A 57,671-nucleotide genomic window follows, 5' to 3' on the forward strand; every position below is an offset into this window, starting at 1 on the left:
GATCCGGTCGATCGTCGCGCCGCCGCTCTCCGAGACGCAGAACACGCCGCGCCCGCCGCCGCGCGCGACGACCTCGCCCACGCGGATGTTGGTGGCGTACGAACTGCCGATGCGGCCGTTGCGGTTGGCCATGCGGAAGGCCGCGTACCCGGTGCCGGTGCCCGCGTTCTCCGCGTCGACCCTGGAGACGGTGGCGTTGACGGTCTGGTTCAGCAGCAGGCCGGACTCGCCGACGTCGCGCGCGGTCACCGTGCCGACGGTCAGGCCGTCGACTCCGTAGGTCTCCACGGCGTGGCTGGAGGCGCCGGAGACGTAGACGTTGTCGATGCGCACATTGCGGGTCCACTGGCTGGTGTCGCCGCGGTTGTCGACGCGGACGCCCAGGCCGCGCGTCAGGCGCATGTCGATCTGGCCCAGGACCACGTTCTGCACGTTGCGCAGGAAGACGCCGTACAGCGGGGCGCCGGTGACGTTGAGGTGCTGCACCTCGATGTCACGGGTGCCGCGGGAGTAGACCGGGGCCTGGTCGCCGGTGCCGCTGCCGGTCACGTTGATGGTGCCGCAGACGTCGAGGACCGTGTAGCTCGGCAGGGAGATGCGGGAGCCGGCGGAGATCGAGCCCGAGCCGCGGACGACGACCCGTTCCTTGCTGGTGCGTCCGGAGGACAGGCTGCTGATCGCCGCCTGGACCGCCGCGCGCATGTCCGTGCCGGTGTAGACCGTGCCGCTGCCGCGCCGGGCGGTCCAGGTGCTGCCGTTGAGGACGGCCTCGGCCTGGTAGGAGCCGTCACCGCACGCGGCGGCGCGGGCGGGGGCCGGGGCGGCGGTGGTCGTGGGGGAGGTCGCGGCGGTGGCCGGGGCCGTCAGGGTGCCGACGGTGGTGAGGAGTGCGGTGGCGCCGGCTGCTGCGAGAAGTGCGGCTCTGCGTCGCATGGGTCCTCTGTCTCTGTCGTCAGGTGTCGTCAGGAGTCGTCGTGTCGTCGTGTTGTCGAAACGGTTCGACTGAATCGATTCACACGGTGAGGGCCGGAGAGTTTGGCAAGGGCATGGCAAGGAGTCAAGCGGGTGCCCGCCCGGTTACGGGAGTCGGTCGCGCCCGTGCGGGAAACTCGGACGCATGCGGACTGCGTACAGCGTGGAGACGGTCAGGGCGGCGGAGCGGGAACTGATGGCACGGCTGCCGGAGGGCGCGCTGATGCAGCGCGCCGCCGCCGGGCTCGCCGCGGCCTGCGCGGATGTGCTGGGGCGGGTGTACGGCAGCAGGGTCGTGCTCCTGGTCGGCAGCGGGGACAACGGCGGCGACGCCCTGTACGCCGGCGCCCGGCTCGCCCGGCGCGGCGCGGGGGTGAGCGCGGTGCTGCTCGCGCCGGAGCGCGCCCACGCCGGAGGACTCGCGGCGCTGCGCCGGGCGGGGGGCCGGGTGGCCGGGGCGGCCGGTGCGGAGGAGCTGATCGAGGGGGCGGATCTCGTCCTCGACGGCATCATCGGGATCGGCGGCACGGGCGGGCTGCGTCCGGATGCCGTGCCGCTCGCGGAGGCCGCGGAGCGGTCCCGGGCGGTGGTCGTCGCCGTCGACCTGCCCAGCGGGGTCGACGCCGGCACCGGGGAGGTGCGGGGCAGGGCGCTGCGTGCCGACCTCACGGTGACGTTCGGGACGCACAAGCCGGGACTGCTGGTCGATCCGGCGCGGGAGTACGCGGGGGCGGTGCGGCTGGTCGACATCGGGCTGTCCCTTCCGGCCCGGCCGGAACTGGAGGCGTTGCAGCACGCCGACGTGGCGCGGCTGCTGCCGGTGCCTGCCGCCGAGAGCGACAAGTACCGCAGGGGCGTCGTCGGCGTCGCGGCCGGGTCCGGCCGCTACCCGGGGGCCGCGGTGCTCGCGGTGGCGGGCGCGCTGCGGGGCGGGGCGGGGGCCGTGCGGTACGTCGGTCCCGCCGGGCAGGCCGTGATCGCCCGCTTCCCCGAGACGCTGGTGTCCGACCGGGGGCCGAAGCATGCGGGGCGCGTGCAGGCGTGGGTGGTCGGACCCGGGGCCGGGGACGACGCGGCGACGGTCGCGGAGGTCCTGGCGGCGGACGTGCCGGTGCTGATCGACGCGGACGGGCTGCGGCTGGCGGAGGCGTCGGCGGTACGGGCCCGGCGGGCGCCGACGCTGCTGACCCCGCACGCGGGGGAGGCGGCGGCACTGCTCGGTGTCGAGCGGGAGGAGGTCGAGGAGGGCCGGCTGGGCGCGGTCCGCGAGCTGGCGGGGCGGTACGGGGCGGCGGTGCTGTTGAAGGGGTCGACGACGCTGGTCGCGGGCGCGGGTGGTGAGGGGCCGGTGCGGGTGAACCCCACGGGCACCTCGTGGCTGGCCACGGCCGGCAGCGGGGACGTGCTGTCGGGACTGGCGGGGTCACTGCTGGCGGCGGGACTGCCGACGGTGGACGCGGGCAGCGCGGCGGCGTACCTGCACGGCCTGGCCGGCCGCTTCGCGGCGGACGGGGCACCGGCGAGGGCCCAGGACGTGGCGGAGGCGATCGCGGGGGCGTGGCGGAGCGTCGTGCGGGGGTGAGCGGGTGTGTGGCTGCGGGGCAGGAGTTCCCGCCCGCGCGGCCGGTCTCCGGAAGGCCGGGCCCTCCGGCGTTCCTGGCGGTGGCGTCCCCGGAGCTCCGTCCGGTCCGGGGTGGGCCTTTGACCCCACGGGCCGGACGGGCCCGTTACGGCGCTCTGAGAGACTGTGCGGGATGAAAGAGACAGTTGCCCCGTCCGGCGCGGAGCTGCGGGCCCGCGCCGAGATCGACCTCGCCGCCCTGCGGGCCAATGTACGGACCCTGCGTGAGCGCGCGCCCGGCGCCGCCCTCATGGCCGTCGTCAAGGCGGACGCCTACGGGCACGGCGCGGCCGCCTGCGCCCGGGCCGCTGTCGGGGCCGGGGCGACCTGGCTGGGCACCGCCACCCCGCAGGAGGCGCTCGCGCTGCGCGCGCCCGGTGCCGGGGTGCCGGACCACGTACGGATCATGTGCTGGCTGTGGACGCCCGGCGGGCCCTGGCGGGAGGCGATCGAGGCCGGTGTGGACGTCTCCCTGAGCGGGACGTGGGCGCTGGACGAGGTCACCCGGGCCGCCCGTCTCGCCGGACGTCCCGCGCGGGTGCAGCTCAAGGCCGACACCGGGCTGGGACGCGGCGGCTGCCAGCCCGCGGACTGGGCCGAGCTGGTCGCGGGCGCGCTGCGCGCCGAGGCCGAGGGGCTGCTGCGGGTCACCGGACTGTGGTCCCACTTCGCCTGCGCCGACGAGCCGGGGCACCCCTCCATCGCCGCCCAGCTCTCCCGGTTCCGGGAGATGGTGGCGTACGCGGAGGGGCAGGGTGCCGACCCCGAGGTGCGGCACATCGCCAACTCGCCGGCCACGCTCACCCTTCCCGAGAGCCACTTCGACCTCGTCCGCCCCGGCATCGCGATGTACGGCGTCTCGCCCAGCCCCGAGGTCGGCACCTCCGCCGACTTCGGCCTGCGCCCGGTGATGACCCTGTCCGCCTCACTGGCCCTGGTGAAGCACGTCCCCGGCGGACACGGCGTCAGCTACGGCCACCACTACGTCACCCCCGGCGCGACCACCCTCGGCCTGGTCCCGCTCGGTTACGCGGACGGCATCCCGCGCCACGCCTCCTCCGCCGGGCCCGTGCTGGTCGAGGGCAAGTGGCGCACCGTCGCGGGGAGGGTCGCGATGGACCAGTTCGTCGTCGACCTGGGCGGGGACGACCCGGGGCCGGGCGCCGAGGCCGTCCTCTTCGGCCCGGGCGACCGCGGCGAGCCCACCGCCGAGGACTGGGCGCAGGCGGCCGGGACCATCGCGTACGAGATCGTCACCCGGATCGGACACCGCGTCCCGCGCGTCCATGTGAACGAGGGGAACGACCCGGAGGAGGGGAGCGGCAGGTGAGCGAGGGCATCGCGGAGGCGGCGGCCGCCGCGGCCGAGGTCTCCCGCGGGGGCTGGCGCCGGGCCACCGGTGTCGCGGGCGTGGCGATAGGCGTGCTCGCCACGGGGGCCGCCGCGGGTGTCGCCATAGAGCGGATGACGGTCGGCCGGGGCATGCGGAAGAAGGCCAGGCTCGCCCTCGACTCCGCCGGACCCTACGGCGCCCTGCGCGGCACACCCGGCAGGGCGTACGCCGACGACGGCACCGAGCTGTACTACGAGGTCGACGACGTCGACCCCGACCCGGACGCCACACCCGCGCGGCGCCGCCGGCTGTTCGGCCGCCGGCCCCCGGCCCCGGTCACCGTCGTCTTCAGCCACGGCTACTGCCTCAACCAGGACTCCTGGCACTTCCAGCGGGCCGCGCTCAGGGGCGTCGTACGGACCGTGTACTGGGACCAGCGCAGCCACGGCCGCTCGGCGCGCGGCGCGGCGCAGGCGGAGCGGGGCGAGCCGGTCACCATCGAGCAGCTGGGGCGGGATCTGAAGGCCGTCATCGACGCGGCGGCGCCCGAGGGGCCCGTGGTGCTCGCCGGTCATTCCATGGGCGGGATGACGGTGATGGCCCTCGCCGACCAGTACCCGGAGCTGATCCGGGAGCGGTGCGCGGGTGTCGTCCTGGTCGGGACGTCGTCGGGGCGGCTCGGCGAGGTCAACTTCGGGCTGCCGGTGGCCGGTGTCAACGCGGTGCGGCGGGTGCTGCCGGGCGTGCTGAACGCGCTGGGGCAGCGGGCGGAACTGGTGGAGCGGGGACGCCGGGCCACCGCGGACCTGTTCGCGGGGATCATCAAGCGGTACTCGTTCGCCTCGCGGGACGTGGACCCGGCCGTCGCCCGGTTCGCCGAGCGGATGATCGAGGGCACGCCCATCGACGTGGTCGCCGAGTACTACCCGGCGTTCCACGACCACGACAAGACCGAGGCCCTCGCCCACTTCGCCGGGCTGCCGGTGCTCGTGCTGGCCGGGATCGACGACCTGGTGACGCCGAGCGAGCACAGCGAGGCGATCGCCGACCTGCTGCCCGACGCCGAACTGGTGCTGGTCCCGGACGCCGGGCACCTGGTGCTGCTGGAGCACCCGGAGGTGGTCACCGACCGCCTCGCCGACCTGCTCGTCCGCGCGGGCGCGGTGCCGGCGGGGACTACGGTGGGTGGTTATGGAAGCAGCAGCACCGCACAACCCGGCTGAACCGGGTCCGGCCGTGAACTCCGTCGAGCTGACCCTTACCTCCCCCGAACAGATGCGCGAATTGGGGCGCAGGCTCGCCAAGCTGTTGCGCGCCGGCGACCTCGTCCTGCTCTCGGGCGAGCTCGGCGCGGGCAAGACGACCCTCACCCGGGGGCTCGGCGAGGGACTCGGCGTCCGCGGCGCGGTCACCTCCCCGACCTTCGTGATCGCCCGGGTGCACCCGTCGCTGGGGGACGGTCCGCCACTGGTGCACGTCGACGCCTACCGGCTGGCCGGCGGGCTGGACGAGATGGAGGACCTGGACCTCGACGTCTCGCTGCCCGAGTCGGTGATCGTCGTGGAGTGGGGCGAGGGCAAGGTCGAGGAACTGGCCGACGACCGGCTGCGCGTCGTCATCCACCGGGCGGTCGGGGACACCACGGACGAGGTGCGGCACGTGACCGTGTCCGGCCTGGGCGAGCGGTGGGCCGGGGCCGGGCTGAGCGCGCTGTCGGCCTGAGCCGTTCCCTTGCCCGTTTCGCGTTCCCGTGCGCGGTTCCGTGTTCGGGCCCGCGCGCTGCGGGGATCGTTCCGACATGGTGTCGGCAAACTGTTGCGTTCGGAGTCTCCGGCGTGGTCACATGGTATCCAGTGCGTAGTTAGGTGTACCTAACTACGTCCGGCCCCCGGCCCTCAGGAGGCGTCCATGCCGGCCACCCAGAGCTCTCGTGAGTCCACGGCCCAGCAGCGGTCGCTTCCCGGGGTGCCGATGCGTGACCTGCTCGCCGCCTGTGCCGCGGCGGCCGCGGTCTCCACCCCGCCCCGCGCCCCCGAGCCCCGGCGCCGCGAGCCGGTCCGGGAGCACCGCGACGCCGCCTAGCGGGCCCGGCCCCCTCGCCTTCCGCGGGCGGATGCCGCGTGGCCGGCCCGTCTCACGGGACGACGACGACGGTCTGTCCGATCGTCGCGAACTCCCACATGGCCGCGCCGTCCGCCCGCGTCTCGCGGATGCCGCCCGTGGGCTCCCCGGGGTCGAGCACCGGCGCCGAACCGTCCTTCGCGGCGCTGAACCCGATCGCCGTGCCGTCGACGGCGGTGAAGCGCACGACGTGCTCGATCGGCACGCCGTCCGATCCGGTGACCTCCTTCGACCGGGACGTGACCCGGTAGGAGCCCGGTGCCGGGTCCACCGTGCTCGGGCTGACCCCGAAGGTACGGCGCACCGTGCCGCTCTCCGCCACCAGCCACACCCGGTCGGCCCGCAGCGAGTACACGACCCGCTCGCCGGTCCCGGACCGGCCCGGCAGCGCGGCGGGACGGCCCGCGTCCGGGAGCGCCTTGCGCACGGCGCCCGCGGCCCCGGAGGCCGGCCGGCGCAGCTCGGGCGGCACGTTCGCCGCCGCCTGGTGGCCGAGGAAGCCGACCGTCGCGAGGGCCGCCGCGGTCAGCCCCGCCACGCACATCGAGCTGCTGCCTGACACCGCCGCCACCTCTGTCCCGATCCGCTCCGTTATGTACGCATGCCGTCGCGACCGTAGCAGTACGTGACCATCCGGCCGGTGCGGCCGTGGCCGGGGCGCGGGAGCCGTAGGCTGTTTGCGTGCTCTTGCTCGCTCTGGATACCGCAACCCCCGCCGTCACCGTCGCGCTGCACGACGGCGACGACGTCATCGCCTCGTCCAGCCAGGTGGACGCCCGCCGGCACGGCGAGCTGCTGCTCCCGGCGATCGACCGGGTCCTCGCCGAGGCAGGCCTGCGGCTGGACGCCGTCACCGGCATCGTCGTCGGCATCGGACCCGGCCCCTACACCGGGCTGCGCGTCGGCCTGATGACCGCGGACACCTTCGGACTGGCCCTCGGCGTCCCCGTGCACGGTGTGTGCACGCTGGACGGCCTCGCCTACGCGGCCGACCTGGCGGGCCCCTTCGTCGTGGCGACCGACGCCCGCCGCAAGGAGGTCTACTGGGCCCGCTACGCCGACTCCCGCACCCGCCTCACCGAGCCCGCCGTGGACCGGCCCGCCGACATCGCGGACCAGGTGGCCGGGCTCCCGGCCGTCGGCGCGGGCGCGCTGCTCTACCCGGACACCTTCCCCCAGGCGCACGAGCCCGAGCACGTGTCCGCCGCCGCCCTGGCCCGGCTGGCCGCCGAGCGGCTCGCGGCGGGCGGGGAACTGCCCGCGCCCCGGCCGCTGTACCTGCGCCGGCCCGATGCCCAGGTCCCCAAGAACTACAAGGTGGTCACCCCCAAGTGACGGGATGCGAGACGGCCGTGCTGCGCGAGATGCGCTGGTGGGACATCGACTCCGTACTGGAGCTGGAACGGGACCTGTTCCCCGAGGACGCCTGGTCGCGCGGGATGTTCTGGTCCGAACTGGCCCACGCCCGCGGCCCCGGGGCGACCCGGCGCTACTACGTCGCCGAGGAGGACGGCCGGCTCGTCGGCTACGCGGGCCTGACCACCTCCGGCGCGGAGTCCGACGAGGGCGGCCCGGCCGCCTGCGCCGACATCCAGACCATCGCCGTCACCCGGGACCACTGGGGCACCGGCCTCGGTTCCCGGCTGCTGACCGAACTGCTGCACGCGGCGACCGCCTTCGAGTGCACCGAAGTGATGCTGGAGTGCCGGGTGGACAACGTCCGCGCCCAGAAGCTCTACGAGCGCTTCGGCTTCGAGATCATCGGCGTCCGCCCCGGCTACTACCAGCCGGGGAACGTGGACGCCCTGGTGATGCGGCTGACCGACCCGTCCATCTCCGTGAACCCGGGCAACCCCGGGAACGCCGTACAAGGAACCGAGACCCATGGCTGACGAACCCCTGGTGCTGGGGATCGAGACCTCCTGCGACGAGACCGGTGTCGGCGTCGTGCGCGGGACCACCCTGCTGGCGGACGCCGTCGCCTCCAGCGTCGACGAGCACGCCCGCTTCGGCGGCGTCGTCCCGGAGGTCGCCTCCCGCGCCCACCTGGAGGCGATGGTCCCCACCATCCAGCGCGCGCTGAAGGAAGCGGGCGTCGCCGCCCGCGACCTCGACGGCATCGCCGTCACCGCCGGCCCCGGCCTCGCCGGCGCGCTCCTGGTCGGCGTCTCGGCGGCCAAGGCGTACGCCTACGCCCTCGGCAAGCCCCTCTACGGCGTCAACCACCTCGCCTCCCACATCTGCGTCGACCAGCTGGAACACGGGGCGCTGCCCGAGCCGACGATGGCGCTGCTGGTCTCCGGCGGCCACTCCTCGCTCCTGCTGTCCACCGACATCACCGCCGACGTCCGGCCCCTCGGCGCGACCATCGACGACGCGGCCGGCGAGGCATTCGACAAGATCGCCCGGGTGCTGAACCTCGGTTTCCCCGGCGGCCCGGTCATCGACCGCTATGCCCGCGAGGGCGACCCGGAGGCGATCGCGTTCCCGCGCGGTCTGACCGGCCCGCGCGACCCGGCGTACGACTTCTCCTTCTCCGGCCTGAAGACGGCCGTGGCCCGCTGGATCGAGGCCAAGCGCGCGGCGGGCGAGGACGTCCCCGTGCGCGACGTGTCGGCGTCCTTCCAGGAGGCGGTCGTGGACGTCCTCACCCGCAAGGCCGTACGGGCCTGCAAGGACGAGGGCGTCGACCACCTGATGATCGGCGGCGGTGTCGCCGCCAACTCCCGCCTGCGGGCCCTGGCCCAGGAGCGGTGCGAGGCGGCAGGCATCCGGCTGCGCGTGCCCCGCCCCAAGCTGTGCACGGACAACGGCGCGATGGTCGCCGCGCTCGGCGCCGAGATGGTCGCCCGTAACCGCCCCGCCTCCGACTGGGACCTGTCGGCCGACTCCTCCCTGCCGGTCACCGAGCCCCACGTGCCGGGCATCGCGCACACCCACGACCACGTGCACGAGACGGCAGGGGAGAACCTGTACTCATGACGGTCGCGCTGATGTGGGAGGCCCGCGCGGTCCCCGGCCGGGGACCCGACCTGGTGGCCTGGGCGGAGGAGCGGGTCCGGGAGCTCGCCCGGCGCCCCCTGCGCCGCGAGTCCTTCCGCGCCCCCCAGGACCGTGTCCTGGTCATCACCTGGTGGGATGCCCCGTACGACGCCGACCTCCCCGAACTCCCGGAGCCGGACGGCGACCTGGTCACCCGTCCGGTGCACCGGTGGCGGTTCGAGTCGCTGGGGGCCTGCTGAGCGCCCGCTGAGCGCCGGCTGAGTGCCCGCTGGGCGTCGGCTGGGCGTCCGGCCTCCTGGACGGCAACTCCGCCCAGCTCATCAAGGACGACAAGACCGGCACGTGGCACATGACCGGGGAGAGCGGCGCCAGGATCGACAAGCTCACCGGCGCCACGAACGGCGACGACAACGGTGAGCACTGGAAGGTGACCACCCCGGACGGAACGGAGTACTACTTCGGCCTCGACCGGCTGCCCGGCTGGACCTCCGGCAAGGAGGAGACCGACTCCACCTGGACCGTCCCCGTCTTCGGCGACGACTCGGGCGAGCCCTGCCACAACGCCACGTTCACCAAGGCGCACTGCGACCAGGCCTGGCGGTGGAACCTCGACTACGTCAAGGACACCCACGGCAACGTCATGTCGTACTTCTACGACGCGGAGACCAACCACTACGCCCTGAACGGCAAGACGGACGTCAACGGCACCGCGTACCACCGGGGCGGCCACCTCCAGCGCATCGACTACGGCCAGCGCCACGAGCAGGTCCACACGTCCGCCGCCCCGGCCCGGGTGAAGTTCACCGTCGCCGAACGCTGCCTGCCCACCGACTCGTTCACCTGCGCCGAGGACAAGCGCACCACGGCGAACGCCGCCCACTGGCCCGACGTGCCCGTCGACCTGGAGTGCAAGGCCGGCACCCGCTGCAAGGCCGGACAGGCGGCCCCCTCCTTCTGGACCACGAAGCGGCTGACCGGCGTCACCACCCAGATGCGCACCGGCGCGAGCAGCTACGACGACGTCGACGCCTGGACCCTCACCCACCGCTTCCTCGACAACGGCGACGACTCCAGGACGCTGTGGCTGTCGAAGATCCAGCACGAGGGCCGGGCCGGCGACGACCACATCCAGCTGCCGACGGTCGACCTCCAGGGAGTCCAGCTGGAGAACCGGGTGGACAAGGACGGCGACAACATCGACGCCTTCCACCGCTACCGTCTGACCAGCGTCCTCAGCGAGACCGGCGCCCAGCTCGACATCACCTACGCACCCACCGAGTGCACCGCGGACACGCTGCCCCAGCCGGGTAAGTCCACCAAGCGCTGCTACCCGGTGAAATGGGCACCGCCCGGCCACATCGACCCCATCACCGACTGGTTCCACAAGCACGTCGTGGCCCGGATCACCCAGACCGACCGCACCGGCGGCGGCGAGGACCTGGTCACCCGCTACGAGTACAAGGGACCGGCGGCCTGGCGGCACGCCGAACCCGACGGCATCACCGACGAGAAGTACCTCACCTGGGGCCAGTGGCAGGGCTACGGCAAGGTCACCGTCACCGCGGGCAACGGCGAGGTGACCGAGACCCGCGTCGACTACACGTACCTGCAGGGCATGCACGGCGACAAGGACCCGGACGGCGGCACCCGATCGGTGAAGGTCACCGACTCCACGGGGACGGAGTACACCGACCACAAGGAGTTCACCGGCTTCGAACTGGAGGCCGCCACCTACGACAAGGGAACGGGCGGCAAGGTCGTCTCCAAGGTCCTGACCGAGCCCTGGAAGCACGACACCGCCACCCAGACCAAGTCCTGGGCCACCACCAGCGCCACCGTCGTCCAGCTGAAGACCACCCGCGGATACGAGCTGCTGTCCGACGGCACCTGGCGGAAGACGAGATCCGAGTCCACCTACGACACCGACACCACCACGGGCCGGCTGCTCAGGACCGAGGAACTCGGCGACCTCGCCACGGACGCCGACGACCGCTGCGTCCGCCTGTGGTACGCCGACAACCCGGCGCTGAACATCTACGAGCTGCCCTCCCGCAGCGAGTCCGTCTCCGTCGACTGCGCCGCCACCCCCGACCGCCGTACGCAGGTCGTCGCCGACGAGCGCACCTCCTACGACGGCGGTGCCTTCGGAGCCGCCCCCACCAGGGGCGACGCCACCAGGACGGAGCGGCTGGCCTCCCACGACGGCACCAAGGGCACCTATCAGATCACCGGCACCACCGAGTACGACGGCTTCGGCCGCCCCACCCTGCAGACCGACGCGTCCGGCGCGACCACCCGCACCGCCTACACCGACGCCAACGGGCTGATCTCCAGGACCAAGGTCACCAACGCGCTGGGCCACTCCACGACCACCGACCACGACCCCGCCCGGGGCCAGGCGACGGGTCAGACCGACCCCAACGGCCGGCGCACGGACCTGGCGTACGACGCGCTGGGCCGGCTGACCTCGGTCTGGCTGCCGGACCGGCGGAAGACGCAGACGCCGAGCATCAAGTACGGCTACAACGTCCGCAAGGACAAGACGGTCACCGTCAGCACCGAGAAGATCGAGATCGGCGGCACCTACGGCATCGAGTACGAGCTCTACGACAGCCTGCTGCGGCCGCGGCAGAAGCAGACCGAGGGGCCGGACGGCTCCCGCATGGTCGCCGACACCTTCTACGACGGCACCGGCGACATCAGCAGGACCAACGCGACGTACAACGCGTCCCAGGCGCCGTCGGACGAGCTGCTGACCGTCGCCAACGGCGAGGTCGGCGCGCAGACGCTGTACGAGTACGACGGCCTGAGCCGTGTCACGGCGGAGATCTTCGCGGTGGCCGGCCTGGAGAAGTGGCGCACCACCACGGTCCACGAGGGCGACCGCACCCACATCGACCCGCCCAAGGGCGGAGTCCCGGTCACCACGATCACCGACGCGGCCGGGCGGCTGACCGAGCTGCGCCACTACCAGGGCGAGAGCCCGAACCCGGACGGTGCCGAGGGCCCCGGCAAGGGCTACGACGCCACCCGGTACACGTACACCCCGGCCGGCAGGACGAAGACGGTCACCGACGCCGAGGGCAACGCCTGGCGCTACGAGTACGACCAGCTGGGCCGTCAGGTCAAGGCCGTCGACCCGGACGCCGGCACCACCGTCACGGGTTACGACGCCGCCGACCGGCCGGTCCGGACCACTGACGCACGCGGCAAGGTCCACTCCACCGTCTACGACGCACTGGGACGGGTCACCACCACCTGGGAGGGCGAGCCGGAGACCGGCACCAAGCTCACCGAGACCAAGTACGACAGGACCGGCCGGCTGGGACACGCCTACGGTTCCTACCGGTACACCGGCGACGGGCAGTCCTTCGCCGTGGTCGTCCAGACCGTGGACGAGTTCTACCAGCCGCTGCAGACGGCCTACTCGGTGCCGTCCTCGACCGGTGACCTCGCCGGCCTCTACGTCTTCACCGCCACCTACAACCAGGACGGCACCCTCCGGGGCATGGGCATGCCCGCGGCGGGCGGACTCGCGGCCGAGGCCTTCGAGTTCGGCTACGACGAGCTGCAGCGTCCGGTGTCGATGAAGAGCAGCCTCTCCGACTACGTCACCGGCACCCGCTACTCCACCACCAGCCTGCTCCAGCAGATCGAACTCTCCAGCGGCGGCAAGAAGACCTGGCAGACCTTCGACCACGAGAAGGGCACCGACCGGCTGACCCGCTCGCTGGTCAGGACCGAGGGCGCGACCGCCCCGCTGAAGGAGTCGCACTACTCCTACGACCAGGCCGGCAACGTCCGCTCCATCTCCGACACCGCGGGCGCGGCGCCGGACGTGCAGTGCTTCGCCTACGACACCGGGCAGCGGCTGGCCGACGCCTGGACCCCGGCGGCCACCGCCGGGCAGGCCACGGGCTCCGGCACGATCGGCGGCGGGCTGGGCGGTGCGGCTCCGGCCGCGTGCGACGGCACGCCGGGCGGGAAGGCCCTGGGCGGCCCGGCGCCGTACTGGAAGTCCTACACCGTCGACGCGCTCGGCAACCGCCTCAAGGAAGTGGTCCACGACACCGGTCTGGACGCGTCCAAGGACGTCACCCGCACCTACACCTACGGCGAGAACGGCGCCGGACCGCACGCCGTCACCAAGGTCGTGGAGGAGACCCCGACCGGCGACTCCCAGTCCACCTACGCCTACGACGCCTCCGGCAACACCACCGAGCGGGTTCTGGGCGGCGACACCCAGAAACTCGACTGGGACGCCGAGGGCCAGTTGACGAAGACGGTCGAGGCGGACGGCCGCGAGTCCACCTACGTGTACGACGCCGAAGGCAACCGCGTCATGCGCGAGGACGCCACCGCCACCACCGTCTACCTGCCGGGCATGGAGCTGCGCCTCCCCAAGGCGGGCGGCGAGGTGGAGGCCACCCGCTACTACTCCTTCGCCGACCAGACCGTCGCCGTGCGCACCGACGACGGCAGACTGTCCTGGCTGGCCGCCGACCACCACGGCACGGGCGAGCTGGCCATCGACGCCGTCACCGGCGCGATCACCGGACAGCGCCGCCAGGACCCCTACGGCGTGGAGCGGGGCAAGGCGACCGGCAGCTGGCCCGGGGAGAAGGGCTTCGTCGGCGGCACGATCGACACCCAGACCGGCCTGACGAGCATCGGAGCACGCGAGTACGACCCGAAGCTGGGCAAGTTCATCTCCGTCGACCCCGTCGTCGACTTCACCCAGCCCCAGCAGATCAACGGCTACGCCTACGCCAACAACAGCCCGGTCACCCTCTCCGACCCCTCGGGCCTGTTCGTGGGCTTCTTCTACAGCCTGGTCAAGGCCATCACCTGGGTGTTCAGCCAGATCGCCCGCGCCAGGTACGGCAACTCCTACCACGACGTGAAGGCGGCCCAGCAGAAGAAGAACAGCGCGGAGCGGCGGTACAACACCGCGAAGCAGCAGACGAAGCAGGCCGCCAAGGAGCTCGTCAAGATAGCCAAGGACGAGCTGGGCATCGACGCGGCCCTCGACTGCTTCTCCAGCGGCGACCTGGGGTCGTGCGGGGAGACGGCGCTGAACGTCGCCGGCTCCTTCGCCGGCGGCGTGGTGGGCAAGCTCCTGGTCAAGTACGGCGCTCCGTGGAGGTGGGAGAAGGGCCGGCAGCTGATCAAGAAGGTCTGGGGACTCCTCGACGACCTGATCGGCGGGGCCCGACGGACGTGGAAGGAGTCCAAGGCCCTCGACGAGGCCGACGACGCCCTGACGGCGGCCAAGAAGAAGGCGGAGAAGAACCGGGGCAAGGGCAAGGAGGAGCCCACCAGCTGCCCGGCCAGCAAACACAGCTTCCTGCCCGGCACCGGGGTCCTTCTCGCCGACGGCACCAGCAAGCCGATCGAGGAGGTCGAACTCGGCGACGAGGTCACCGTCACCGACCCGGAGACGGGCGAGACCACGGTCCGCGAGGTCGTCGGCACCATCGTCACCGAGGACGACAAGCACTTCGTCGACCTCACCGTCGCCACCGACGAGGGCGCCGCGGCCCTGATCTCCACCACGACCCACCCCTTCTGGGTCGAGTCGGAGGACCGGTGGATCGACGCCGGTGAACTCCAGCCGGGCATGACCCTCCGCACCCCGTCCGGCGACACCGCCACCCTCACCGGCCTCCGCCACTTCGAACAGCGCCAGCGCACGAACGACCTCACGGTCGCCGGCATCCATACGTACTATGTGCTGGCGGGCGAGACTCCGGTCCTCGTGCACAACAACAGCAACTGCAATTCGCTCACGCGTGCACAGGCTGACGACGTCGCGAAATACCTGGGGTACAGGAAGACCAAGATGAAGTCCGCGGGCGGGGCCCCGATCTGGGAGAACAAGAAGGCCGGAGGCGGTCAGCCCCGATATATCACCTATGATCGGACCGGCCACAACAAGCAGGCGATATTCAAGGGCGCCAGCTTCCGCAATCCCTTCCAGTCGACGAAGGATTCGGCCCGGGACGGGACGTACGGGCTGGATGTGTCTCCGACGGGAGAGGTGTTGGGCCTCAAATGGCTGGCCAAATGACAGCCGAGCTTGTCGTCAGCCCGAGTGACCGGCAGGTGCGAGCCTCCCTTGCGGATGCGCCGGCCTGGAACGCCTACGCGGTGGATCTGCGACGGTTCCTCGACGTGGTGATCGAGGCATGCGGAGCTGACCGGCTTGAGGTCAGTGAGTTGCTGGTCAGCCAACCGCTCCCGGACCGGTACCGAACGCTCCGCAACGGGATGCAGGCCGGCCCGGCGGAGGCGATGGATCTCGCTGAGCGGATGGCGGCGGGGCTCGGACCGTACTGCCGACTCGTCGCACCGGGGCGGCTTCGCGTCGAGTCAGGATGGGACGGGGCGCTCCATCTCACCATGGATCCAGCGGTGGCCCGTGCGCTGAACGGGCGGGCCGGAGACAACCTGTCTCTTGATTGGCGCGCCTCGGAACCGGATCCCGAGGAAGAGCCGGGACGTGTCGACGATGTCGTTGATGACGCGTTCTGGGGCTCGGTTCGAGCGGTGGCCGACGGGCTGGTGCTCCTGTGCGAGCGCTGGGCGCATGGTGCTTACGGCTGCCGATGGTTCAGGGTGACTGCTGGAAACGCGGCGGAGGTGGCGCAGGCTGTACAGCCTCGCTCACTCCTCTGTGTTGCCGCGAACCCTGACCTGCGGCTCGACGAGGGAATACTGGAGGAGGATTTCACCGCATTCCAGGCCCCGCTCACGCCTGGCCGGCTCACGTACCGTGCCTATCCAGGGGGAGCCGACAGTCTCGTCGACGTGACGGAAGGGGGGATGTCGTTCATGCTGGCGGATGCGGTCCTGGCCGGGTGGTGCGCCGTGGTACCGGATCCGGACGGCGTGATCAGAGCCATGTGGGACAGACCTGACGGAGCGTGAGGGGCGACGTGTCCATCCGGGCCGGGGCCCGGGGCGGCCAGCGTGTGAGGTCCTCTCTCCGCTGAGTCGTCGACCTTCTGAAGGCTGAATGTTTCGGCATTCGCACCGAATGTTCCGGCCGTCCGCAGGTACCCGGAGGTCTTCGTTCGGGGAGTCCGCAGGGTTACGATCGCGCGCATGACTTCCCCGCAGCCCGCAGAAACCCGGACGCAAGGGCGCAGCGCCCAGACCGCGACGCTCGCCGAGATCGCGCGTGAGGCCGGCGTCTCCGCGCCGACTGTTTCGAAGGTGCTCAACGGGCGGGCGGATGTCGCTCCCGGCACCCGCAGCCGGGTCGAGGGGCTGCTGCGCGCCCACGGTTACCGGCGCCGGCGGGCGGAGGCGACCCGCTCGCCGCTGATCGACCTGGTCTTCCACGAGCTGGAGAGCGCCTGGGCGATGGAGGTCATCCGGGGCGTGGAGAACGTGGCCAGGGACGCCGGGCTGAGCGTGGTGCTCTCCGAGAGCGCGGGCCGGCTCACGCCCGGCCGTTCCTGGGCCGACCAGGTGGCCGCCCGCCGCCCGCACGGCGTGATCCTCGTGCTGTCCGGCCTCGACGAGTCCGGGCGGGCCCTGCTGACCAGCCGCTCCATCCCGTTCGTGGTGATGGACCCGGCCGGCGACCCCGGCACGGACGTGCCCTCCATCGGCGCCACCAACTGGCAGGGCGGACTCGCCGCCACCCGGCACCTCGTCGAGCTGGGCCACACCCGGATCGGCGCGATCAGCGGCCCCTCGCGGATGATGTGCAGCCGGGCCCGCGTGGACGGCTACCGGGCCGCGCTGGAGACGGCGGGGCTCCCGGTCGACCCGGGACTTATCGTCGCGGGGGACTTCCACCACGACGCCGGCTACCGGCAGGGCCTCGCCCTGCTGCGCCGCGAGGACCGGCCCACCGCGATCTTCACCGGCAACGACCTCCAGGCGCTCGGCCTGTACGAGGCCGCGCGCGAGCTGGGGCTGCGGATCCCGGAGGACCTGAGCGTGGTCGGCTTCGACGACCTGCCGGTGGCCCGCTGGGTGGGGCCGCCGCTGACGACCGTGCGGCAGCCGCTGACGGAGATGGCGGAGGCGGCGGCCAAGCTGGTCCTCGACCTCGGCAAGGGGGAGGATTCCGCCACGGCGACCCGGGTGGAGCTGGCGACGAGCCTGGTGGTGCGGAGCAGCACGGCGGCGCCGGGCGGGGCGTGAGGCGGGGGCGGCGGTGTCGTGTCGGGCGGGTGCCGCTCCGAAAGTTTCGAGCGGTGGGAAGTCTGAGAATTTCCCAAGAAAAATGTCCGGGAGTCGTCGCTCGTCATAATTCGGACTTATGTTCCTGCTCGTGACGGGACATCAGGGGAGCGACGGCACCGGGGACACCGAGGGCGCCGGGAGCGACGGGGGCGGGGCCGGCGGCGCGGGCATACGGTCCGGCCGGCGGGCGCGGGGACTGAAGATCACGGGGCTCTCGCTGGCGGGCCTGCTCCTGCTCGGCGCCGGAGCGGCCGGCTGGGTGTACTGGCAGCTCGACGACAACATCAGCAGCGTCGACATCAACGGCGCCCTCGGGGACGACCGCCCCGCCAGGCCGCTGAGCACCCCGTCCGCCGGCGAGACGCTCCCGACCGGGTCCCTGAACGTCCTGGTGCTCGGCTCGGACTCGCGCAGCGGCGACGAGAACCGGGAACTCGGCGGCGGCGAGGACGGCAGCGCCCGCTCCGACACCGCCATGGTCGTCCACCTCGACGCCGGACGGACCGCCGCGACGGTGGTCAGCATCCCGCGCGACACCCTCGTCGACCGGCCGTCCTGCCCCCTGCCCGACGGGGAGTCGACGCGGCCCGCGTCCGGCGCCATGTTCAACAGCGCGTACGAGGTGGGCGGGCCGGTGTGCGCGGTGAAGACCGTCGAAGCGCTCACGGACGTGCGGATGGACCACTACGTCGAGATCGACTTCGCCGGATTCGCCCGCCTGGTCGACGCGCTCGGCGGGGTCACCGTCACCACGGAGGAGGACATCGACGACGACCGCAGCCACCTCACCCTGGAGGCCGGCACCCACCATCTCGACGGCACCGACGCCCTCGCCCTGGCCCGCACCCGCTACGGCGTCGGCGACGGCGGAGACCTCGGCCGGATCGAGCTGCAGCAGCAGCTCGTCAAGGCGCTGCTGGAGCAGGTGGCGCGGCAGAACCTGCTGACCAGCCCCGCCAGGCTGTACGAGGTCGCCGACGCCGCCACCGACAGTCTCACCACCGACACCGGACTGGACTCGCTCGGTGAGCTGACCCGCTTCGGCCAGAGCCTGCAGGAGCTGACCTCCGCCCGCGTCACCACCGTGACCATGCCGGTGGTGCCCGCACCCTGGGACCGCAACCGGGTGGTGGCGCGGGAGCCGGAGGCGGGGGAGCTGTGGGCCTCGTTGAGGTGAGCGGCGGGACGCCGTCGCGCCGCGCCGCGCGGACCGGGGCCCGACCTACCCCGCCGGGTGCCCCAGCAGCATGGTCGGGGCGCCATCGACGCGGGTCAGGAAGACGGTGACGGACGCGCGGCCGTGCGGCTTGGGCAGGGCCTTGCGGCGCAGCTCCTCGGGTTCGACGGCGGAACCGCGCTTCTTGACCGTCAGGACGCCGACCTGACGCTCCCGCAGCAGCGCCTTCAGCTTCTTGACGTTGAAGGGGAGCCGGTCGGTGATCTCGTAGGCGGTGGCGTACGGCGTCGGGCGGTGCTCGTCGGCGGTGATGTAGGCGATGGTCGCGTCGATGAGCCCTCCGTCGAGTTCCTCGGCGACCTCGGCGACGAGGTGGGCGCGGATGACGGCGCCGTCGGGCTCGTACAGGTACCGGCCGGGCGGGCGCACGGCCGGGTCGGGCAGTCCCCGGGAGGGGAGGGTGCGCGGCCCGGGGAGGAGGGTGGCGCGGACCGGCGCCGCCTGCCCGGCGCCGAACCACAGCACGGCCTCCTTCACGTCCCCGCCGTCTGAGATCCACTCGGCCACCGCGTCGGCCGGCACGGCCTCGTGCGGGATGCCCGGGGCGACCTTCAGCGCGGCGGCACGGGACGCCGTGCGGGCCGCCCCGACCGCCCAGGACAACGGGGGCGAGTACGCCTCGGGGTCGAAGACGCGGCCCCGTCCGCCGCGCCGGGCCGGGTCGACGAACACGGCGTCGTACCCGGCCGTGTCCACCTCCGTCACATCGGCCTCGCGCACCTCGATCAGCCCGGCCAGCCCCAGCGCGTCGGCGTTGGCCCGCGCCGCCGCCGCGGTGAGCGGGTCCCGGTCCACCGCCAGCACCCGGATCCCGGCACGGGCCAGCGCGATCGCGTCGCCGCCGATCCCGCAGCACAGGTCGGCCACGGAGGTCACACCGAGCTCCCTGAACCGCGCCGCCCGGTACGCCGCCACGCTCGCCCGCGTCGACTGCTCGACCCCGTCGGGCGTGAAGAACATGCGCCGTGCGTCCTCGGCCCCGAACTTCGCCTCCGCCCGCTGCCGCAGCCGCGCCTGGCCGAGCGCGGCCGACACCAGTGCGGCGGGGTGCTCACGGCGCAGCCGGGTCGCGACGGCGAGTTCGTGCGCCGGGTCGGTGTCGCGCACCTCGTCGAGGAGGGCGCGGCCTTCGGGGGTGAGGAGCGGGGCGAGGTCGTTCACCGGGTCATTGTGGGCCAGTCGGTGGACCGTACGCCTCCGGCCGCGGTGTCGGGCCGGGTCCGGACCGTCCGGCTGCGAGGATCCGGGCCCATGCGAGCAGTAGGACAAAATGACAAATACCGGCCGCGGCGTGGCGTGCGGACCGGCCTCGCCGTACTCGCTCTCGCCACCATCGCCTCGGCCTGCGGACAGGGCGGCGGCGAGAAGGTGGAACCGGCGGCCGGTCAGCAGCCCCTCCAGGCGCCCCCGGCCCGTGCGCTCGACTCCTACGCCACCAAGCTGCGCGCCGCGCACGCGGCGAGGGTCGCCGCCGCGAAACGCTGGGGCCTGAAGAAGGTGCCCCTGACGGCGCCACCACCCCCGGCGAAGAAGCCGGCGATCACCACCAGGGACGGCTTCGAGGTCGACGGGCACCGCCGCCTCGGGCTCCCCCCGGTCTTCACCACCGTCCCCACGAAGCAACGGATCCTCTTCCTCACCATCGACGACGGCGAGGAGAAGGACCCCGCGTTCCTGCGGATGATGAGCGAGCTGAAGGTCCCGTACACGTCCTTCCTCAGCGACTACCTCGTCAAGGAGGACTACGGCTACTTCAAGCAGATGCGGGACCGGGGCGCCGGCCTGCACAACCACACCCTCCACCACCCCTACCTGCCGGCCCTGTCGTACGCCCGTCAGAAGCGCGAGATCTGCGGCATGCAGGAGATCATGGAGGAGCGCTACGGCGAGCGCCCCGTCCTCTTCCGCCCGCCCTACGGCAACTACGACAGGAACACCCTGCGCGCCGCGAAGGCCTGCGGCATCACCCACGTCCCCCTCTGGAACGAGGAGGTCTTCGTCGACCGCTGGGACTACCGCGAGTGGGACCGCTCGCTGCACCCCGGCGACATCGTCCTCAGCCACTTCCGCGGCCCCGACGACTGGAAGGGCACGATGCCGGACATGATCCGCCGCTTCCTGAACAAGGTCACGGCGGAGGGGTACGCGGTCGCCCGCCTGGAGGACTACCTGTGAGGGCCCTGAGGGTCCGTCTCCTGGCGGGCGCCGGCGCCCTGCTGGCCGTGCTCGCCGGCTGCGGTCCGGCGGGCGGCACGGGGGACGGGGCGGGCGCCGGGGGCGGGGCCGGCGGCGGAGCGGGGCGGGCGACGGGGGCCGGTCCGGTGCCGGGGACCGGCGCCCTCCCGCCCGTCGTCGACCACGTCCCCACCCGCGACAGGGTCGTCTTCCTCACCTACGACGACGGCGCCGAACGCGACCCCCGCTTCATCGACCTGGTGCGCGAACGCAGGCTCCCCGTCAGCATGTTCCTGACGGACAGCGTGGTGGGCCCCGGCTACGCCCACTTCGCCCGCCTGCGCGCGGTCGGCGCCAGCCTGCAGAACCACACCCTCGACCACCCCGCCCTGCGCGGCCTGCCCTACGCCGGCCAGCGCGCCGAAATCTGCGGCCAGCAGCGCAAGCTCACCTCCCGCTTCGGCATCCGCCCCCGCCTCTTCCGCCCGCCCTATGGCACGTACGACACCACCACCCTGCGCGCCGCCGCCGACTGCGGCATCCAGGCGGTGGTCCTGTGGCGGGTCACCCTGGAACCCGACGGCCACCTCACCTACACCCACGGCCCCCACCACCTGAACCCCGGCGACATCGTCTCCGTACCGTCGGGCGAGGCCCCACCCCTGTCCCTGGCGGAACGGACCACACGACTCCTGGAGCAGCTGACGGAGCGCGGACTGAGGGTGGGAAAGCTGGAGCACTACACGGGACGCGCCGCCCCGTCGGCGGTGCCCGGCGAGCACGGCCCGTCGGCGGTGCCCGGCGAGCGCCGCTCACCCTCCAGCCCGTCCGGCGTTTGAGGACGAGGCCCGTCAAGGGCCGAAGCGGGGGCCTGGGGGCGGCAGCCCCCGGAGACGGTCACCGCACCACCGCGAGCCGCGCAACCCGGTGCGAAACACCACCCCCACCCCCGACGCGCCGCACGGCAATTGGCACTCCGCTTGACCGAGTGCTAATCCCGGTCATAGTCTCGGGTCTGGCACTCCCCCCTGGAGAGTGCCAACACACGCGACGGGCAGGTCCGGCACCCGCGACGACGGATCGACCTGGTCGCCACCTCAGACAGTTAACCCCGTGAGATCTCCGAAGGGGGAGGTCGGATCGTGACGACCGCCAGCTCCAAGGTTGCCATCAAGCCGCTCGAGGACCGCATCGTGGTCCAGCCGCTCGACGCCGAGCAGACCACGGCTTCGGGCCTGGTCATTCCGGACACCGCCAAGGAGAAGCCCCAGGAGGGCGTCGTCCTGGCCATCGGTCCGGGCCGCATCGAGGACGGCAAGCGCGTCGAGCTCGACGTGAAGGTCGGCGACGTCGTTCTGTACAGCAAGTACGGCGGCACCGAGGTCAAGTACAACGGCGAGGAGTACCTCGTCCTCTCGGCCCGCGACGTCCTCGCGATCGTCGAGAAGTAAGGGAAGCCCGGGGGACACCCCGGACAACCCGACCTCGAAGCAAGCACTTTTGCTCGAACACCGCGCCCCTGGCCCCAGCATCCGAGAAGGAGCCGGGTGACCGGGGGCGCAGTGATCTCACCTAGATTTCCGAGAGGGCTCCCGCTGCCATGGCGAAGATCCTGAAGTTCGACGAGGACGCCCGTCGCGCCCTCGAGCGCGGCGTCAACAAGCTTGCCGACACGGTGAAGGTGACGATCGGTCCGAAGGGCCGCAACGTCGTCATCGACAAGAAGTTCGGCGCTCCCACCATCACCAACGACGGTGTCACGATCGCCCGCGAGGTGGAGATCGAGGACCCGTACGAGAACCTCGGCGCGCAGCTGGTGAAGGAGGTGGCGACCAAGACCAACGACATCGCGGGTGACGGCACCACCACCGCCACCGTGCTGGCCCAGGCGCTGGTCCGCGAGGGCCTGAAGAACGTCGCCGCCGGTGCTTCCCCGGCCGCCCTGAAGAAGGGCATCGACGCCGCCGTCGCCGCGGTCTCCGAGGACCTGCTCGCCTCGGCCCGCCCGATCGACGAGAAGTCCGACATCGCCGCCGTCGCCGCGCTGTCCGCCCAGGACCAGCAGGTCGGCGAGCTCATCGCCGAGGCGATGGACAAGGTCGGCAAGGACGGTGTCATCACCGTCGAGGAGTCCAACACCTTCGGTCTGGAGCTGGACTTCACCGAGGGCATGGCCTTCGACAAGGGCTACCTGTCGCCGTACTTCGTGACGGACCAGGAGCGCATGGAGGCCGTCCTCGACGACCCGTACATCCTGATCACCCAGGGCAAGATCGCCTCCATCGCGGAGCTGCTGCCGCTGCTGGAGAAGGTCATCCAGGCCAACGCCTCCAAGCCGCTGCTGATCATCGCCGAGGACGTCGAGGGCGAGGCCCTGTCGACCCTGGTCGTCAACAAGATCCGCGGCACCTTCAACGCGGTCGCCGTGAAGGCCCCCGGCTTCGGTGACCGCCGCAAGGCGATGCTCCAGGACATGGCCGTCCTCACCGGCGCCACGGTCGTCTCCGAGGAGGTCGGCCTCAAGCTCGACCAGGTCGGCCTCGACGTGCTCGGCTCCGCCCGCCGCGTCACCGTCACCAAGGACGACACCACGATCGTCGACGGTGGCGGCAACAAGGAGGACGTGACCGGTCGCGTCGGCCAGATCAAGGCCGAGATCGAGACCACCGACTCCGACTGGGACCGCGAGAAGCTCCAGGAGCGCCTCGCGAAGCTCGCCGGCGGCGTGTGCGTCATCAAGGTCGGCGCCGCCACCGAGGTGGAGCTGAAGGAGAAGAAGCACCGTCTGGAGGACGCCATCTCCGCGACCCGCGCCGCGGTCGAGGAGGGCATCGTCTCCGGTGGTGGCTCCGCGCTGGTCCACGCGGTGAAGGTCCTCGAGGGCAACCTCGACAAGACCGGCGACGAGGCCACCGGTGTCTCCGTGGTCCGCAAGGCCGCCGTCGAGCCGCTGCGCTGGATCGCCGAGAACGCCGGCCTCGAGGGCTACGTCATCGTCTCCAAGGTCGCCGAGCTGGAGAAGGGCAGCGGCTACAACGCCGCCACCGGCGAGTACGGCGACCTGGTCAAGGCCGGCGTCATCGACCCGGTCAAGGTGACCCGCTCCGCCCTGGAGAACGCCGCCTCCATCGCCTCCCTCCTCCTCACGACCGAGACCCTGGTCGTCGAGAAGAAGGAAGAGGAGGAGCCGGCCGCCGGTGGCCACGGCCACGGCCACGCCCACTGAGCGACGCCCCGCACGCAGCGGAAAGGCCCGGTCCCCTCGGTACACGCCGAGGGGGCCGGGCCTTCGCCGTGCCGCTCCCCGGCCGGGTCCGGCACCGCGGGGCCCCGCGCGGCGCGCCATCCGTTCGGCCCCGTCCCGCCTGCGGGCGTCCCGGATGCCGCTGACGGTGGAGAGATGACCCCGACCCCAGGCACGGGCCCGGCTCGTGAGCCGCTCGGCAGCGCAGTCAGGAGGGCGGTCACGCCGTGGACCGTCCTGGTCGTGGCCGGCGTGATCGCCCTCCAGCTCCTCTTCATCGCCTCCTACGTGGGGGCGCTGCACCGGCCCGAGCTGCGTGACGTCCCCTTCGGCGTCGTCGCACCGCCGGCCGCCGCCGCGCAGGAGACGGCCCGGCTGGAGCGGCTGCCCGGCTCCCCGCTGGACCCGCGCACGGTGGCCGACGAGGCGACCGCACGCGAACGGATCCTGGACCGGAGCATCGACGGCGCACTGATCACGGGGCCGGACGGCGGGGACACCCTGCTGGTCGCCTCCGGGGGCGGAGCCGTCCTCGCCACCGACCTGCAGCGCCTCCTGACCGGCCTGGAACGGCCGGAGGGGCGCACGCTGCGCACCGTCGACGTGGCCCCGGCCTCACCCCAGGACTTCGACGGGCTGTCGTCGTTCTACGCGAGCGTGGGCTGGTGCGTCGGCGGTTACCTGTGCGCGGCGATGATCGCGATCGTGGCCGGCGCCCGCCCCGCCGGCCTGCTCGGCGCGGTCGTCCGGATCGCCTGCATGGCCCTGGTCGCGCTCGTCGGGGGCCTGGGCGGCGCGGTGATCGTCGGGCCGGTCCTGGGCGCGCTGCCCGGAAGTGTGGGTGCCCTCTGGGGACTGGGCGCCCTGATCACCTTCGCGGTCGGCGCCGCCACCCTCGCCCTCCAGGGGTTCTTCGACATCATCGGTATCGGGCTGGCGATCCTGCTCGTGGTGGTCGCGGGCAATCCGAGTGCGGGCGGCGCCCTTCCCCCGCCGATGCTTCCGCCGTTCTGGGAGGCGATCGGCCCGGCGCTGCCGCCGGGGGCGGGTACCTGGACGGCCCGGTCCATCGCCTACTTCGAGGGCAACGCCGTACTCGGCCCGCTGCTGGTGCTGTCGGCGTGGGCCGTGGTGGGAAGCGTGCTCACGCTCCTGTCGGCGGTGGTGCGCCGCGGGGAGCGGCAGGGGGAACCGCTCGCGGGAGTGTTCTGAACCCGGCCACCGAGTTGCACGACCGCCACGGCATCGAGGCGGAGGTGTGAGCGCGAGGCCGGCCCGTCCCCGGCGCCCGGGGCGAAGCGGACACCGTCCGGGGTTTCCCCGGCCCGGTGCCGGGGCGCGCACGGGGCGGGCTCCGGCGGTACGACGTCCGCCGTGCCGCTCCGCGGGTACGGACCGGCCGCCGGGGCGCCGATCAGCGCTTCCCGTCCGGCGGCTCCGCCCCCGGTGGCGAGGAGGGCCGGTCCAGCGCGGACCGGAGCGCCACCAGCCTCCTGCGCAGTTCCGGGTCGCCGGCCGGTTCGGGTGTCCGGCCCGGAGGGGGGAGGGCGGCCCGGCAGGCGGGGGAGCCGGGAAGGCCGGCACCCGCCGCGCCGGCCAGGACGGAAAGCCAGCCGGAGACCCGCGCTCCGTCGTCGGGTGCCGGAACCGTGGGGCCCCCGAGGAGGTTCCGGGCGAGCAGGCGGCGTACGGCGAGCACGGTGGGCCACAGGAGGTCGGCGGTGCCGGTGGAGCGGAACTCCTCGGCCGGCACCGAGGCGTGCATGTTCCACAGGTCCGTCATGTGCTGCCAGGCGGCACCTCCGGACACGGCGCCGGCCGTGCCCGTGGCCAGGCGTTCCCCGAGGGCGGGTCCCGTCGCCGTCACGGCCGCGGCCACGGCGGCGCACACCCGGCGCAGCGGTACGCCGCGCACCAGCCAGGCGGCCGCGATGCCGAGACACATGCCGAGGGTGAGGTCGAGCAGCCGGTAGGCGGCGAGCGATTCCAGGCCCGGCCCCCCGGCCAGGGCGGCGTTGACGAGCAGCAGGGCGACCGGGGTGTTCAGCAGGGTGCGGGCGAGGAGGGCACCGGGGGGCAGGCCGCGCGAGATCCCGTGCACGGCGGTGGCCAGGACCACGGTCGTCCACACGCCGGGCTGGTAGACCTGGGCGATCAGCACGGTGATCACCACCCCGGTCACCGTCCCGACGAACCGGGAGCCGGCGCGCTGCGCGGGCTGCCGGCCGGGCCCGCCCTGGAGTGCCGCGGCCGCTCCCACCGCCACCCACGCGGGGTGCATCAGGGGGAGCACCCAGCCCAGCACGGTGCCCACCCCGACGGCGAGCCCGACCCGCAGGGCGATCGTCGGGGCGGGGGAGGCGGAGGACAGCGCGAGGCGCAGTTCGGCGGCCAGGCTCCGGTGCGGCGGCAGCGGCAGCGGCCAGAGCGTGTGCGCGGTGCCGCTCCCGGCGAGCCGGCACTCCGGGTTCCCGCCGGCCTTGACCGACGCGGCCGCCTCCCGGAGCCGGGGACCCCACGCGGCGGGAACCGGCTCACCGCCCCGTTCCGCGGTGTTCTGCACCGCGTCGAGCACGGCTTCCAGCCGGATCGTCAAGGCGTGCAGCTCCCTCCGCCGGGGTGCGGGCGTCCCGCTCCGGCCCCGGGCGTCGTAGAGCGCGGACCAGGCCGCGTGCACGGCCGTGCAGGCGCTGCGCCCCGCGGCGGCGGTGTCGCCCGGCGGGTGGGTGTCCGCGGCCCGGCGGGTCGCGTCCGCGAACGCCGCGACCGACCGGAAGGCGGCCGCGACCGAGCGCTCCTCGGGGCCGTAGGGCCGTACGAGCCGGCCCGACATGGCGGACAGCCAGGAGGCGGACGCCCCGACCGCGACGAAACCGGCCCCGACAGCGGTCTCCGCGAGGTCCTCCGGAGGCAGGAAGGCGGCCAGGGCGGAGACCAGGACGACGAAGTAGCTGCCCGGCCCGCTCAGGTGGAGTGTCCGGACGGCCAGGGTGGCCGTGGCCGCGATGACGGTGAGCACCGCCGTCATCGCCCCCAGGTCCCCCGCGGCCAGTGAGCCCGCCGCGAACGCCAGCACGAGACCCGCGCAGAGCAGGGCCAGGACCGGTCCCCGCCGGGGGTAGGGGTCCCGGGCGCCGTAGGCGTCGACGTAACAGCCCAGCGCGGCGAAGACCCCGTTGTGGACGCCGGCGACCGCGGTGACGATGCCGAAGCAGAGTCCGAAGGTCAGAGCCGACCGGACGGCGCGCCACCGGTCGAGCGCCGGCGGTGGGGGCAGCGCGGCACGCCACCGGCGCACCGCCCGGGCGGTGCCGGTGATCACCAGAGGGTCCGGGCGACGGCCGCGCCCGTGAACGACAGGGCGAGTCCGAGCGCGACCGTCGCGAGGAGGTAGCCGGCGGCCTGCGCGACCCGGAGGGCACTGGCCATGGAATGCAGTTCGCTGGAGAACGTGGACCAGGTGGACAGGGCGCCGCAGAACCCCACCGAGAGCAGGGCCTGCCCGGTGGCGCCGAGCGCACCGCCGGTGCCGGCCTCGACCAGGAAGCCCAGGATCAGGGACGCCGTCATGTTGGCGAGGAAGGTGCCCCAGTGGAACGTGGACGGCAGGTTCCTGCGCGCCGCCTCACCGACCAGGTAGCGGGCCGGGGCGCCGATCGCGCCGCCGGCGAGGACGAGGAGCCATTCACCCATCAGGCGGTCCTCCCCGGCCCGGCCGCCGGGCGTGCCGGACGGGTCAGGACGGCGCGTGCCAGGGCCACTCCGAGGACCACCCCGGCCAGCGCCGCGACCACGGTCAGGACGAGGTAGCCGAGGGCGGCGCCCGCCTGGTCGTTCTCCAGCAGCCTCCGGGTGTCGTCCGTGTAGGAGGAGAACGTGGTGAAGCCGCCGAGTACGCCCGTGCCCAGGAACGGGTTGAGCAGCCGGGGGGCGTGGATGAACCGTTCCTTCAGCGCGACGGTGAGCACTCCCATGAGGAAGCAGCCGACGACGTTGACCACCAGGGTCGTCCAGGGGAAGGCGGCCTCCCCGACCCGCCAGACGGCGTGGGCGTCGCTGCCGTTGCGCCACAGGCGGGAGGCGCCGTAGCGCAGGAGCGCACCCGCCGCGCCCCCCACCGCCACGACCACGACCACGGGCACCTGTGCGCCGGGCGTGTGGTCCGGATGCCGGTGGAGATGTGTATCGCCAATAAGGTGCATATCGTCACATTAGTGTTCCAGTGACGATATGGCGCCGGAACGCCACCCGCAGTCACCCCCGCAACGGTGAAGGAGCACGCGTGGCTTCCCAGCAGACCGCGACCGCCGCTGTGCCCCCGCGTCCCTCTCCAGGTGAGACGGCTCTCGGAGCCCTGCGCGGAGTCGGCCAGGTCGACTTCCAGGCCGGCCTCTGGACCTCGCTGGTCATCCTGGCCGCCCTGTGGGTGGAGAGCTGGGAGATGGGCCTCTTCGCCACCATCGGGGCGGTGGTGTCGACCCTCACCGCTCTCCTCCTGGCCGTCCCGCGCGACACCCTCAGCCAGGGGCTGATGACCTACTGCGGCGTCCTCGGCGCCATCGCGATGGTGGTCTACCTCGGCAACCACCCGTCGACGTACGTCATGGCGGTGGCCGCCGCCATCGCCTGCACGCTGATCACCGCGACCCTCAACCATCTGCTCAACCCGTTCGGGCTAAGGGCGTTCACCGGACCCTTCTGCCTCGTCGCCCTGGTGATGGTGCTGGGAGCCCCCTCCTTCGAACGGGTCTGGCACGGCACCCCGGAGACGGCCGTCACCCCGGCGACCCCCAGGAGCCCCGTCGTCGACTGGACCGACCTGTGGCAGGGCTTCTTCGCCAACGTCTCCCAGATCTTCTTCGCCGGGACCTGGTACGTCGGGCTGATCATGCTCGTCGGCCTCTTCCTGGCCGGATGGAAGGTGGGCCTGTTCACCGTGGTGGGCAGCGTCGTCGGGCTCCTCACGGCCTGGGCGCTCGGCGCGCCGGCCGCATTGATCGGTGAGGGGATCTACGGCTACAACGCCGTCCTGACCAGCCTGGCGTTCGGCGTCGTGCTGCTGCGCCCCACCGCGTGGAACTACGGCTTCACGGTGCTGGCGGCCGCGGCCAGCACCGCCCTGACGGCCTCCCTGTCCGTCCTCTTCGAGACCTTCGGCAGCCACACCTTCACCTGGCCGTTCAACATCACCACCTGGGCGCTGCTGGCGGCCGTGCCCCTCCTGCCGCGCATCACCCCCTTGGCCGACGACTCCTGAGGTTCACCCGCCCGCCGACAGCCGGGCCCGCACCCACGACACCGAGGAAGGCGCTCCCCCCATGAACCTGGCCCCCCGAGAGATCGACAAGCTGCTCGTGTACGTCGTGGCCGACCTGGCCCGCAAGCGCCGCGAGCGCGGACTGAAGCTCAACTACAGCGAGTCGGTGGCGCTCATCACCGAGGCCATCCTGGAGGCGGCCCGGGACGGCAGGACCGTGGCCGACTGCATGGAGCTGGGCCGCACCGTGGTCGACGAGGACAGCACCATGCCGGGCGTGCGGGAGATGCTGCCGCTGCTCCAGGTGGAGGCGACCTTCGACGACGGCAACAAGCTCGTCTCCTGCCACGACCCGGTCGGCGGCTGAGCCGTGTTCCCGGGCGAGGTGGTCGCGGTGGGAGGCCACGAGAGCGACGGCGGACGCGCCCTGCGCGGGCTGCTGGACCCCCGGGTGCCCTGTGTGCCCGGCGGACGCGAACTGTTCCGGCGCGTCAGCTCGGCGCGCGCCCGGGGCGAACCCGTCTGCGTGGTGCCGATGACCCTGGGCAGGGACCCGGAACTGGTGGCCGACGCCGCCCGCACCCTGCTGGCCCTCTCACCCGAGGACCGCGCCGGGACCGTCCTGGCCGAGCCCTTCGGTACCGCCGACCACCTGGTCGGCTGGCTCCGTGCGGCGGCCACCGGGGTGGCCGGGGACAAGGCGCTGCTGGTCACCGCCCCGACCGGTGACCCGTTCGCCGACGCGGACCTCTTCCGGATCGCGCGCCTCGTACGACAGTACGGCCGGCACCGCACGGTCGAGGTCGCCCTGATCGGAGGCGACCCGGACCCGGCCGAGGGCGTGCGACGGTGCCGGGCCCTCGGCGAGCGGCGCGTCGTCCTCCTCCCGGCCGCCTGGGTGACGCCGGACGTCCCCGACCCCGCACACTGCGAACCGGGCGGCCCGCTGCTCCCCGCACCCGCCGTGGCGGGTGTCCTCGACGCCCGGGTGCACGCGGCGTGGGAGCGGCACGAGTCGCTCGGTGACGACGGCCTCAGCCGGGGGCTCTCGGCCGCCCACGACCACGGTCTCGCCCACAGCCACGGCCCCGGCGACCACGGCCACGACCACCACCACGGGCCCGCGCGCCCCGGCAGTTCCCACGCCCCACACACCCACGACCCGCACACCCACGACCCGCACGAGCCGGACGGCGAGGTGGTGTCGCCGTCCGGCCACCGTGTCCCGGACGGCGTCCCGCACACGCACCGGGGTGCCGGGCCGTACGTCCTCCCCTCCCACAGGAGCCTTCGATGACACTTCCCCCGCGCTACCAGTACGGCGACGACCCGATCGAGATCAACGCGGGCCGGCGGACCGTCAGGATCACCGTCCGCAACACGGGCGACCGGGCCGTCCAGGTCGGTTCGGACTACCACTTCTTCGAGGTGAACTCGGCCCTCGACTTCGACCGTGACGCCACGCTCGGCATGCACCTCAACATCGCGGCCGGCACCGCCGTCCGCTTCGAGCCGGGCGGCACCCACGAGGTGGAGCTGTGCACCTACGCGGGCACCGGGCGCCTCCACGGCTTCAGCGGCCTCCTCAACGGCAGCGTCAGGTCGCACCCCGCCCGGGTCGAGGCCGTCAGCCGGGCGATGCGGCGCGGCTTCCGCGGAGCGGGCCGGGAGGAGCAGGGGGACCAGCCCGGCGGTGAGGCCGGCAAGGCCGGCTCGGACGAGTCCGGCGCCGGGAAGAACACGAAGAAGGGATCACACTGACATGCCGACCCTCTCCCGCAAGCAGTACGCCGACCTGTTCGGCCCCACGGTGGGCGACCGGTTCCGGCTGGCCGACACCAACCTCGTCGTCGAGGTCGAGAAGGACTTCCGTGAGGGCTCCTACGGCGACGAAGTGGTCTACGGCGGCGGCAAGACCATGCGCGACGGCATGTCCTCCGACCCCCAGGCCACCGCCGCCCAGGGCGCTCTCGACCTGGTGATCACCAACGTCGTGGTCATGGACCCGGTGGTCGGTGTGGTCAAGTGCGACATCGGCGTCAAGGACGGCTTCATCGCGGGCATCGGAAAGGCCGGCAACCCGCAGACCCAGGACTCCGTCGACCCCAGGCTCGTCGTCGGCACCGGCACGGAGGTCATCGCCGGCGAGCACCTGATCGCCACCGCCGGGGCCATGGACGCGCACGTCCACCTCATCACCCCCCAGCAGTGCGAACAGGCACTCAGCAACGGCATCACCACCCTGTTCGGCGGCGGCACCGGTCCGACCGACGGCACCAACGGCACCACCTGCACCCCCGGCCCCTTCAACCTCGCCCGCATGCTGCAGGCCGCCGAGGACCTGCCGGTCAACCTCGGCATCATGGGCAAGGGCAACGGCAGCCTGCCCGGCGCCCTGGACGAGCAGCTCGAGGCCGGGGCCGCCGCCCTCAAGGTCCACGAGGACTGGGGCTCCACACCCGCCGTCATCGACAACTCGCTGGCCGTCGCCGACCGGCACGACGTCCAGGTCGCGATCCACACCGACACCCTCAACGAGGGCGGCTTCTTCGAGGACACCCGCTCCGCGATCGACGGCCGCACGATCCACACCTTCCACAGCGAGGGCGCGGGCGGCGGCCACGCCCCCGACATCCTGCGGGTCACCGGCGAGCCCAACGTCCTGCCGTCCTCCACCAACCCCACGCTGCCGTACACCAAGAACTCCGTGGACGAGCTGCTGGACATGGTGATGGTGTGCCACCACCTCAGCCACGACATCCCCGAGGACGTGGCCTTCGCGGACAGCCGGGTGCGCGCGGAGACCATCGCGGCCGAGACGGTCCTGCACGACCGCGGCATCATCAGCATGATCTCGTCCGACTCCCAGGCCATGGGCCGCATCGGCGAGTCCGTCACCCGCGCCTTCCAGATCGCGCACGTGTGCAAGGAGGCCTTCGGACCGCTGCCCGAGGACTCCGAGCGCAACGACAACCAGCGCGTCCTGCGCTACCTGGCCAAGGTCACCATCAACCCGGCCGTCGCCAGCGGCATCTCGGACTACGTCGGCTCGATCGAACCGGGCAAGCTCGCCGACATCGTCCTGTGGCCGATGCACTCCTTCGGCGCCAAGCCGAAGATGGTCATCAAGGGCGGCATCATCTCCTGGGCCCAGATGGGCGACCCCAACGCCTCGCTGCCCACCCCGCAGCCCGTCTACTACCGGCCGTCCTTCGCTCACTTCGGCCGCGCCATGCAGGCGACGCACGTCACCTTCATGTCGCAGGCCGGCATCGCGGCCGGGGTGCCCGGCAAGCTCGGCCTGGAACGGCAGGTGCTCCCGGTGCGCAAAACCCGCACCATCGGCAAGCACAACATGGTCCGCAACGACGTCGTGCCGCGGATCGAGGTCGATCCGGAGACGTACAAGGTGACGGTGGACGGGGAGGTCGTGACCATCGACCCCGCCCAGAAGCTGCCGCTCAACCAGCTGTACTTCCTGGCCTGAGCGCATGTACCGCGACACGGATGCCGCGCCCGACGAGCCGGGCGGGCAGAGCCCGGGCACCGGGGTGCCGGGTGCCACGGACCTGGACCACCTCCTGGTCGGCCTCCAGCTGACCGATTCGGCCTTCCCCAGCGGCTTCTACACCCTCTCGCACGGCCTGGAGGGATTCGTGCAGGAGGGGGCCGTCGACCGGGACTCGCTGCCCCTGCTGCTCCACGACCTCCTCAGGCACGGGGTCGGCCCGTCCGACGCCACCGCGCTGGCCCTCGCCCACCGGGCGGCCGCCGCGGGGGACTGGGAGGCGGTGGCCGCCGTGGACCGGCGCCTGCACGCCACGAAACTCAGCCAGGAGATGCGGCGGGCGGCCGCCCGGACCGGGCGTCAGCTGCTGGACCTGGCCGCCGAGGTGTTCGGCACGGACGGTGTCGCCCGGTACCACCGGGAGGTGACGGCCCGTCGGGCACCGGGCACGCAGGCCGTCGCGGCCGGTGTCGTGTACGCGGCGGCCGGGGTGCCGGTGCGGCAGGCGGTCGCCGCCGACCTGTTCGCGTTCTGCGCGAGCTTCGCCGGTGCCGCGCTGCGCCTGCGACTCACCGACCACCGGCTGGCCCAGGTCCTGCTGCGGCGCACGGCACCGGTCATCGCGGAGACGACCTGTCAGGCACTGGCCCGGGGATTCGAGGACCTCGGGTCGACGACCTTCACCGCGGACGTGATGTCCGCGCGCCACGAGCGGGCGGAGGCCCGCCTGTTCGCCAGCTGACCGGCGTCCACGTCCGGCAGTGGCGACCCGTACCGGAGAGGAAGAGTTGAGGGAGCATGCGAGACAACGTTCTGCGCGTAGGAGTGGGCGGCCCGGTCGGCTCGGGCAAGACCGCCCTGATCGAGGCGCTCGTCCCGATCCTCATCGAGCAGGGGCACCGCCCCGCGGTGATCACCAACGACATCTACACCCAGGAGGACGCGCAGCACATCCGCCGCACGCTCGACGGGGTGCTGCCGGGAGACCGCGTGGTCGGCGTGGAGACGGGCGCCTGCCCGCACACCGCCGTGCGCGACGACCCGACGATGAACCTGGCGGCGGGCGCCGAGATGCTGGAGAAGCACCCGGAGGTCGACGTCCTCTTCTACGAGAGCGGCGGCGACAACCTGACCCTGACCTTCAGCCCCGCCCTGGTGGACGTCTTCGTCTTCGTCCTGGACACGGCCGAGGGGGAGAAGATGCCGCGCAAGCGGGGGCCGGGCATCACCACGTCCGACCTGCTGGTCATCAACAAGATCGACATCGCCCGCTACGTGCGGACCGACCTCACCGTGATGGAGTCCGACGCCCACCGGGTACGGGGCGACGGACCGGTGGCGCTGACCGACTGCCTGACCGGCAAGGGCGTGGACGAGGTCGCCGCGTTCCTCGAGTCCCGCCGCAAGGTGATGGTCTGACGTGCCGGCGGTCCGCGACCGGCTGGCGCCGGAGCACTACGAGGCGGTCCGGCTGCCGCCCGAGCTGACGGCGTTCTCGACGGTGCCGGAGACGCTCGGCCCGGGCTCGGCGGCCAAGGTCGGCATCCTGGACCTGGGGTTCGCCCGCCGTGGGGACCGCACGGAACTGGTCGAGCGGTACCAGAAGTCACCGCTGGAGATCATGCGCCCGCTGTACGTCGACCCGGAGATGCCCGGTATGGCGTGCACCTACGTGATGGCCACCGGCGGCGGCATCGCCCAGGCGGACCGCTACCGCGTGGACCTGCGGTGCGGCCCGGGCGCCGAGGCACTGTTCACCACCCAGGCGGCCACGAAGGTCTACCGGATGGAGGACGACTACGCGACGCAGCGCGTGCACCTGACGGCGGACGACGGAGCCTACGTCGAGTACCTGCCCGACCCGCTGATCCCGTTCGCGGGCGCGCGCTTCCACCAGGGCGCGGAACTGACCGTCGACGAGAACGCCACGGTCGTCTACGCCGAGACGGTCACGGCGGGCCGCCTCGCCCGGGGCGAGCGGCACCGCTACACGCTGCTCACCACCGACCTGGAGATCCGGCGGCCGGACGGGACCCTGCTCGCGGTGGACACCCTCCGGCTGCAACCGGAGCGGCACGGTGGGGTGACGGGCCCGGGCGTCTTCTCCGGGCACGACCACGTCGCCTCGCTGTTCGTGGTGAGCGGCCGGCGCCCCGCGGCCGAGATCGCCGACACCCTGCACCGGGCGCTGACGGGCCGTGACGTGCTGCACGGGGCGAGCACCCTGCCCGACGACTGCGGGGCCTGGGTGCGGATCCTCGGCCGCGACCAGCCCCGCTTCACCGCTGCCGTCCACGACGCGTGGGACGCGGTGAGACGACTCCTCACCGGCCACCCGGCCCCCGACCTGCGCAAGCAGTAGCGCACCCGACTCGACCAGGAGACCGTGCCGCCGTGATCACCGCACCCGCCCCCATGCCCCCCGCCTACGACTCCGGCGACACCGCCTGGATGCTGGCCGCGGCAGCGATGGTGCTGCTGATGACCCCCGCTCTGGCGTTCTTCTACGGCGGCATGGTCCGTACGAAGCACATCCTGGTCATGCTCAAGATGAGCTTCGCCTCGCTCTGCTTCGTGAGCATCCTCTGGTACATGGTCGGCTACTCGCTCGCCTTCGGTCCGGACGTCGGGGGCGCGGGCCTCATCGGCAACCTGGACCACGCCTTCCTGCGGGGCATCGAGCCGAACACCCTGACCGGGTCCATCCCGACCTACGTCTACACCACGTTCCAGATGGGCTTCGCCATCGTCACGGTAGCGCTGATCAGCGGATCCATCGCCGGACGGGCCACCATGCGGGGGTGGCTGGTCTTCTCCGCCCTGTGGCTCCTGATCGTCTACGTGCCCATCGCGCACTGGGTCTTCGACGCGGAGAGCGGATGGATCACGAAGCACCTGGGCGCGCTGGACTTCGCCGGAGGGCTGCCGGTGGAGCTCAACTCGGGGATCGCCGGACTCGCGGTCGCCCTCGTCGTCCGGGGCCCGGCCGACTTCCGGCGCAAGGAGCCGAGGCCCAACAACATTCCCCTGGTCATGATCGGTGTGGCCCTGCTGTGGTTCGGCTGGCTGGCCTTCAACGCCGGCTCGGCCGTCCGCGACACGGGTACGGCCGCCACCGCCTTCATCAACACCCAGCTCGGCGCCGCCGGCGCCATGGTCACCTGGCCGCTCGTGGAGTACTGGCGCACCCGCAGGGTCACGATGATGGGCGTCGGCTCGGCCGCGGTGGCCGGCATGGTGGCCATCACCCCCGCCTGCGGCGAGATCGACCCCACCGGCGCGCTGGTGACCGGCCTCGTCGCGGGTGCGTTCTGCGCGTACGCCGTCACGCTGAAGTACCGCCTGAACGTGGACGACACCCTCGACGTCGTGGGAGTGCACGGCGCGGGCGGCCTGATCGGTCTGATCATGGTCGGTCTGTTCGCCACGGCGAACGTCAGCGGGAAGGAGGGCCTCTTCTACGGCGGCGGTCTCTCCCTGCTGTGGCGGCAGATCGTCGCCATCCTCGCCGTCGCGGCGTTCTCCTTCGTCGTGACCTGGATCATCGCCAAGGCCGTCGACGTCGTCGTCGGCTTCACCGACAAGGAGTCCTACGCCGCCGTGCCGGGCGAGGACGAGGAACGCGCCTACGACCTGCGCACCGCGGAACGGCTGGACGCCCTGACGGCCGGTGGCCGGGGCCCCGACAAGGAGACGCTGGCCGAGGTACAGCGCCTCCTCAGGGACCACCGGGAGCAGTGAGCGGGAAGGGCCGACGGGGGGCCGCGCCGACTATGCCGCCGCGTCGGCCTGACGGATGTCCTCGTGCAGATGACCCATGAACTCGGCCATCTCCTCGACCGCGGGGGACGCGGGTGATGCCCGCCGGGCCGCGGCGCGCAGCCAGTCCGTGGTCGCCAGCGCGACCCGTGCGGCGTCCTCGGTGTGCTGCTCGAAGAGGAGTTTGTCGATGCGGTAGGCGATGTCGCTGAGCGTCTCCTCGTCCGTCCCGGGCGGCAGGGTGCCGTCCAGCGCCGCGGGGAGCGGTTCCGCGGCCCGTGCCGCGCGCAGGGCCTCCACCACCGAGGGGTCGTCGCTGTACCGGTCGAGGTTGCCGGTCAGGGCGGTCAGCCGTGCGATCAGGCGGGGGAGACCGGGGTGACGGTCCAGCCAGGCCAGCAGCTGCGGCTCACCGCCGAGGTGACTGCTCACCGTGTACAGCCGCTCCTTCGCCCTCGGAGAGAGGGACCACCCCAGGGGCAGGACCTCCGCCACCTCCTCCGCCAGCCGGTTCTCCTCCTCGGGGTCGAGCCCGTCCTCGGCGAAGCGGAGGACCTTCTCCTCGTCCAGACCGTACGTGTCCGGCCCCACCCGTTCCTGTGCGGGACGTGAGGCCCCCGGCCGACGGTGCAACAGCCGGCCGACGAACTTGCTGAGCGGCTTGTCGTGCACGGAACCTCCTGGTCAGCTTCCGTATGGACGACACCCTTCCGGGTTCCGTTCGGAAGGATGGTCAACGACGCCTGCGCGTCCGCCGACAGTCCCACCAGAGTCCCACCGTTCCGGCCGGCGGGCGAGCCGGGCACCGCGGGGCCCGCCGCTCGCGGCGGACGAAGCGGTCCGTGCCGCGGCCACCCGGGCCACCGCCCCGGAGAAGCGGTGTGTGAAGGTGGGGCTGCTGTGCCGGGGAGGGCACGGGTGGCGAGCCGGAGGGGTGGCCGATGAACCAAGTGCTGTACGAGGAGCGGTCGTGGAACCCGCTCGCCCGGGACGTGGAACTCACCGAGGGCGGGCTGCGCAGGGGCGGCAGGACGACCCCGCTGGACGAGCTGAACCTCGCCGCCATGGCGGAAGCGTTCCTGCGCGGGTACTGGCTCGGCGGCGGAGGCAGCGAACGCCCCCTGGCCTCCTTGCCGCCCGGCCGCGGGACCGTCCCGGTCACCCGGGCGACCGGCACCACCACGCCCCTGAAGCCACGTCGGGCCGCGGCGTTCGCCCGCGCGCTGGGCGAGCTCGCGGTACGCGGGTGCGGCGGACCCGACCGGGTGACCGCGCTCGCCGCGCGGGCGCACGCGGAGGGTGTCCCCCTCTGGATCGCGCGCCGGTACGCGCCGGCCCCCGCCGGGACGGTGACCGTCGCCGTGGACCGCCGCTCGGTCCGCGTGGACGTCTGGGGCCCGCACGCCCCCGCCGTCCGGCTCCGGGCACCGTACGGCCACCTCCCCCACGGCTCCGACCGGGCCGGCGGCCTGATCCTGACCGTCGGCGACATCACGGCGGAGCTGGAGCTGCGGAGGAAGCTTCGCAAGTCGAAGAGCAGCGTCGAGATCCGCCTGCCCGACCGGCGGTGGACCCTGCGCCGGGAGAACGCGGTGAGCTCGTCGCTGCTGCGCGACGACACCCGGGTCGCCGTGCTCACCCGCCCGCCCCGCGGCGCGGCCCCCGCCCCCGGCACCGTCCTGCTGCCGCTGGGTGACGTCCACCACGAGAGCCCCGACCCCCTGGACGCCGTGATGGCCCACGCGGTCGCGGTCTCCTTCGGCCTGGGCGACACCACGGGCCTGGCACGGTTCCGCCCCGCGCGCCCCCACCACGACACGGACGGCGCCCTCTGGGACCGCCCCTGGTTCAGCAACCTCGGCCGGGGCCGCGAGGACAACGAACCCGGCGGCGGCGACGGCTGGGGCAGCGACGGCGGAGACGGCGGCGACGGGGGCGGAAGCGGCGGAAGCGACGGCGGAGGGGGCGACGGGGGCGGCGGCGGGGGCGGCGACTAGGCGCCCCACGGGACGGCGGCCCCCTCCCGTCGGGCCGGTCGTTCACCACGCACCGGCCCGATGAGCCTGCCCGCCGCCACCCGGCGCACCGGCGTGATCACCCAGGTGGCACCGGTTCGCGGCCGTCGTCGGCCGGGTCCCGGAGGTCAGCCGGTGTCGAGGCCGTCGATCAGGCGGTCGAGGAAGCGGGTGAAGGTGGCTTCCGGGGTGAGGGGGCGGCCGGGGGCGGCGAGGGCTTCGGCGAGTTCCGGGTGGTGGCCGTCGGCGGCGACGGCGGCCAGGTAGCGGGCCTCGGCCGCGGCCCGGTCCGGGCACCGCGCGGCGGTGGACTGGGCGACCTCGTAGGCGACCTGTCCCGCCACGAACGCGGTGAGCTGCGCGAACACTTCGAGCTTCGCCGCCCCGTCCAGTCCGGTGGGCCGCAGGACGGCGAGCGCGTGTTCCAGGAAGGCCAAGGTGTGGGGGCCCGGAACACGACGGGTCGACAGGGCGGCGGGCAGCCAGCGGTGCCGCAGCATGTGGACGCGCTGACGGTGGGCGACGGCCTTCAGGTCGGCACGCCAGTCGCCGCTGGGCGGGTCCGTGTCCGTCAGTTCGGCGCTGACGTGGTCGACCATCAGCTCCAGCAGGGTCTCCTTGTCGGGGGCGTAGCTGTAGAGCGACATGGCGCCGGAGCCCACCTGGGCGGCGACGCGCCGCATGGTGACGGCTTCGAGCCCTTCGGTGTCCGCCAGGGCGACGGCCGCCGCGACGATCTCCTCCCGGCTGAAGGAGGGCCGGCGGCCCCGGCGCGGCTCGGCGGGACGCAGCCAGAGCTGCTCCGGGTCGACGCCCGCGGCGCCGGACCTCTCGTCACGGGGCTTGGTCATGCGCCTCTTCCCTGGTCGCCGAGGCGGTTCTTGCGTAGGCCATCCAACCATCGTCTATTCTCGTACACTGTACGGAAAAGAGGAGGGGAACGATGCCATCACGCACGCCCGACGCCACCGGACGGGCATGGACACCACCTGCCGGGAAGCCGCCGCTGTCCTCGCGTCTGCTGAGGGCCACCTGGCGAGGCCTGCCGGAGAAACGGCACGAGGCCGGATGGGAGCCCGGCCTGGAGGTGCCGGCCGCCGACGGCAGTCCGTTGGTCACCGACCACTACTTCCCGCGTGCCGAGGGCGACTTCCCGACCCTGCTCATCCGCTCGCCCTACGGCCGCGGCCTGCCGTGGTCGCCCCAGTACGGCCTGCTCTTCGCCGAACAGGGATTCCACGTGATCCTCCAGAGCTGCCGCGGCACCGGCGGCTCGGGAGGCGCCTTCCACCTGTGGCGCAACGAGGCCGCCGACGGACAGGCCACCGTCTCCTGGCTGCGCGGACGACCCTGGTTCAACGGGGTGCTCGGGACCGTCGGCCCCAGTTACCTCGGCTACGTGCAATGGGCGCTCGCCCTGGACCCGCCGCCGGAACTGAGGGCGATGGTGGTGCAGATGGGGCTGCACGACCCCTACGCCCTCTTCCACACCGACGGTGCGCTGCGCCTGGAGAACGCCCTCGCCGTCGGCGTGGGCATGACCTACCAGCACCGCGGCATGGTGCCCTTCCTCAAGGCGACCCTGCGCCTGCGGCGCCGCCTGCGCACCGTCACCACCGCGCAGCCCCTGCGCGGGGCGCACACAGCCGCACTGGGGGACGACGTGCCCTGGCTGGACGACGTCATGACGCACGCGGACGCCAAGCACGCCTTCTGGCACGGCGCGTCACTCGAGGAGGCGGCCGAGCGGCTCCGGGTGCCCACGGCCCTGATCACCGGATGGCACGACGCCCTGGCCGATCAGACCTTCGATCAGTACGACCGGCTCCGCCTGGCCGGGTGCGAGACCAGCCTCCTCGTCGGCCCCTGGACCCACACCTCCGCCCTGCAACAGGGGTGGCCCGAGGTGTTCGCCGAAAGCCTCGCCTGGCTGCGTGCCCACCTCTGCGCCGACCCCGCCGGCCTGCGCACCTCCGCCGTGCGCGTGCACGTCGGCGGCGAGGACGCCTGGCGCGACCTCGACGACTGGCCGCCGTCCCCCGCCGTCACCCCGTGGTACCCCACCGCGGAAGGGCATCTCACCCGGCTGGCCCCCGCGGGCCCCCTGCCGCTGACGACGTTCCGCTACGATCCGGCCGACCCCACCCCGTCCCTCGGCGGTCCCCTGCTTTCCCCCGGCGCCGGCCCACGCGACAACGGCGCCCTGGAGGCCCGGTCCGACGTCCTGACCTTCACCGGCCCGCCACTGACCGAACCCGTGGATGTCCTGGGCCCGGTCTCCGCGCGGCTGAGCCTCTCGACGGACACCGGACACGCCGACGTCTTCGCCCGCCTGTGCGACGTGGACTTGGCGGGCCGTTCCGTCAACGTCTGTGACGGGCTGGGCCGGATCCGGACGACCTCGGACGCACCCTCGCAGGTCACCGTGCCGATGAGCGCCACCGCCCACCGCTTCGCCGCCGGGCACCGCATACGCTGGCAGATCAGCGCGGGTGCCCATCCGCGGTACGCCCGCAACCCCGGCACCGGGGTCCCGCCGGCGGACGCCACCACCTTCACACCGGTACGCGTCACCCTGCACGCGGACTCGGTGCTGAGCCTCCCGCACGGCACCGTGCGCGCGTAATTCGCTTCGTGCGGGGCGTGAGACGTCCTACTGTGACGCGGTGACGACGCGGATGATCATTCTCAATGGCGGGTCCAGCTCCGGGAAGACCGGGATCGTGCGGTGTCTGCAGGCCGTACTGCCGCAGCCGTGGCTGGCGTTCGGGGTCGACTCGTTCGTCGACGCGCTGCCCGCGAAGCTTCAGGCCTCCGACGCGGGGCTCGACATCGCGGCGGACGGCACGGTGAACGTCGGAGAGGAGTTCCGGGCGCTGGAGGCGGCCTGGACCGAGGGCATCGTGGCGATGGCCCGCGCGGGCGCCCGGATCGTCGTGGACGACGTGTTCCTCGGCGGGGCCGCGTCCCAGCAGCGGTGGCAGAAGGCTCTCGGCGACGTGGGCGCGCTGTGGGTCGGTGTCCGGTGCGACAGTGCCGTCGCCGCGGGGCGGGAGACCGCGCGGGGGGACAGGGTTCAGGGGATGGCCGCCCTGCAGGCGGACGCGGTGCACGAGGGGGTCGTCTACGACCTGGAGGTTGACACCACACGCACCGAGTCCCTGGTGTGCGCCCACACCATCGCCGCCCAGGTGCGCTGACCGCCCGGCCGGCTCAGAGCTCCGTCGGCTCCAGCGCCCCCAACTGCGCCATCAGCCCCAGCCGGTCGTACTGCCACCAGCCCTCGACGATCTTCCCGGTGTCGCCGAAGCGGAAGATGGTCGTGCCGGTCATGGAGACCTTCTTCCCCGTGGCGGGGATGCCCAGGAAGTCACCCTTGTGGGTGCCCTCCCAGCTCCAGCGGGTGCACACCCGGTCGTCCTGGGCGAACTGGTCCTCGAGGCGGAACGAGAAGTCGAAACCGCCGCGCCACACGTCCATCTCGCGCCGGAAGTGGTCGAGGCCGATCACGTCCTGCTCGTTCGCCGGATCGTGGTCGTGGTAGTGCTCCTCGATCAGGCCCGTCATCGGGGACAGGTCGGCGGCGGTGGTCACCACCTCGAAGAAGCGGCGCGCGGAGCCCGCGTTCAGCCGCGCGTCCCGCACCACGTCGAGATCCGTGAACGTGGGCATCTCGTCACAGAGGGCCACCATCTCCCGGAAGATCCGGTCGGTCTCCGGGAGCTGCGAGTTCCGCATCGCCTCCTCGTACGACGGGAACTCCACGATCTCGACGACGTGCGAGGTGTTCGAGCGGTCCTTGCCGACCATCGCGTGCGTCGCCGTCCGCTTGCCCCTGGTCTGCTCGACCCACTGGTCCATGAGCCGGTCCATCTCCTCGAACCGGTCCGTCCGGCAGTCGATGAGCTGTATGAAGGTCATGACGTCGCCACCTCCGGCCCCCGGGGTCCGGGTGTCTCGGTTGGGGTGTCCTGCCTCCTCCATCTTCCTCCGGGGAGCGGTCCGCGTCCCGCCGTGGCCGTGAGGCCGGCCGAGCGCCGGCGACCGGAGGCGAGAGCGGGTCCGGGGTCCTAGCGGGGGCCGTACTTCCGCCCCGTCCGCGAGGACAACCCGCCCAGCAGACCGCGCGGGACCAGCTTCGCCGCCCCCATCAGCGCCTTGTACCGGGGATCGGGGATGGACAGCGACTTGCCCCGGGCCAGGTCGTCGAGCGCCGCCGCCGCGACCTTGTCCGCGTCCAGCCACATCCAGCGGGGGATGTTGTCCGTGCCCATCCCGGCCCGCTGGTGGAACTCGGTGCGCACGAACCCGGGGCACAAAGCCATCAGCCGCACGCCATGGCCCGCCAGATCCACAGCCGCGCCCTGCGTGAACTGCACGACCCACGCCTTGGACGCCCCGTACGTCCCGCGCGGCACGAACGCGGCGGTCGAGGCGACGTTCACGACACCTCCGCGCCCCCGCTCCCGCATCGACTCCACCGCCGCCGACGTCAGCCGCAGCACCGCCTCGCAGTGCACCTTGAGCATCCGCAGCTCGTCGGCCATGGGGACCTCGAGGTAGCGGCCCTTGTTGCCGAAACCGGCGTTGTTGATCAGCAGGTCGACGGGGTTCTTGCGGTTGCCGAGCCGGTCGGCCACCGCCTCGATGCCCTTGTCCTGAGCCAGGTCGGCGGTCAGCACCTCCGCCTCGATGCCGTGGCGGTCGTGCAACTCGGTGGCCTGTTCCCGCAGCCGGCCGGTGTCGCGGGCCACCAGCACCAGGTCATGTCCGTCGGCCGCCAGCCGCCGCGCGAACGCGGCACCGATCCCAGCCGTCGATCCCGTAATCAGAGCCGTTGTCATGGCGCAAGAGTAGTTACCCGGAGGGGAGGCGTCCGCTCAGTGCCTCCCTCCGGCGCCGGGCACCCGTCCGGCTCAGCCGTGTCCCGCCGTGCGGCTCCGGCCCGCCACGTCTCCCGGCCGGGAGACCCGCCCGGCCCGCCGGCAGCACCGCGCCGGTGGTGCCGCGCCGTCAGGTCGGCTGCTGCGCACCGTACTTCTCCCTGTACGTCCGTGCCGTCGCGATCGCTTCCGGGTGCAGGGCGGGGCCTGCCGCGAGCAGGCGGGGCAGCAGCGTCCGCTCCGTCGTCACCGCGCGGAACTGCAGGGCCACCGTCACCTCGTGATCCGGACGGTGGACGATCCGTACGGCGTCGCCCGCCCGTATCTCGCCGGGCCGGATCACCCGCAGGTAGGCGCCCGGCGCGCCCCGCTGCGTGAACCGCTTCACCCAGCCCTTCTCACCCAGGTGGCCCTGGAAGGTGCGGCAGGGAATGCGCCCGCTGGTGACCTCGAGCACCACCTCCGCACCGACGGCCCAGCGCTCGCCGATCAACGCGCCGGAGACGTCGATCCCCTCCGTGGTGAGGTTCTCGCCGAAGGAGCCGTGCGGCAGCGGGCGTCCCAGGGTGCGCTCCCACTCGTCGAGGTCTTCGCGGGCCACGGCGTAGACGGCCTGGTCGTCACCGCCGTGGTGGCGGGTCTCGCACACCGCGTCCCCGGCCAGCCCGCTCCCGCCGACTCCCGCGGGCCCCGGGGCCTGCACCCGCACCGGCCCGGTCACCGGCCGCTTGTCGATGCCCGTCACGCCGTCGGGCTGATCCGTGTACGGCACGGCCCGGGGACTGCCCAGGTTCACAGAGAGAAGCTTCATGGGCGCACGGTAGGCGATGTGTATCAAAGCGTCGACGCAATATCGACCGGGACATCAAAGGGTCGCTTATTCTTGAAGGGTGATCGAAGCCCGTCATCTCCGCGTGCTGCGCGCCGTGGCCACCACCGGTTCCTTCTCCGCGGCGGCCCGGGACCTGGGCTGCACCCAGCCCGCCGTGAGTCAGCAGATGAAGGCGCTGGAAGCGTCGGTCGGCACCCCCCTGCTCGTGCGCACGGGCCGCGAGATGCGTCTGACCCAGGCCGGGGAGGCGCTGGTGCGGCACGCCGCCGGGATCATCGCCGGGCTCACCGCGGCCGAGGAGGAGGTCGCGGCGATCGCCGGCCTGCGCGCGGGCCGGGTCCGGCTCGTCTCCTTCCCCAGCGGCAGTTCCACCCTCGTCCCCACGGCCCTCGCCGCCCTGCGCGACGCCCACCCGGGCACACGGGTCTCCCTGGAGGAGGCCGAACCGCCCCGCTCCGTGCGGATGCTGCGTGAGGGGGACTGCGACGTGGCCCTGGCCTTCCGTTACGAGGGGGCGGCGGGCGCCGAGGAGTGGGAGGACCTCGTCGTGCGGCCGCTCCTGTCGGACCGGCTCGTGGGGCTCCTGCCGGAACGGCACCGGCTCGCCGGCGCGGAAGCCCTCGCCATCGGCGAACTCGCCGGCGAACCCTGGATCGCGGGCTGCCCGCGCTGCCGGGGGCAGCTGGTGGAGGTGTGCGAGGCGGCCGGCTTCACCCCGCGCATCGATTTCGCGACCGACGACTACCCGGCGGTCGCCGGCCTGGTCGGCGCCGGCCTCGGCGTCGCGGTCCTGCCCCAGCTGGCCGTCGAATCCGTACGGCCCCGGGGCGTGCGCACCGTGGCGCTGGAACCCGCCGTGCGGCGGGAGATCGTCGCACTCACCCTTCCGGATCTGGCCCAGGTGCCCGCGGTCGCCGCGACGCTGGAGAAGCTGGCGGCGGCGGCAACCCGCTGAAGGCGCGGCCGCGACCGGCCGCAGGACATGACGGCACCCGCTCAGGAACAAGGGCAGGCGTGCGTACCCGAGTTGCTGGAGAAACGTTCCTTCAGTTGTTCTGGGCGGGAGTGTGTCCGCCGCCGGCCGATGCCGACACCAGCCGGTTGCGCGCCCGCCCCATCAGCTCTTCGCGCTCGTCCTCGGTCAGGCCGCCCCACACGCCGTACGGTTCGCGAACCGCCAGCGCGTGCGCGGCGCACTCGGCGCGTACCGGGCACCTCATGCAGACCTCTTTGGCCGAGTTCTCGCGAGCGCTCCGAGCCGCACCACGCTCGCCCTCGGGATGGAAGAACAGCGAGCTGTCCACCCCGCGGCAGGCGGCCAGGAGCTGCCAGTCCCACAGGTCCGCGTTCGGTCCGGGAAGGCGGGAGAAATCTGCCATTGCGTGACCCCTTGTAGCCGTTCTGGGCGGATCCGGTGTCCAGACCGTACAACTACGATCCAAGGAGATGAAAATATGACTCATTGCGAATCTAGCCCCGGACACCATCAAAGGGGAAGAAATGGGGCTGAATGGGGCATGGGTTGTGGTGAAAGTACGGGGGTCCGTCGCGCATGTCTGCACCGTGAGCGCGTCCTCACGTAGAGTGCCGAAGATGGCAGACGGCCCCGTAACTCTTTCGAGTGACCGTCGTTGAGAGTGCGAGGCGGTTGAAGGAACAAGCGCTCGGGCGGTGTCCGAGACGGTCGACCGCACAGGTGACGATTTCGTACCAGCCTGGAGGCTCAAGGTGACGCGCATCAGCTGCGGAGGGCGGCCATGACTTCCGTCCTCGTCTGCGACGACTCCCCGCTTGCCCGAGAGGCGCTCCGCCGCGCGGTCGCGACCGTGCCCGGTGTCGAGCGCGTGACGACGGCTGCCAACGGCGAGGAAGTCCTCCGCCGCTGGGGAGCCGACCGCTCGGATCTGATTCTGATGGACGTACGCATGCCCGGCCTGGGCGGCGTCGAGACGGTCCGCCGACTGCTCTCGGCCGACCCGGGAGCGCGCATCATCATGCTCACCGTCGCCGAGGACCTCGACGGCGTGGCGCTCGCGGTGGCCGCCGGCGCGCGCGGCTACCTGCACAAGGACGCCTCCCGCGCGGAGCTGCGGGCCACGGTCACACAGGCGCTCGCCGACCCGACCTGGCGGCTCGCCCCGCGCCGGCTGCGCTCCGCCGAGATGGGCGCCGCGCCGACGCTCACCGCGCGTGAGATCCAGGTCCTGGAAGGCATGAGCCACGGCCGCTCCAACGCGGAGATCGGCCGCGAGCTGTTCCTCTCCGAGGACACCGTCAAGACACACGCGCGACGGCTCTTCAAGAAGCTCGGCGCCTCGGACCGGGCCCACGCGGTGGCGCTCGGGTTCCGATGGGGCCTCGTGCGCTAGGGCCCGTCCTTCGGGCCGGGCCGGATGCGCCGTACGGCAACGCGCGCGGACCGGTGAACGGGGGCGCACCGACGCCCCCGCCCGCGACCGGGACGCGCCCCGCGCCGGGAACGCCCGGGTGCCGTGGGCTCGCGGGTCGACTGGGCGCCGCCCGGGGTGTCGCGACGCGAGGGCGTGCCGCGCGCTGTGCGGCGGCGCTCGCCCTGGAGTGCCGCGGCTCGGGCCGTGGCGCCGGCGCACAGGGGCGCACGCCTGCGCGGGCGCCCCTGGCCCGCGGTGATGCGGAGGCCCTGAGGTTCCGTGAGCACGGCGGACCGGACCTCCGGTCCGCACCGGTGAGCGGTGCCGCCGGCCTCGGGACGGCCCGGCGGCACGGTGGCGCGAGCGGGCGGAGACCTCGCCCGGTGGGCGTCGCACGGACGCGTTCCCACGCGGCGTACGGCGGTGGGGGCGCCCGGACCTCCGACGCGTCGGGTGGCACGGGCGACGTCACGAGCGGAGGTGTCCGTCCGCCGGCGGACGGAGCCGCGGCGGTTCGGGCCCGGGCGACGGCGGAAGGAGCCGCAGTGGTTCAGGCTTGCGCGGCGGCGGGCGGAGCCGCAGTGGTTCAGTCCTGGGCGACGGCGGGCGGGGCCGCGGTGGTGACCGCCCGGACGCTGTCGCTCGGCCGTGCCGCGCGGTCCCGAAGGCGGTCCGGGAGGCCGGCCGTGCCGGGCGCGGGGCACGATGGCGCCGGGCGGGTCGGGGCAACGGTCCCCGGTGACGGCCGCGTACACGCTGCGAACCGCACCGAAAACCGGCCCCACCAGGGCGTTCACGAGGGCCGGAAGGTGCCCGCTGCTTGTTTCGTCGCGGATGGCGCATCCTTGAGGTGTGGAGTTCCTCGGGGACGAGTCGGTCGAGCGGAAGGGGAGGGCGCAGGGTATGAGTTCCGGCGCACCTGCTCATAACGCTTCGGTGCACAACCAGGGACACGGTGCCGCGGACCAGACGTCCGCAAGGCACCATGGACCGATGCGCGACGACGAGGCGGGCACTGCCCAAGGGGCGATCGGTGCGCTCGTCCATCGCGCTGTCGACGGGGACGAGCAGGCCACACACGATCTGCTCGCCCATGTGCACCCCCTGGCGCTGCGCTACTGCCGCACCCGTCTGTCCCGGCTGCCCGGCGACGCCCGGCACTTCGTCGAGGACCTCGCCCAGGAGGTCTGCGTCGCGGTGCTGCTCGCGCTGCCCCGCTACAAGGACACCGGCCGGCCGTTCGAGGCGTTCATCTTCGCCATCGCCTCCCACAAGGTCGCCGACCTCCAGCGCGCGGCGATGCGGCACCCCGGCTCGACCGCCGTGCCCTCCGACGAGATGCCGGAACGACCCGACGACTCCCTCGGCCCCGAGGAGCGCGCCCTGCTCAGCAGTGACGCCGAGTGGGCCAAGAAACTGCTGGCCAGCCTCCCCGAGAACCAGCGGGAGCTGATCCTGCTGCGCATCGCCGTGGGGCTCACCGCGGAGGAGACCGGACAGATGTTGGGAATGTCACCCGGTGCCGTCCGGGTGGCACAGCACCGCGCGCTGAGCCGGCTGCGCGCCCTGGCGGAGCAGTAACCGCCGCCGTCACGCCGCCGCTTCGGCACCTGAACGGACGACCGTCCGCTCCCGTACGAACATACGAAGCCAGGAGCCGTGCCGAACCGTGGAATGAGACACCTCCGCTTCCCGTTAGCATGGACATCCGCACCGATCAAGGCCATTTGGGGAAGGTGTCATGACTGCCAACGTCGACGGAGTGCCCGGAAAATTCGCGACACTCGGGCTGACCTACGACGACGTGCTGCTGCTGCCGGGCGCGTCGGACATGGCGCCCGACCAGATCGACACCGCCTCGTACGTCTCCCGCAACGTACGGGTCAACATCCCGCTGCTGTCCGCCGCCATGGACAAGGTGACCGAGTCCCGCATGGCGATCGCGATGGCCCGCCAGGGCGGCGTCGGCGTCCTGCACCGCAACCTGTCCATCGAGGACCAGGCCAACCAGGTCGACCTGGTGAAGCGCTCCGAGTCCGGCATGGTCACCGACCCCATCACCATCCACCCGGACGCCACGCTCGCCGAGGCCGACGCGCTCTGCGCCAAGTTCCGCATCAGCGGCGTCCCGGTCACCGACGGCAACAAGAAGCTGCTCGGCATCGTCACCAACCGTGACATGGCCTTCGAGACCGACCGCTCCCGTCAGGTGCGCGAGGTCATGACGCCGATGCCGCTGGTCACCGGCAAGGTCGGCATCTCCGGCCCGGACGCCATGCAGCTGCTGCGCCGCCACAAGATCGAGAAGCTTCCGCTGGTCGACGACCACGGCGTCCTCAAGGGCCTGATCACGGTCAAGGACTTCGTGAAGGCCGAGAAGTACCCCAACGCCGCCAAGGACGCCGAGGGGCGTCTCCTGGTCGGCGCCGCGGTCGGTGTCGCCGGTGACGCCTTCGAGCGCGCCCAGGCCCTCATCGAGGCGGGCGCCGACTTCATCGTCGTCGACACCGCGCACGGTCACTCCCGGCTCGTCGGCGACATGGTCGCCAAGATCAAGTCGAACTCCTCCGGCGTCGACGTCATCGGCGGCAACATCGCCACCCGCGACGGCGCGAAGGCCCTCGTCGACGCGGGCTGCGACGGCATCAAGGTCGGCGTCGGCCCCGGCTCCATCTGCACCACGCGCGTCGTCGCCGGCGTCGGCGTCCCGCAGGTCACCGCGATCTACGAGGCCGCCCTGGCCGCCAAGGAGGCCGGTGTCCCGGTCATCGGCGACGGCGGTCTGCAGTACTCCGGCGACATCGCCAAGGCCCTCGTCGCGGGCGCCGACACGGTGATGCTCGGCTCGCTCCTCGCGGGCTGCGAGGAGTCCCCGGGCGAGCTGCTGTTCATCAACGGCAAGCAGTTCAAGTCGTACCGCGGCATGGGCTCGCTCGGCGCCATGCAGACGCGCGGCGACCGCAGGTCGTTCTCCAAGGACCGCTACTTCCAGGAGGGCGTCGCCTCCGACGAGCAGCTCGTGCCCGAGGGCATCGAGGGCCAGGTGCCCTACCGCGGCCCGCTCTCCTCGGTCGTCCACCAGCTGGTCGGCGGCCTGCGCCAGTCGATGTTCTACGTCGGCGGACGCACCGTGCCCGAGCTCCAGGACAACGGGCGCTTCGTACGGATCACCTCCGCGGGCCTCAAGGAGAGCCACCCGCACGACATCCAGATGACGGTCGAGGCACCGAACTACAGCCGCAAGTAGTCAGAGCGTCTTCCTGGGCGGTCCCGGACACCTCCGGGGCCGCCCTCGGCGTGTCCGTCGGGGATACTGGAAGGCGCTGCAACGCATCAGGGAAAGGCCACAGACGTGACTGAGATCGAGATCGGGCGCGGCAAGCGCGGCCGCCGGGCGTACGCCTTCGACGACATCGCCGTCGTCCCCAGCCGCCGTACGCGGGACCCGAAGGAGGTCTCGATCGCCTGGCAGATCGACGCCTACCGCTTCGAGCTGCCGTTCCTGGCCGCTCCCATGGACTCGGTCGTCTCGCCGGCCACGGCGATCCGCATCGGCGAGCTCGGCGGCCTCGGCGTGCTGAACCTCGAGGGCCTGTGGACGCGCTACGAGGACCCGCAGCCGCTGCTGGACGAGATCGTCGGCCTGCCCGCCGAGGCCGCCACCCGCCGCCTCCAGGAGGTCTACGCGGCCCCCATCAAGGAAGAGCTGATCGGTCAGCGCATCAAGGAGGTGCGCGACTCGGGCGTGGTCACCGCCGCCGCGCTCTCCCCGCAGCGCACCGCCCAGTTCTCCAAGGCCGTCGTCGACGCGGGCGTGGACATCTTCGTCATCCGCGGCACGACGGTGTCGGCCGAGCACGTCTCCGGCTCGCACGAGCCGCTGAACCTGAAGCAGTTCATCTACGAACTCGACGTGCCGGTGATCGTCGGCGGCTGCGCCACCTACACGGCCGCCCTGCACCTCATGCGCACCGGCGCGGCGGGCGTCCTCGTCGGCTTCGGCGGCGGCGCCGCCCACACCACGCGCAACGTGCTGGGCATCCAGGTGCCGATGGCCACCGCGGTCGCCGACGTGGCCGCCGCCCGCCGCGACTACATGGACGAGTCCGGCGGCCGGTACGTGCACGTCATCGCGGACGGCGGGGTCGGCTGGTCCGGCGACCTGCCCAAGGCGATCGCCTGCGGCGCGGACTCCGTGATGATGGGCTCCCCGCTGGCCCGCGCCACGGACGCTCCGGGCCGGGGCAACCACTGGGGCATGGAGGCCGTCAACGAGGAGCTGCCGCGCGGCAAGAAGGTCGACCTCGGCACGGTCGGCACGCTGGAGGAGATCCTCACCGGTCCGTCCCACACCCCCGACGGCTCGATGAACCTCTTCGGCGCCCTGCGCCGCGCGATGGCCACCACCGGCTACAGCGAGCTGAAGGAGTTCCAGCGCGTCGAGGTGACGGTCGGGGACTCGCAGCACCGGCGGTAGAGGCCCGCGCGGGCTCCGGTACGGCACGGTAGGGGCCGGTCACCTGATGGGGTGACCGGCCTTCTCGCGTGTCGGGCGGGGCGCGCGTGTCGGGCGGGGCGCGCGTGGCGCACAGGGGCGCGCGCCATGGGCCGTCACCGCAAGCCCACCGCCTGGGACCGGATCCGTCTGCGGATGGTGAAGTTCCGCAGGAGGTGCATCGTGTGGATATACGGAAAGTGAGCAGCCACCCCCGGGAGAGCCAGGGGCGGACACTCCGTTCACTTTTCAGGGGCCTGCCGCAGTACCCGCTGCGGTGGACTCCGCCTGTTTTCTGCCGTACCCGCGCAATGCCCTGCCCACCACCAACCCCTGGGGCATGGACGGCGCCCGCGCGCCCCCTCCTCACAACCGATGCGCCGCCCCCGTAGGCGTGGCCCCCCGCGTGTCCAGCAGCAGCTGGGCCTTCACCGACAGGCCCTGGAGGTCGTACGTGCGGTGCTGCTGGAGCAGGATCGTCAGGTCGGCCTCGGCGGCGGCCTCGTAGAGGGAGTCGGCACGGGGGACGGGACGGTCCAGGACGTTCCAGGACGGCACGTGAGGGTCGTGGTAGCTGACGGAGGCGCCCAGCTCCATCAGCCGGACCGCGATCTCGTGCGCGGGGCTGCCCTGCTGGTCGGCGAGATCCGCCTTGTAGGTGACCCCGAGGAGCAGTACCCGTGCGCCCCGCGCGGACTTGCCGTGCTCGTTGAGGAGCGCGGCGGCCCGCTGCACCACGTAGCGCGGCATGCGGCCGTTGACCTCCTGGGCCAGCTCCGCCATGCGCAGGGTGCGGCCCGCGTGGGCGGTGAGGTCCTGGGGGACGGCGTGGCCGCCGACGCCGGGGCCGGGGCGGAAGGCGTGGAAACCGAAGGGTTTGGTTTCCGCGCAGCGCAGGACGTCCCACAGGTCGATGCCCAGGTCGTGGCAGAGGGCGGCCATCTCGTTGACGAGGGCGATGTTCACGTGCCGGAAGTTGGTCTCCAGGAGCTGCACGGTCTCCGCCTCGCGGGTGCCCCGCGCGCGCACCACCTTGTCGGTGAGCCGGCCGTAGAAGGCGGCGGCCGACTCGGTGCAGGCGGGGGTGAGGCCCCCGATGACCTTCGGGGTGTTGGCGGGGGTGAAGTCACGGTTGCCGGGGTCGACGCGGCTGGGGGAGTGGGCGAGGTGGAAGTCGCGCCCCGCGCGCAGGCCCGAACCCGACTCGAGCAGCCGCAGCAGCGGTCCCTCCGTCGTTCCCGGGGGCACGGGGGACTCCAGGATCACCGTGGTGTGCGGGCGCAGCCGGGCGGCGAGGGTGCGGGCGGCCGTCTCGACCTGGCCGAGGTCCAGCCCGCCGTCCTCGCCCGGCGGGGTCGGTGCGCAGATGACGGCGGTGCGCACGCGGCCCAGCTCGGCCGGGTTGGTGGTCGTCCGGAAGCCCTGCGCGAGCATGCGGCGCTGTTCCGCGGCGCTGAGGGAGCCGGGCTCGGGGCCGGTCCGGTAACCGACGGTGGGGATGCCGGCGGCGACGGCGGCCTGGGCCAGGGGCAGGCCGTACGGGCCGAGTCCGATGACGGCGAGATCTGCGGGCATGGCGTGGGCCGTCCTTCCCTATATCCGGAGTGCGACAGGTGCGCAATCGCTGTGGACCGGAGAGGCGAGCGCAATGTCAGACTAGGAGTAAATATGACCGATATGTGGGATTGATCGGTTGGTTTTCGGTGAGTCGTTCCGCAGGCGTTGTCCACAGGGCGGAGTGCGTGGTGGCTGAAGTCGGACAGGCCGTTCAGAATCTGGGCATGAGGGTGGGGGACCGGGCTTCGCCCGACGGGTGAGGCCGATGCGACCGATGAGCGGGAGGCAGCGGTGAGGACAGCCACACTGGGGCCGGCGCAGCGCGCCGAATCACTCGCGTCCATGGCCGAGCACGAACTGGACGTGCTGGTGGTGGGCGGCGGAGTGGTCGGTGCGGGCACGGCCCTCGACGCCGCGACACGCGGCCTGACCACGGGCCTGGTCGAGGCGCGTGACTGGGCGTCGGGCACCTCCAGCCGGTCCAGCAAGCTGATCCACGGCGGCCTGCGCTATCTGGAGATGCTCGACTTCGCACTCGTCCGGGAGGCGTTGAAGGAGCGCGGCCTGTTGCTGGAGAGGCTCGCTCCGCATCTCGTGCGGCCGGTGCCGTTCCTGTACCCGTTGCAGCACAAGGGGTGGGAGAGGCTGTACGCCGGAGCGGGCGTGGCGCTCTACGACACCATGGCGATGGCCCGCGGACACGGCCGGGGCCTGCCCGTGCACCGGCACCTGAGCCGTCGTCACGCCCTGCGTGTCGCCCCCTGCCTGAAGAAGGACGCGCTGGTCGGCGCCCTGCAGTACTACGACGCCCAGATGGACGACGCCCGTTTCGTGACGAACCTCGTCCGCACGGCCGCGGCGTACGGCGCGAAGACCGCCAACGGTGCCCGGGTGACCGGGTTCCTGCGCGAGGGCGAACGGGTGGTCGGCGCCCGGGTGCGGGACGTCGAGGGCGGCGGCGAGTACGAGGTCCGCGCCAAGCAGGTGGTCAACGCCACCGGTGTGTGGACCGACGACACGCAGGCGATGGTCGGCGAGCGGGGACAGTTCCACGTCCGGGCCTCCAAGGGCATCCACCTGGTCGTCCCCAAGGACCGCATCCACTCCACCACCGGGCTCATCCTGCGCACCGAGAAGTCGGTCCTGTTCGTCATCCCCTGGGGCCGGCACTGGATAGTCGGCACCACCGACACCGACTGGGACCTCGACAAGGCGCATCCGGCCGCGTCCAGCGCGGACATCGACTACCTCCTCGAACACGTGAACTCGGTGCTCGCGGTGCCGCTGACCCGGGACGACGTCGAAGGCGTGTACGCCGGTCTGCGGCCGCTGCTCTCCGGCGAGTCGGACGCCACCAGCAAGCTGTCCCGCGAGCACACGGTGGCCCACCCGGTGCCGGGCCTGGTCGTCGTGGCGGGCGGCAAGTACACGACGTACCGGGTGATGGCCAAGGACGCGGTGGACGCGGCGGTGCACGGACTCGACGTGCGCGTCGCCGGCTGCGTCACCGAGGAGACACCGCTGGTCGGCGCCGACGGCTACCACGCGTTGTGGAACGCCCGGGCACGGACGGCCGCGCGCACCGGACTGCATCCGGTACGGGTGGAGCACCTGCTCCAGCGGTACGGCACGCTGGCGGAGGAGGTCCTGGACCTGATCGCCTCCGACCCCTCGCTGGGCGAGCCCCTGAAGGCGGCCGACGACTATCTGCGCGCCGAGATCACCTATGCCGCCTCGCACGAAGGGGCACGGCACCTGGACGACGTGCTGACCCGGCGCACCCGCATCTCGATCGAGACCTTCGACCGGGGGACGCGGTGCGCCCGTGAGGCCGCCGAGTTGATGGCGCCGGTCCTCGGCTGGGACGAGGGGCAGATCCAGCGCGAGGTGGAGCACTACGAGAAGCGGGTGGAGGCCGAACGCGAGTCCCAGCGGCAGCCCGACGACCTGACGGCGGACGCGGCGCGGCTGGGCGCACCGGACGTCGTGCCGCGGTGACCGTGCCGCCCGTCGCGGTGACGTCGCAGCCGTGCCGGCCGTAGCGGGGCCGTCGTCGCAGCCGTGTCGCCCGTTGCGGTGCCCTCCGCAACCGTGGCGCCCGTGGCCGTGGCCTCCCGTGACCGGTGGGGCGGCCGCGAATCACTCGAACGGGTGGCGCACACCGGGATCTCCGTTCGGAACCCGGCCGTTCTACGGGGTGCGGGGGCAGAACTCGGCCGCGAGCACCGCGGACTCGAGACCGGGATCCGCGATCGCGTCCGTGTTCACCCGGAAGGTGAGGACACGCCGGCCGTCGACCGTGCCCGCGGTGCGCACGTAGCTGCCGGAGATGCGGCCGTTGTGTCCCCACACGGTGGTGCCGCACGGAAGCGTCACAGGGAACAGCCCCATGCCGTACGAGCCGTGTGCGGTGCGGGTGTCGAGCATCTCGCGCATCCGGCGCGGGGGCAGCAGTTCACCGCCGAACAGGGCCGAGTAGAAGCGGTCCAGGTCGGCGAGCGTGGTCACCAACTCGCCCGCGGCGCCGGCCACCCGCGGGTCGAGTCGGGTGACGTCGGTGCCGTCGGCGGCGTAGGAGCGGCCGTGCGGCCGGGGCAGAGCGGTGCGGGAGCCCGGGAAGGAGGTGCCCTTCAACCCCAGTGGAGTGATGACACGGCGCTCGGTCTCGTCGGCGTAGGAGCGGCCGGTGACGTGTTCGACGATCAGGCCGAGCAGAACGTAGTTGGTGTTCGAGTAGGCGAAGCGGCCGGGGGCGGCCGGGGGGTGGGTGAGTGCGATGCGTACGGCCTGAAGGGGCGTGACCGGGACGGAGCCTCGCGTGTCCGTGGCGAAGTCGTGGAGGCCGCTGGTGTGGGTGAGCAGGGAGCGCAGGGTCAGCGCGCGGCCGTCGTTGCCGGCTCCCCGCACCAGGCCGGGCAGGTGCCTCTCCACGGAGTCGGACAGCGACAGGCGTCTTTCCTCGGCCAGTTGAAGGACGACCGTGGCGATGAACGTCTTGGTGATGCTGCCGGCGCGGAAGTGGTCCGCACGGGCGATGCCGGAGCCGGCCCGGGCATGCCGACGGCCCGTCACGTCCGAGGCCAGCAGCGCCGCGGCAGGGGCGCCACCCCGCGTGACCAGCAGCGGAAGCACAGCTCCCGCGGACGGGATCGCGGGAGCCGGGGAGGCGGCCGGGGCCAGGGCGAGCAGGGCCAGGGACACAGGAAGGGCCAGTAGGGTCCGAAGCGGCGGCATCCCGGCTCCTTCCTCGTCGGGACGCCATCATGCAGGGCCGGGGAACGCACCCTCCGGCCGGGCTCCCCGCGCGCCGGGTCCGGCGCGCGGACAGAGGCACCCTGGGCGTCGGGCACTTGTCGGGTGAGGGACAATGAAGGCTCTGTCAGGGCGGGTTGCATGAGGGGACGCATGTCGGAGGCGGAGCGGGCGGGGACATCCCGTCAGGACAAGAGCGCACGTCTCCTCGCCGGGCGGTACCGGCTGGGAGACGTGCTCGGCCGCGGCGGCATGGGGACGGTGTGGCGTGCCCAGGACGAGACCCTGGGGAGAACCGTCGCCGTCAAGGAGCTCCGCTTCCCGTCGAGCATCGACGAGGAGGAGAAGCGCCGGCTCATCACGCGAACGCTGCGCGAGGCCAAGGCGATCGCCCGGATCCGCAACACCAGCGCCGTGACCGTCTACGACGTGGTGCAGGAGGACGACCGGCCCTGGATCGTCATGGAACTCGTCGAGGGCAAGTCGCTCGCCGAGGCCATCCGGGAGGACGGCCTGCTGGAGCCGCGGCGTGCCGCCGAGGTCGGCCTCGCCGTGCTCGACGTGCTGCGTTCCGCGCACCGTGAGGGCATCCTGCACCGTGACGTGAAGCCGTCCAACGTACTGATCGCCGAGGACGGCCGGGTCGTACTCACCGACTTCGGCATCGCCCAGGTCGAGGGCGACCCCTCCATCACCTCCACGGGCATGCTGGTCGGCGCTCCCTCCTACATCTCCCCCGAGCGGGCGCGCGGGCACAAGCCCGGGCCGGCCGCCGACCTCTGGTCGCTCGGCGGGCTGCTCTACGCGGCGGTGGAGGGCACACCGCCGTACGACAAGGGCTCCGCCATCGCGACGCTCACCGCGGTGATGACCGAACCGCTGGAGGAGCCGAAGAACGCGGGTCCGCTCCGGGACGTCATCCACGGGCTGCTCACCAAGGACCCCGCCCAGCGGCTCGACGACCGCGGCGCCCGCGTCCTGCTGAACGCGGTCGTCAACGCGCCCGACCCCAAGGAGGCCGAGCCGGAACCGGCGGACGCCACGAAGGTCGTGCCGCTGCCCGAGCAGCCCGGTGAACGCGACGCCGGGAGCAAGCGGGGCGAGGAGGCGGGGGAGAGACTGCGGGGCGCGCTGCGCTCCGTGCGGAAGGCCGCGGTGGCGGCGGGCTCGGCGGGTGCCGCCGCGGCGGCCCGCGCCAAGTCCGGCAGCGGCGACGCCGCTTCGGAGCCCGGGCCGGCCACCGGCACCCCCGCGGCCGGGGCGGACCCTTCCTCCTCCGCGTCCGCCACCGGCCCGGCGGCCGCGCCGGGTGCGCAGGGCACCGCGGGGCAGAAGCCGGGGACCGGTGGACGCAGCTCCGGCTGGCCCGTGATGACGCCGCCGGACCTGCCGGCCCGGCCGGCGCCGAGGGCGTCGCTCACCGACGTGGTGCCGCGGCGGACCCTGGTGGCGATCGCGGTGGTCGCGGTCCTCGTCGTGCTCGGCATCGTGCTGACCGTTCTGCTCACCGGCGGTGACGACGAGGGCGGAGAGGGCGCGAAGGGCGGTGGCGACCGGACCGCCGTCTCCCAGGAACCGACCGGCGACACCAAGAGCGACGAGAGCGACGGCACCCACACCGACGGGCAGGGGACCGGACCGTCGGCCACGGAAACGGGAGCGGGCACGGCCGCCCCGGACGCCGGTGCCGGCGAGAGCGGCGACCCGGCCGGCGACGGCGGCGCCACGACGGAGAAGCAGACGCACAAGGGGAGCCAGGGGTATTCGATCGGGCTGCCCGAGGGGTGGAAGTTCCAGTCGTCGGGAGCGGCCGGG

51 protein-coding genes (2 of these 51 only partly in view) are annotated in these 57,671 nt (G+C 72.7%); 37 read left to right on the top strand and 14 right to left on the bottom strand.

Translation table 11 applies throughout. The features are described from left to right. Window positions 1–933: the 5' portion of a hypothetical protein gene (locus IE172_RS18945; RefSeq protein ID WP_190098404.1), read on the bottom strand. Its footprint begins 252 nt before the window's first position; 933 of the gene's 1,185 nt are visible here — the first part of the coding sequence; the start codon lies at window positions 931–933; its stop codon lies beyond the left edge, outside the window. Window positions 934–1,117: 184 nt separating this feature from the next. Here IE172_RS18945 and IE172_RS18950 point away from each other — a divergent pair, with 184 nt between their 5' ends. The 5 genes from IE172_RS18950 (at window position 1,118) to IE172_RS18970 (ending at window position 6,008) form a co-directional block, all read left to right on the top strand. Next, window positions 1,118–2,554 carry an NAD(P)H-hydrate dehydratase gene (locus IE172_RS18950; protein ID WP_190098405.1) on the top strand — a complete coding sequence of 479 codons (1,437 nt, stop codon included), beginning with the start codon at window positions 1,118–1,120 and terminating at the stop codon, window positions 2,552–2,554. Window positions 2,555–2,726: 172 nt separating this feature from the next. Then, on the top strand, window positions 2,727–3,923 hold the full coding sequence (gene alr / locus IE172_RS18955) for an alanine racemase (RefSeq protein ID WP_190098406.1): 1,197 nt from the start codon (window positions 2,727–2,729) through the stop codon (window positions 3,921–3,923). Beyond that, window positions 3,920–5,149 carry an alpha/beta fold hydrolase gene (locus tag IE172_RS18960; RefSeq protein WP_190098407.1) on the top strand — a complete coding sequence of 410 codons (1,230 nt, stop codon included), beginning with the start codon at window positions 3,920–3,922 and terminating at the stop codon, window positions 5,147–5,149. Before alr ends, IE172_RS18960 begins: the two co-directional genes overlap by 4 nt. Continuing rightward, entirely contained in the window at window positions 5,118–5,648 is a 531-nt protein-coding gene (gene tsaE / locus IE172_RS18965) for a tRNA (adenosine(37)-N6)-threonylcarbamoyltransferase complex ATPase subunit type 1 TsaE (RefSeq protein ID WP_190098408.1), read from the top strand. Before IE172_RS18960 ends, tsaE begins: the two co-directional genes overlap by 32 nt. 186 nt (window positions 5,649–5,834) lie before the next feature. Beyond that, on the top strand, window positions 5,835–6,008 hold the full coding sequence (locus tag IE172_RS18970) for a hypothetical protein (RefSeq protein ID WP_190098409.1): 174 nt from the start codon (window positions 5,835–5,837) through the stop codon (window positions 6,006–6,008). A 52-nt stretch (window positions 6,009–6,060) separates the two neighbouring features. Here IE172_RS18970 and IE172_RS18975 read toward each other — a convergent pair whose 3' ends face one another. Continuing rightward, entirely contained in the window at window positions 6,061–6,609 is a 549-nt protein-coding gene (locus IE172_RS18975) for a hypothetical protein (RefSeq protein WP_190098410.1), read from the bottom strand. A gap of 119 nt (window positions 6,610–6,728) precedes the next feature. On the opposite strand from IE172_RS18975, the gene tsaB reads away from it, so the two are divergent. From tsaB to IE172_RS19015, 8 genes are all read left to right on the top strand, one after another. Then, window positions 6,729–7,382 (top strand): tRNA (adenosine(37)-N6)-threonylcarbamoyltransferase complex dimerization subunit type 1 TsaB, encoded by a 654-nt coding sequence (gene tsaB / locus IE172_RS18980; protein ID WP_190098411.1) that lies wholly within the window; start codon window positions 6,729–6,731, stop codon window positions 7,380–7,382. Continuing rightward, the gene (gene rimI / locus IE172_RS18985) at window positions 7,379–7,939 is read left to right on the top strand and encodes a ribosomal protein S18-alanine N-acetyltransferase (RefSeq protein ID WP_190098412.1); all 561 of its coding nucleotides are present in this window, start codon (window positions 7,379–7,381) and stop codon (window positions 7,937–7,939) included. The genes tsaB and rimI overlap by 4 nt, the downstream gene beginning before the upstream one ends. Continuing rightward, window positions 7,932–9,029, top strand: a complete 1,098-nt coding sequence (tsaD, locus tag IE172_RS18990) for a tRNA (adenosine(37)-N6)-threonylcarbamoyltransferase complex transferase subunit TsaD (protein WP_190098413.1) — start codon at window positions 7,932–7,934, stop codon at window positions 9,027–9,029. The genes rimI and tsaD overlap by 8 nt, the downstream gene beginning before the upstream one ends. Beyond that, window positions 9,026–9,289, top strand: a complete 264-nt coding sequence (locus tag IE172_RS18995) for a hypothetical protein (RefSeq protein WP_190098414.1) — start codon at window positions 9,026–9,028, stop codon at window positions 9,287–9,289. Before tsaD ends, IE172_RS18995 begins: the two co-directional genes overlap by 4 nt. A 110-nt stretch (window positions 9,290–9,399) precedes the next feature. Further along, the gene (locus IE172_RS19000) at window positions 9,400–15,120 is read left to right on the top strand and encodes an RHS repeat-associated core domain-containing protein (protein ID WP_190098415.1); all 5,721 of its coding nucleotides are present in this window, start codon (window positions 9,400–9,402) and stop codon (window positions 15,118–15,120) included. Further along, window positions 15,117–15,980: a hypothetical protein gene (locus tag IE172_RS19005; protein ID WP_190098416.1), complete on the top strand. Its 864-nt coding sequence runs from the start codon at window positions 15,117–15,119 to the stop codon at window positions 15,978–15,980. Before IE172_RS19000 ends, IE172_RS19005 begins: the two co-directional genes overlap by 4 nt. Window positions 15,981–16,157: 177 nt before the next feature. Further along, the gene (locus IE172_RS19010) at window positions 16,158–17,210 is read left to right on the top strand and encodes a LacI family DNA-binding transcriptional regulator (RefSeq protein WP_189558391.1); all 1,053 of its coding nucleotides are present in this window, start codon (window positions 16,158–16,160) and stop codon (window positions 17,208–17,210) included. A 118-nt stretch (window positions 17,211–17,328) separates the two neighbouring features. Then, window positions 17,329–18,429 carry an LCP family protein gene (locus IE172_RS19015; protein ID WP_190098417.1) on the top strand — a complete coding sequence of 367 codons (1,101 nt, stop codon included), beginning with the start codon at window positions 17,329–17,331 and terminating at the stop codon, window positions 18,427–18,429. Between the two features lie 45 nt (window positions 18,430–18,474). Here IE172_RS19015 and IE172_RS19020 read toward each other — a convergent pair whose 3' ends face one another. After that, window positions 18,475–19,650, bottom strand: coding sequence for a THUMP-like domain-containing protein (locus IE172_RS19020; protein WP_190098418.1), 1,176 nt, complete (start codon window positions 19,648–19,650; stop codon window positions 18,475–18,477). Between the two features lie 90 nt (window positions 19,651–19,740). Between IE172_RS19020 and IE172_RS19025 the strand changes: the two genes are divergently transcribed. The 5 genes from IE172_RS19025 (at window position 19,741) to IE172_RS19045 (ending at window position 25,120) form a co-directional block, all read left to right on the top strand. Further along, window positions 19,741–20,664, top strand: a complete 924-nt coding sequence (locus IE172_RS19025) for a polysaccharide deacetylase family protein (protein ID WP_190098419.1) — start codon at window positions 19,741–19,743, stop codon at window positions 20,662–20,664. 5 nt (window positions 20,665–20,669) lie between these two features. Continuing rightward, complete coding sequence (locus tag IE172_RS19030; RefSeq protein WP_435844382.1) at window positions 20,670–21,503, top strand: polysaccharide deacetylase family protein; 834 nt, start codon at window positions 20,670–20,672, stop codon at window positions 21,501–21,503. 303 nt (window positions 21,504–21,806) lie between these two features. Next, on the top strand, window positions 21,807–22,115 hold the full coding sequence (gene groES, locus IE172_RS19035; protein WP_073932713.1) for a co-chaperone GroES: 309 nt from the start codon (window positions 21,807–21,809) through the stop codon (window positions 22,113–22,115). 149 nt (window positions 22,116–22,264) lie between these two features. Next, entirely contained in the window at window positions 22,265–23,890 is a 1,626-nt protein-coding gene (groL, locus tag IE172_RS19040; RefSeq protein ID WP_189558386.1) for a chaperonin GroEL, read from the top strand. A 174-nt stretch (window positions 23,891–24,064) separates the two neighbouring features. Then, window positions 24,065–25,120, top strand: coding sequence for a DUF3533 domain-containing protein (locus IE172_RS19045; protein ID WP_190098420.1), 1,056 nt, complete (start codon window positions 24,065–24,067; stop codon window positions 25,118–25,120). Between the two features lie 202 nt (window positions 25,121–25,322). Here IE172_RS19045 and IE172_RS19050 read toward each other — a convergent pair whose 3' ends face one another. From IE172_RS19050 to crcB, 3 genes are read right to left on the bottom strand one after another with little or no spacing between them, the layout of a single operon-like run. After that, window positions 25,323–27,230, bottom strand: coding sequence for an FUSC family protein (locus IE172_RS19050; protein ID WP_229886183.1), 1,908 nt, complete (start codon window positions 27,228–27,230; stop codon window positions 25,323–25,325). Next, a complete protein-coding gene (locus tag IE172_RS19055; protein ID WP_190098421.1) occupies window positions 27,227–27,601 on the bottom strand; it encodes a fluoride efflux transporter FluC in 375 nt (124 codons plus the stop codon). Before IE172_RS19055 ends, IE172_RS19050 begins: the two co-directional genes overlap by 4 nt. Continuing rightward, window positions 27,601–28,110: a fluoride efflux transporter CrcB gene (gene crcB, locus IE172_RS19060; protein ID WP_190098422.1), complete on the bottom strand. Its 510-nt coding sequence runs from the start codon at window positions 28,108–28,110 to the stop codon at window positions 27,601–27,603. Before crcB ends, IE172_RS19055 begins: the two co-directional genes overlap by 1 nt. An 80-nt stretch (window positions 28,111–28,190) precedes the next feature. Between crcB and IE172_RS19065 the strand changes: the two genes are divergently transcribed. The 9 genes from IE172_RS19065 (at window position 28,191) to IE172_RS19105 (ending at window position 36,414) form a co-directional block, all read left to right on the top strand. Next, the gene (locus IE172_RS19065; protein ID WP_190098423.1) at window positions 28,191–29,165 is read left to right on the top strand and encodes an urea transporter; all 975 of its coding nucleotides are present in this window, start codon (window positions 28,191–28,193) and stop codon (window positions 29,163–29,165) included. 61 nt (window positions 29,166–29,226) lie between these two features. Further along, window positions 29,227–29,532: an urease subunit gamma gene (locus IE172_RS19070; protein WP_190098424.1), complete on the top strand. Its 306-nt coding sequence runs from the start codon at window positions 29,227–29,229 to the stop codon at window positions 29,530–29,532. Window positions 29,533–29,535: 3 nt separating this feature from the next. Further along, window positions 29,536–30,462 carry a sirohydrochlorin chelatase gene (locus tag IE172_RS19075; protein ID WP_190098425.1) on the top strand — a complete coding sequence of 309 codons (927 nt, stop codon included), beginning with the start codon at window positions 29,536–29,538 and terminating at the stop codon, window positions 30,460–30,462. Further along, the gene (locus IE172_RS19080) at window positions 30,459–30,926 is read left to right on the top strand and encodes an urease subunit beta (RefSeq protein ID WP_190098426.1); all 468 of its coding nucleotides are present in this window, start codon (window positions 30,459–30,461) and stop codon (window positions 30,924–30,926) included. The genes IE172_RS19075 and IE172_RS19080 overlap by 4 nt, the downstream gene beginning before the upstream one ends. A gap of 1 nt (window position 30,927) precedes the next feature. Further along, on the top strand, window positions 30,928–32,652 hold the full coding sequence (gene ureC / locus IE172_RS19085; protein WP_190098427.1) for an urease subunit alpha: 1,725 nt from the start codon (window positions 30,928–30,930) through the stop codon (window positions 32,650–32,652). A gap of 4 nt (window positions 32,653–32,656) precedes the next feature. Beyond that, window positions 32,657–33,415, top strand: a complete 759-nt coding sequence (locus IE172_RS19090; RefSeq protein WP_190098428.1) for an urease accessory protein UreF — start codon at window positions 32,657–32,659, stop codon at window positions 33,413–33,415. A gap of 56 nt (window positions 33,416–33,471) precedes the next feature. Continuing rightward, on the top strand, window positions 33,472–34,092 hold the full coding sequence (gene ureG / locus IE172_RS19095) for an urease accessory protein UreG (protein WP_190098429.1): 621 nt from the start codon (window positions 33,472–33,474) through the stop codon (window positions 34,090–34,092). A gap of 1 nt (window position 34,093) precedes the next feature. Further along, window positions 34,094–35,035, top strand: coding sequence for an urease accessory protein UreD (locus IE172_RS19100; RefSeq protein ID WP_190098430.1), 942 nt, complete (start codon window positions 34,094–34,096; stop codon window positions 35,033–35,035). 32 nt (window positions 35,036–35,067) lie between these two features. Continuing rightward, a complete protein-coding gene (locus IE172_RS19105; protein ID WP_190098431.1) occupies window positions 35,068–36,414 on the top strand; it encodes an ammonium transporter in 1,347 nt (448 codons plus the stop codon). 30 nt (window positions 36,415–36,444) lie between these two features. Here IE172_RS19105 and IE172_RS19110 read toward each other — a convergent pair whose 3' ends face one another. Then, window positions 36,445–37,104, bottom strand: a complete 660-nt coding sequence (locus tag IE172_RS19110) for a hypothetical protein (RefSeq protein WP_190098432.1) — start codon at window positions 37,102–37,104, stop codon at window positions 36,445–36,447. Between the two features lie 269 nt (window positions 37,105–37,373). Here IE172_RS19110 and IE172_RS19115 point away from each other — a divergent pair, with 269 nt between their 5' ends. Continuing rightward, window positions 37,374–38,429 carry a hypothetical protein gene (locus IE172_RS19115; RefSeq protein WP_190098433.1) on the top strand — a complete coding sequence of 352 codons (1,056 nt, stop codon included), beginning with the start codon at window positions 37,374–37,376 and terminating at the stop codon, window positions 38,427–38,429. A 146-nt stretch (window positions 38,430–38,575) separates the two neighbouring features. Here the strand turns inward: IE172_RS19115 and IE172_RS19120 are convergent, their stop codons facing one another. Further along, complete coding sequence (locus tag IE172_RS19120) at window positions 38,576–39,298, bottom strand: TetR/AcrR family transcriptional regulator (protein WP_190098434.1); 723 nt, start codon at window positions 39,296–39,298, stop codon at window positions 38,576–38,578. 92 nt (window positions 39,299–39,390) lie between these two features. Here IE172_RS19120 and IE172_RS19125 point away from each other — a divergent pair, with 92 nt between their 5' ends. Both IE172_RS19125 and cpt read left to right on the top strand, forming a co-directional pair. Then, window positions 39,391–41,073 carry a CocE/NonD family hydrolase gene (locus IE172_RS19125; RefSeq protein ID WP_190098435.1) on the top strand — a complete coding sequence of 561 codons (1,683 nt, stop codon included), beginning with the start codon at window positions 39,391–39,393 and terminating at the stop codon, window positions 41,071–41,073. Between the two features lie 52 nt (window positions 41,074–41,125). Further along, complete coding sequence (gene cpt / locus IE172_RS19130) at window positions 41,126–41,647, top strand: chloramphenicol phosphotransferase CPT (RefSeq protein WP_190098436.1); 522 nt, start codon at window positions 41,126–41,128, stop codon at window positions 41,645–41,647. Window positions 41,648–41,660: 13 nt separating this feature from the next. Here cpt and IE172_RS19135 read toward each other — a convergent pair whose 3' ends face one another. From IE172_RS19135 to IE172_RS19145, 3 genes are all read right to left on the bottom strand, one after another. Then, window positions 41,661–42,368: an ester cyclase gene (locus IE172_RS19135; protein WP_190098437.1), complete on the bottom strand. Its 708-nt coding sequence runs from the start codon at window positions 42,366–42,368 to the stop codon at window positions 41,661–41,663. A 149-nt stretch (window positions 42,369–42,517) separates the two neighbouring features. Next, window positions 42,518–43,291, bottom strand: coding sequence for an SDR family NAD(P)-dependent oxidoreductase (locus tag IE172_RS19140; protein ID WP_190098438.1), 774 nt, complete (start codon window positions 43,289–43,291; stop codon window positions 42,518–42,520). Window positions 43,292–43,460: 169 nt separating this feature from the next. Beyond that, window positions 43,461–44,141, bottom strand: coding sequence for an MOSC domain-containing protein (locus tag IE172_RS19145; RefSeq protein WP_190098439.1), 681 nt, complete (start codon window positions 44,139–44,141; stop codon window positions 43,461–43,463). A gap of 79 nt (window positions 44,142–44,220) precedes the next feature. Between IE172_RS19145 and IE172_RS19150 the strand changes: the two genes are divergently transcribed. Then, complete coding sequence (locus IE172_RS19150) at window positions 44,221–45,117, top strand: LysR family transcriptional regulator (protein WP_190098440.1); 897 nt, start codon at window positions 44,221–44,223, stop codon at window positions 45,115–45,117. Between the two features lie 91 nt (window positions 45,118–45,208). Here IE172_RS19150 and IE172_RS19155 read toward each other — a convergent pair whose 3' ends face one another. Next, window positions 45,209–45,541 (bottom strand): WhiB family transcriptional regulator, encoded by a 333-nt coding sequence (locus IE172_RS19155; protein WP_190098441.1) that lies wholly within the window; start codon window positions 45,539–45,541, stop codon window positions 45,209–45,211. Window positions 45,542–45,919: 378 nt separating this feature from the next. Here IE172_RS19155 and IE172_RS19160 point away from each other — a divergent pair, with 378 nt between their 5' ends. From IE172_RS19160 to IE172_RS19175, 4 genes are all read left to right on the top strand, one after another. Continuing rightward, a complete protein-coding gene (locus IE172_RS19160) occupies window positions 45,920–46,531 on the top strand; it encodes a response regulator transcription factor (RefSeq protein ID WP_003948568.1) in 612 nt (203 codons plus the stop codon). 1,014 nt (window positions 46,532–47,545) lie between these two features. Further along, window positions 47,546–48,133 carry a sigma-70 family RNA polymerase sigma factor gene (locus IE172_RS19165; RefSeq protein ID WP_006130726.1) on the top strand — a complete coding sequence of 196 codons (588 nt, stop codon included), beginning with the start codon at window positions 47,546–47,548 and terminating at the stop codon, window positions 48,131–48,133. A 160-nt stretch (window positions 48,134–48,293) separates the two neighbouring features. Next, window positions 48,294–49,799: an IMP dehydrogenase gene (guaB, locus tag IE172_RS19170; protein WP_190098442.1), complete on the top strand. Its 1,506-nt coding sequence runs from the start codon at window positions 48,294–48,296 to the stop codon at window positions 49,797–49,799. A gap of 105 nt (window positions 49,800–49,904) precedes the next feature. Continuing rightward, window positions 49,905–51,029: a GuaB3 family IMP dehydrogenase-related protein gene (locus tag IE172_RS19175; RefSeq protein ID WP_190098443.1), complete on the top strand. Its 1,125-nt coding sequence runs from the start codon at window positions 49,905–49,907 to the stop codon at window positions 51,027–51,029. A gap of 384 nt (window positions 51,030–51,413) precedes the next feature. Here the strand turns inward: IE172_RS19175 and IE172_RS19180 are convergent, their stop codons facing one another. After that, window positions 51,414–52,622 carry a nucleotide sugar dehydrogenase gene (locus tag IE172_RS19180; protein WP_190098444.1) on the bottom strand — a complete coding sequence of 403 codons (1,209 nt, stop codon included), beginning with the start codon at window positions 52,620–52,622 and terminating at the stop codon, window positions 51,414–51,416. A gap of 273 nt (window positions 52,623–52,895) precedes the next feature. On the opposite strand from IE172_RS19180, the gene IE172_RS19185 reads away from it, so the two are divergent. Further along, complete coding sequence (locus IE172_RS19185) at window positions 52,896–54,602, top strand: glycerol-3-phosphate dehydrogenase/oxidase (protein ID WP_190098445.1); 1,707 nt, start codon at window positions 52,896–52,898, stop codon at window positions 54,600–54,602. Between the two features lie 192 nt (window positions 54,603–54,794). Here IE172_RS19185 and IE172_RS19190 read toward each other — a convergent pair whose 3' ends face one another. Next, window positions 54,795–55,838, bottom strand: a complete 1,044-nt coding sequence (locus IE172_RS19190; protein ID WP_190098446.1) for a serine hydrolase domain-containing protein — start codon at window positions 55,836–55,838, stop codon at window positions 54,795–54,797. 171 nt (window positions 55,839–56,009) lie between these two features. Here IE172_RS19190 and IE172_RS19195 point away from each other — a divergent pair, with 171 nt between their 5' ends. Continuing rightward, window positions 56,010–57,671: the 5' portion of a serine/threonine-protein kinase gene (locus tag IE172_RS19195; RefSeq protein WP_190098447.1), read on the top strand. The gene runs 345 nt beyond the window's last position; the window shows 1,662 of its 2,007 coding nt (coding positions 1–1,662); its start codon is at window positions 56,010–56,012; its stop codon lies beyond the right edge, outside the window.

Source organism: Streptomyces griseoflavus, assembly GCF_014649995.1.
Lineage (GTDB): Bacteria > Actinomycetota > Actinomycetes > Streptomycetales > Streptomycetaceae > Streptomyces > Streptomyces griseoflavus.

Coding starts and splice junctions, on each gene's coding strand:
- IE172_RS18950 (WP_190098405.1), top strand. CDS start 1,118: ATGCGGACTGCGTACAGCGTGGAGACGGTCAGGGCGGCGGAGCGGGAA.
- alr (WP_190098406.1), top strand. CDS start 2,727: ATGAAAGAGACAGTTGCCCCGTCCGGCGCGGAGCTGCGGGCCCGCGCC.
- tsaE (WP_190098408.1), top strand. CDS start 5,118: ATGGAAGCAGCAGCACCGCACAACCCGGCTGAACCGGGTCCGGCCGTG.
- IE172_RS18970 (WP_190098409.1), top strand. CDS start 5,835: ATGCCGGCCACCCAGAGCTCTCGTGAGTCCACGGCCCAGCAGCGGTCG.
- tsaD (WP_190098413.1), top strand. CDS start 7,932: ATGGCTGACGAACCCCTGGTGCTGGGGATCGAGACCTCCTGCGACGAG.
- IE172_RS18995 (WP_190098414.1), top strand. CDS start 9,026: ATGACGGTCGCGCTGATGTGGGAGGCCCGCGCGGTCCCCGGCCGGGGA.
- IE172_RS19000 (WP_190098415.1), top strand. CDS start 9,400: ATGACCGGGGAGAGCGGCGCCAGGATCGACAAGCTCACCGGCGCCACG.
- IE172_RS19005 (WP_190098416.1), top strand. CDS start 15,117: ATGACAGCCGAGCTTGTCGTCAGCCCGAGTGACCGGCAGGTGCGAGCC.
- IE172_RS19010 (WP_189558391.1), top strand. CDS start 16,158: ATGACTTCCCCGCAGCCCGCAGAAACCCGGACGCAAGGGCGCAGCGCC.
- IE172_RS19015 (WP_190098417.1), top strand. CDS start 17,329: ATGTTCCTGCTCGTGACGGGACATCAGGGGAGCGACGGCACCGGGGAC.
- IE172_RS19025 (WP_190098419.1), top strand. CDS start 19,741: ATGCGAGCAGTAGGACAAAATGACAAATACCGGCCGCGGCGTGGCGTG.
- groL (WP_189558386.1), top strand. CDS start 22,265: ATGGCGAAGATCCTGAAGTTCGACGAGGACGCCCGTCGCGCCCTCGAG.
- IE172_RS19045 (WP_190098420.1), top strand. CDS start 24,065: ATGACCCCGACCCCAGGCACGGGCCCGGCTCGTGAGCCGCTCGGCAGC.
- IE172_RS19055 (WP_190098421.1), bottom strand. CDS start 27,601: ATGGGTGAATGGCTCCTCGTCCTCGCCGGCGGCGCGATCGGCGCCCCG.
- crcB (WP_190098422.1), bottom strand. CDS start 28,110: ATGCACCTTATTGGCGATACACATCTCCACCGGCATCCGGACCACACG.
- IE172_RS19070 (WP_190098424.1), top strand. CDS start 29,227: ATGAACCTGGCCCCCCGAGAGATCGACAAGCTGCTCGTGTACGTCGTG.
- IE172_RS19080 (WP_190098426.1), top strand. CDS start 30,459: ATGACACTTCCCCCGCGCTACCAGTACGGCGACGACCCGATCGAGATC.
- ureC (WP_190098427.1), top strand. CDS start 30,928: ATGCCGACCCTCTCCCGCAAGCAGTACGCCGACCTGTTCGGCCCCACG.
- IE172_RS19090 (WP_190098428.1), top strand. CDS start 32,657: ATGTACCGCGACACGGATGCCGCGCCCGACGAGCCGGGCGGGCAGAGC.
- ureG (WP_190098429.1), top strand. CDS start 33,472: ATGCGAGACAACGTTCTGCGCGTAGGAGTGGGCGGCCCGGTCGGCTCG.
- IE172_RS19115 (WP_190098433.1), top strand. CDS start 37,374: ATGAACCAAGTGCTGTACGAGGAGCGGTCGTGGAACCCGCTCGCCCGG.
- IE172_RS19120 (WP_190098434.1), bottom strand. CDS start 39,298: ATGACCAAGCCCCGTGACGAGAGGTCCGGCGCCGCGGGCGTCGACCCG.
- IE172_RS19125 (WP_190098435.1), top strand. CDS start 39,391: ATGCCATCACGCACGCCCGACGCCACCGGACGGGCATGGACACCACCT.
- cpt (WP_190098436.1), top strand. CDS start 41,126: ATGATCATTCTCAATGGCGGGTCCAGCTCCGGGAAGACCGGGATCGTG.
- IE172_RS19135 (WP_190098437.1), bottom strand. CDS start 42,368: ATGACCTTCATACAGCTCATCGACTGCCGGACGGACCGGTTCGAGGAG.
- IE172_RS19140 (WP_190098438.1), bottom strand. CDS start 43,291: ATGACAACGGCTCTGATTACGGGATCGACGGCTGGGATCGGTGCCGCG.
- IE172_RS19145 (WP_190098439.1), bottom strand. CDS start 44,141: ATGAAGCTTCTCTCTGTGAACCTGGGCAGTCCCCGGGCCGTGCCGTAC.
- IE172_RS19155 (WP_190098441.1), bottom strand. CDS start 45,541: ATGGCAGATTTCTCCCGCCTTCCCGGACCGAACGCGGACCTGTGGGAC.
- IE172_RS19160 (WP_003948568.1), top strand. CDS start 45,920: ATGACTTCCGTCCTCGTCTGCGACGACTCCCCGCTTGCCCGAGAGGCG.
- IE172_RS19165 (WP_006130726.1), top strand. CDS start 47,546: ATGCGCGACGACGAGGCGGGCACTGCCCAAGGGGCGATCGGTGCGCTC.
- guaB (WP_190098442.1), top strand. CDS start 48,294: ATGACTGCCAACGTCGACGGAGTGCCCGGAAAATTCGCGACACTCGGG.
- IE172_RS19180 (WP_190098444.1), bottom strand. CDS start 52,622: ATGCCCGCAGATCTCGCCGTCATCGGACTCGGCCCGTACGGCCTGCCC.
- IE172_RS19190 (WP_190098446.1), bottom strand. CDS start 55,838: ATGCCGCCGCTTCGGACCCTACTGGCCCTTCCTGTGTCCCTGGCCCTG.